The 49,967-nt window shown below is 65.2% G+C and carries 63 protein-coding genes and 1 pseudogene; 50 read left to right on the forward strand and 14 right to left on the reverse strand.

The window, feature by feature from the left end; genetic code table 11:
- Positions 1-200: 200 nt before the first annotated feature.
- From CKO27_RS16430 to CKO27_RS16490, 13 genes are all read right to left on the reverse strand, one after another.
- Complete coding sequence (locus tag CKO27_RS16430; RefSeq protein WP_200375998.1) at positions 201-1,256, reverse strand: site-specific integrase; 1,056 nt, start codon at positions 1,254-1,256, stop codon at positions 201-203.
- Entirely contained in the window at positions 1,256-1,465 is a 210-nt protein-coding gene (locus tag CKO27_RS16435) for a DUF4224 domain-containing protein (RefSeq protein WP_200375999.1), read from the reverse strand. The genes CKO27_RS16430 and CKO27_RS16435 overlap by 1 nt, the downstream gene beginning before the upstream one ends.
- Positions 1,462-1,668: a hypothetical protein gene (locus CKO27_RS16440; RefSeq protein ID WP_200376000.1), complete on the reverse strand. Its 207-nt coding sequence runs from the start codon at positions 1,666-1,668 to the stop codon at positions 1,462-1,464. Before CKO27_RS16440 ends, CKO27_RS16435 begins: the two co-directional genes overlap by 4 nt.
- A 376-nt stretch (positions 1,669-2,044) precedes the next feature.
- Positions 2,045-2,290: a hypothetical protein gene (locus tag CKO27_RS16445; RefSeq protein ID WP_200376001.1), complete on the reverse strand. Its 246-nt coding sequence runs from the start codon at positions 2,288-2,290 to the stop codon at positions 2,045-2,047.
- A 39-nt stretch (positions 2,291-2,329) separates the two neighbouring features.
- The gene (locus CKO27_RS16450) at positions 2,330-2,926 is read right to left on the reverse strand and encodes a hypothetical protein (protein ID WP_200376002.1); all 597 of its coding nucleotides are present in this window, start codon (positions 2,924-2,926) and stop codon (positions 2,330-2,332) included.
- A gap of 139 nt (positions 2,927-3,065) precedes the next feature.
- Entirely contained in the window at positions 3,066-4,109 is a 1,044-nt protein-coding gene (locus tag CKO27_RS16455) for a hypothetical protein (RefSeq protein WP_200376003.1), read from the reverse strand.
- Positions 4,106-4,246 carry a hypothetical protein gene (locus CKO27_RS16460; RefSeq protein WP_200376004.1) on the reverse strand — a complete coding sequence of 47 codons (141 nt, stop codon included), beginning with the start codon at positions 4,244-4,246 and terminating at the stop codon, positions 4,106-4,108. Before CKO27_RS16460 ends, CKO27_RS16455 begins: the two co-directional genes overlap by 4 nt.
- Positions 4,247-4,257: 11 nt before the next feature.
- On the reverse strand, positions 4,258-4,671 hold the full coding sequence (locus CKO27_RS16465; protein ID WP_200376005.1) for a hypothetical protein: 414 nt from the start codon (positions 4,669-4,671) through the stop codon (positions 4,258-4,260).
- 55 nt (positions 4,672-4,726) lie between these two features.
- Positions 4,727-5,524, reverse strand: coding sequence for a DUF2303 family protein (locus tag CKO27_RS16470; RefSeq protein ID WP_200376006.1), 798 nt, complete (start codon positions 5,522-5,524; stop codon positions 4,727-4,729).
- A complete protein-coding gene (locus CKO27_RS16475; protein ID WP_200376007.1) occupies positions 5,521-5,868 on the reverse strand; it encodes a hypothetical protein in 348 nt (115 codons plus the stop codon). Before CKO27_RS16475 ends, CKO27_RS16470 begins: the two co-directional genes overlap by 4 nt.
- Before the next feature lie 29 nt (positions 5,869-5,897).
- Positions 5,898-6,176, reverse strand: a complete 279-nt coding sequence (locus CKO27_RS16480; protein ID WP_200376008.1) for a hypothetical protein — start codon at positions 6,174-6,176, stop codon at positions 5,898-5,900.
- Entirely contained in the window at positions 6,173-6,364 is a 192-nt protein-coding gene (locus tag CKO27_RS16485) for a hypothetical protein (RefSeq protein WP_200376009.1), read from the reverse strand. Before CKO27_RS16485 ends, CKO27_RS16480 begins: the two co-directional genes overlap by 4 nt.
- Before the next feature lie 294 nt (positions 6,365-6,658).
- Positions 6,659-7,027 (reverse strand): helix-turn-helix domain-containing protein, encoded by a 369-nt coding sequence (locus CKO27_RS16490; RefSeq protein ID WP_200376010.1) that lies wholly within the window; start codon positions 7,025-7,027, stop codon positions 6,659-6,661.
- 73 nt (positions 7,028-7,100) lie between these two features.
- Here CKO27_RS16490 and CKO27_RS25330 point away from each other — a divergent pair, with 73 nt between their 5' ends.
- Positions 7,101-7,322 carry a transcriptional regulator gene (locus tag CKO27_RS25330; RefSeq protein ID WP_200376011.1) on the forward strand — a complete coding sequence of 74 codons (222 nt, stop codon included), beginning with the start codon at positions 7,101-7,103 and terminating at the stop codon, positions 7,320-7,322.
- A gap of 574 nt (positions 7,323-7,896) precedes the next feature.
- Positions 7,897-8,115 (forward strand): hypothetical protein, encoded by a 219-nt coding sequence (locus tag CKO27_RS16500; protein WP_200376012.1) that lies wholly within the window; start codon positions 7,897-7,899, stop codon positions 8,113-8,115.
- Between the two features lie 379 nt (positions 8,116-8,494).
- On the opposite strand, the gene CKO27_RS16505 is transcribed toward CKO27_RS16500, so the two are convergent.
- Positions 8,495-8,881 (reverse strand): hypothetical protein, encoded by a 387-nt coding sequence (locus tag CKO27_RS16505; protein ID WP_200376013.1) that lies wholly within the window; start codon positions 8,879-8,881, stop codon positions 8,495-8,497.
- Positions 8,882-8,945: 64 nt separating this feature from the next.
- Here CKO27_RS16505 and CKO27_RS16510 point away from each other — a divergent pair, with 64 nt between their 5' ends.
- The 48 genes and pseudogenes from CKO27_RS16510 (at position 8,946) to CKO27_RS16740 (ending at position 49,802) form a co-directional block, all read left to right on the forward strand.
- Positions 8,946-9,731 carry a hypothetical protein gene (locus tag CKO27_RS16510; RefSeq protein WP_200376014.1) on the forward strand — a complete coding sequence of 262 codons (786 nt, stop codon included), beginning with the start codon at positions 8,946-8,948 and terminating at the stop codon, positions 9,729-9,731.
- A 186-nt stretch (positions 9,732-9,917) separates the two neighbouring features.
- Positions 9,918-12,290, forward strand: coding sequence for a DUF5906 domain-containing protein (locus CKO27_RS16515; RefSeq protein WP_200376015.1), 2,373 nt, complete (start codon positions 9,918-9,920; stop codon positions 12,288-12,290).
- Positions 12,291-12,575: 285 nt separating this feature from the next.
- A complete protein-coding gene (locus CKO27_RS16520; protein ID WP_200376016.1) occupies positions 12,576-13,208 on the forward strand; it encodes a hypothetical protein in 633 nt (210 codons plus the stop codon).
- Between the two features lie 41 nt (positions 13,209-13,249).
- The gene (locus tag CKO27_RS16525) at positions 13,250-13,552 is read left to right on the forward strand and encodes a hypothetical protein (protein ID WP_200376017.1); all 303 of its coding nucleotides are present in this window, start codon (positions 13,250-13,252) and stop codon (positions 13,550-13,552) included.
- A 4-nt stretch (positions 13,553-13,556) separates the two neighbouring features.
- Positions 13,557-13,751 (forward strand): hypothetical protein, encoded by a 195-nt coding sequence (locus CKO27_RS16530; protein WP_200376018.1) that lies wholly within the window; start codon positions 13,557-13,559, stop codon positions 13,749-13,751.
- 286 nt (positions 13,752-14,037) lie between these two features.
- Positions 14,038-14,694 (forward strand): hypothetical protein, encoded by a 657-nt coding sequence (locus CKO27_RS16535; RefSeq protein ID WP_200376019.1) that lies wholly within the window; start codon positions 14,038-14,040, stop codon positions 14,692-14,694.
- On the forward strand, positions 14,691-15,203 hold the full coding sequence (locus CKO27_RS16540) for a hypothetical protein (RefSeq protein ID WP_200376020.1): 513 nt from the start codon (positions 14,691-14,693) through the stop codon (positions 15,201-15,203). Before CKO27_RS16535 ends, CKO27_RS16540 begins: the two co-directional genes overlap by 4 nt.
- A complete protein-coding gene (locus CKO27_RS16545; protein ID WP_200376021.1) occupies positions 15,200-17,053 on the forward strand; it encodes a phage terminase large subunit family protein in 1,854 nt (617 codons plus the stop codon). Before CKO27_RS16540 ends, CKO27_RS16545 begins: the two co-directional genes overlap by 4 nt.
- Positions 17,046-17,333, forward strand: a complete 288-nt coding sequence (locus CKO27_RS16550) for a Mor transcription activator family protein (protein ID WP_200376022.1) — start codon at positions 17,046-17,048, stop codon at positions 17,331-17,333. The genes CKO27_RS16545 and CKO27_RS16550 overlap by 8 nt, the downstream gene beginning before the upstream one ends.
- A 63-nt stretch (positions 17,334-17,396) precedes the next feature.
- Entirely contained in the window at positions 17,397-18,551 is a 1,155-nt protein-coding gene (locus CKO27_RS16555) for a hypothetical protein (RefSeq protein WP_200376023.1), read from the forward strand.
- 57 nt (positions 18,552-18,608) lie between these two features.
- On the forward strand, positions 18,609-20,033 hold the full coding sequence (locus CKO27_RS16560; RefSeq protein ID WP_200376024.1) for an SNF2-related protein: 1,425 nt from the start codon (positions 18,609-18,611) through the stop codon (positions 20,031-20,033).
- A gap of 67 nt (positions 20,034-20,100) precedes the next feature.
- Complete coding sequence (locus CKO27_RS16565) at positions 20,101-20,553, forward strand: hypothetical protein (RefSeq protein ID WP_200376025.1); 453 nt, start codon at positions 20,101-20,103, stop codon at positions 20,551-20,553.
- A gap of 61 nt (positions 20,554-20,614) precedes the next feature.
- Entirely contained in the window at positions 20,615-20,899 is a 285-nt protein-coding gene (locus tag CKO27_RS16570; protein ID WP_200189748.1) for a hypothetical protein, read from the forward strand.
- A gap of 13 nt (positions 20,900-20,912) precedes the next feature.
- Positions 20,913-21,377, forward strand: a complete 465-nt coding sequence (locus CKO27_RS16575) for a hypothetical protein (RefSeq protein ID WP_200376026.1) — start codon at positions 20,913-20,915, stop codon at positions 21,375-21,377.
- A complete protein-coding gene (locus CKO27_RS16580) occupies positions 21,374-22,606 on the forward strand; it encodes a DUF3440 domain-containing protein (RefSeq protein ID WP_200376027.1) in 1,233 nt (410 codons plus the stop codon). Before CKO27_RS16575 ends, CKO27_RS16580 begins: the two co-directional genes overlap by 4 nt.
- Positions 22,606-23,127 (forward strand): ParB N-terminal domain-containing protein, encoded by a 522-nt coding sequence (locus CKO27_RS16585; protein ID WP_200376028.1) that lies wholly within the window; start codon positions 22,606-22,608, stop codon positions 23,125-23,127. Before CKO27_RS16580 ends, CKO27_RS16585 begins: the two co-directional genes overlap by 1 nt.
- Positions 23,097-23,237, forward strand: a pseudogene (locus CKO27_RS25335) (helix-turn-helix domain-containing protein); the annotation flags it as partial. The gene CKO27_RS16585 and the pseudogene CKO27_RS25335, both read left to right, overlap by 31 nt.
- A 110-nt stretch (positions 23,238-23,347) precedes the next feature.
- Positions 23,348-23,770: a hypothetical protein gene (locus CKO27_RS16590; RefSeq protein ID WP_200376029.1), complete on the forward strand. Its 423-nt coding sequence runs from the start codon at positions 23,348-23,350 to the stop codon at positions 23,768-23,770.
- Positions 23,771-23,787: 17 nt separating this feature from the next.
- A complete protein-coding gene (locus CKO27_RS16595; RefSeq protein WP_200376030.1) occupies positions 23,788-24,240 on the forward strand; it encodes a DUF4124 domain-containing protein in 453 nt (150 codons plus the stop codon).
- A 579-nt stretch (positions 24,241-24,819) separates the two neighbouring features.
- Positions 24,820-25,335, forward strand: coding sequence for a hypothetical protein (locus tag CKO27_RS16600; RefSeq protein WP_200376031.1), 516 nt, complete (start codon positions 24,820-24,822; stop codon positions 25,333-25,335).
- A gap of 350 nt (positions 25,336-25,685) precedes the next feature.
- The gene (locus CKO27_RS16605) at positions 25,686-26,453 is read left to right on the forward strand and encodes a BRO-N domain-containing protein (RefSeq protein ID WP_200376032.1); all 768 of its coding nucleotides are present in this window, start codon (positions 25,686-25,688) and stop codon (positions 26,451-26,453) included.
- A gap of 125 nt (positions 26,454-26,578) precedes the next feature.
- The gene (gene gpW / locus CKO27_RS16610; RefSeq protein ID WP_200376033.1) at positions 26,579-26,830 is read left to right on the forward strand and encodes a gpW family head-tail joining protein; all 252 of its coding nucleotides are present in this window, start codon (positions 26,579-26,581) and stop codon (positions 26,828-26,830) included.
- 1 nt (position 26,831) lies between these two features.
- Positions 26,832-28,430 (forward strand): phage portal protein, encoded by a 1,599-nt coding sequence (locus tag CKO27_RS16615; protein WP_200376034.1) that lies wholly within the window; start codon positions 26,832-26,834, stop codon positions 28,428-28,430.
- On the forward strand, positions 28,423-29,541 hold the full coding sequence (locus CKO27_RS16620) for a Rha family transcriptional regulator (protein WP_200376035.1): 1,119 nt from the start codon (positions 28,423-28,425) through the stop codon (positions 29,539-29,541). The genes CKO27_RS16615 and CKO27_RS16620 overlap by 8 nt, the downstream gene beginning before the upstream one ends.
- Positions 29,538-30,869, forward strand: coding sequence for a S49 family peptidase (locus CKO27_RS16625; protein ID WP_200376036.1), 1,332 nt, complete (start codon positions 29,538-29,540; stop codon positions 30,867-30,869). The genes CKO27_RS16620 and CKO27_RS16625 overlap by 4 nt, the downstream gene beginning before the upstream one ends.
- Positions 30,870-30,881: 12 nt before the next feature.
- Positions 30,882-31,511, forward strand: a complete 630-nt coding sequence (locus CKO27_RS16630; protein ID WP_200376037.1) for a head decoration protein — start codon at positions 30,882-30,884, stop codon at positions 31,509-31,511.
- Positions 31,512-31,525: 14 nt separating this feature from the next.
- Complete coding sequence (locus CKO27_RS16635) at positions 31,526-32,563, forward strand: major capsid protein (protein WP_200376038.1); 1,038 nt, start codon at positions 31,526-31,528, stop codon at positions 32,561-32,563.
- Positions 32,564-32,575: 12 nt separating this feature from the next.
- The gene (locus tag CKO27_RS16640) at positions 32,576-32,893 is read left to right on the forward strand and encodes a head-tail joining protein (RefSeq protein ID WP_200376039.1); all 318 of its coding nucleotides are present in this window, start codon (positions 32,576-32,578) and stop codon (positions 32,891-32,893) included.
- 2 nt (positions 32,894-32,895) lie between these two features.
- Positions 32,896-33,351, forward strand: a complete 456-nt coding sequence (locus tag CKO27_RS16645) for a hypothetical protein (protein ID WP_200376040.1) — start codon at positions 32,896-32,898, stop codon at positions 33,349-33,351.
- Between the two features lie 3 nt (positions 33,352-33,354).
- Positions 33,355-34,074 carry a phage tail tube protein gene (locus CKO27_RS16650; RefSeq protein ID WP_200376041.1) on the forward strand — a complete coding sequence of 240 codons (720 nt, stop codon included), beginning with the start codon at positions 33,355-33,357 and terminating at the stop codon, positions 34,072-34,074.
- A gap of 6 nt (positions 34,075-34,080) precedes the next feature.
- Positions 34,081-34,350 carry a hypothetical protein gene (locus tag CKO27_RS16655; protein WP_200376042.1) on the forward strand — a complete coding sequence of 90 codons (270 nt, stop codon included), beginning with the start codon at positions 34,081-34,083 and terminating at the stop codon, positions 34,348-34,350.
- 4 nt (positions 34,351-34,354) lie between these two features.
- Positions 34,355-34,507, forward strand: a complete 153-nt coding sequence (locus CKO27_RS16660) for a hypothetical protein (RefSeq protein WP_200376043.1) — start codon at positions 34,355-34,357, stop codon at positions 34,505-34,507.
- The gene (locus CKO27_RS16665; RefSeq protein WP_200376044.1) at positions 34,504-35,547 is read left to right on the forward strand and encodes a phage major tropism determinant; all 1,044 of its coding nucleotides are present in this window, start codon (positions 34,504-34,506) and stop codon (positions 35,545-35,547) included. Before CKO27_RS16660 ends, CKO27_RS16665 begins: the two co-directional genes overlap by 4 nt.
- A 29-nt stretch (positions 35,548-35,576) precedes the next feature.
- On the forward strand, positions 35,577-35,990 hold the full coding sequence (avd, locus tag CKO27_RS16670) for a diversity-generating retroelement protein Avd (RefSeq protein ID WP_200376045.1): 414 nt from the start codon (positions 35,577-35,579) through the stop codon (positions 35,988-35,990).
- Positions 35,974-36,444 (forward strand): hypothetical protein, encoded by a 471-nt coding sequence (locus CKO27_RS16675; protein WP_200376046.1) that lies wholly within the window; start codon positions 35,974-35,976, stop codon positions 36,442-36,444. Before avd ends, CKO27_RS16675 begins: the two co-directional genes overlap by 17 nt.
- Positions 36,441-36,932, forward strand: a complete 492-nt coding sequence (locus tag CKO27_RS16680) for a peptidoglycan-binding domain-containing protein (RefSeq protein WP_200376047.1) — start codon at positions 36,441-36,443, stop codon at positions 36,930-36,932. Before CKO27_RS16675 ends, CKO27_RS16680 begins: the two co-directional genes overlap by 4 nt.
- A gap of 30 nt (positions 36,933-36,962) precedes the next feature.
- Entirely contained in the window at positions 36,963-37,247 is a 285-nt protein-coding gene (locus tag CKO27_RS16685; protein ID WP_200376048.1) for a hypothetical protein, read from the forward strand.
- A gap of 8 nt (positions 37,248-37,255) precedes the next feature.
- Positions 37,256-37,558: an SPX domain-containing protein gene (locus CKO27_RS16690; RefSeq protein WP_200376049.1), complete on the forward strand. Its 303-nt coding sequence runs from the start codon at positions 37,256-37,258 to the stop codon at positions 37,556-37,558.
- A complete protein-coding gene (locus tag CKO27_RS16695; RefSeq protein ID WP_200376050.1) occupies positions 37,558-38,151 on the forward strand; it encodes a glycoside hydrolase family 19 protein in 594 nt (197 codons plus the stop codon). Before CKO27_RS16690 ends, CKO27_RS16695 begins: the two co-directional genes overlap by 1 nt.
- Entirely contained in the window at positions 38,148-38,558 is a 411-nt protein-coding gene (locus CKO27_RS16700) for a hypothetical protein (protein WP_200376051.1), read from the forward strand. Before CKO27_RS16695 ends, CKO27_RS16700 begins: the two co-directional genes overlap by 4 nt.
- Positions 38,559-38,561: 3 nt before the next feature.
- Positions 38,562-41,921 carry a hypothetical protein gene (locus CKO27_RS16705; protein WP_200376052.1) on the forward strand — a complete coding sequence of 1,120 codons (3,360 nt, stop codon included), beginning with the start codon at positions 38,562-38,564 and terminating at the stop codon, positions 41,919-41,921.
- A 9-nt stretch (positions 41,922-41,930) separates the two neighbouring features.
- Complete coding sequence (locus CKO27_RS16710; protein ID WP_200376053.1) at positions 41,931-44,084, forward strand: hypothetical protein; 2,154 nt, start codon at positions 41,931-41,933, stop codon at positions 44,082-44,084.
- A 4-nt stretch (positions 44,085-44,088) separates the two neighbouring features.
- Positions 44,089-45,879, forward strand: coding sequence for a hypothetical protein (locus tag CKO27_RS16715; RefSeq protein WP_200376054.1), 1,791 nt, complete (start codon positions 44,089-44,091; stop codon positions 45,877-45,879).
- 2 nt (positions 45,880-45,881) lie between these two features.
- Positions 45,882-47,000 carry a hypothetical protein gene (locus CKO27_RS16720; protein WP_200376055.1) on the forward strand — a complete coding sequence of 373 codons (1,119 nt, stop codon included), beginning with the start codon at positions 45,882-45,884 and terminating at the stop codon, positions 46,998-47,000.
- Between the two features lie 2 nt (positions 47,001-47,002).
- Complete coding sequence (locus CKO27_RS16725; protein ID WP_200376056.1) at positions 47,003-47,299, forward strand: hypothetical protein; 297 nt, start codon at positions 47,003-47,005, stop codon at positions 47,297-47,299.
- Positions 47,296-47,694 (forward strand): hypothetical protein, encoded by a 399-nt coding sequence (locus tag CKO27_RS16730; protein ID WP_200376057.1) that lies wholly within the window; start codon positions 47,296-47,298, stop codon positions 47,692-47,694. The genes CKO27_RS16725 and CKO27_RS16730 overlap by 4 nt, the downstream gene beginning before the upstream one ends.
- A gap of 3 nt (positions 47,695-47,697) precedes the next feature.
- Positions 47,698-49,584, forward strand: coding sequence for a hypothetical protein (locus CKO27_RS16735; protein WP_200376058.1), 1,887 nt, complete (start codon positions 47,698-47,700; stop codon positions 49,582-49,584).
- Positions 49,581-49,802 (forward strand): hypothetical protein, encoded by a 222-nt coding sequence (locus tag CKO27_RS16740; protein WP_200376059.1) that lies wholly within the window; start codon positions 49,581-49,583, stop codon positions 49,800-49,802. The genes CKO27_RS16735 and CKO27_RS16740 overlap by 4 nt, the downstream gene beginning before the upstream one ends.
- Positions 49,803-49,967: the final 165 nt, after the last annotated feature.

Genomic DNA, 49,967 nt, shown 5'->3' on the forward strand with positions numbered 1-49,967 from the left:
TGATTCGCTTAGGTGCGGTTTGCTTGTTTACTTAGAATGATTTTGGCTATACCGTTGATTTATAACGGTTGCGCTGTTGACTGAAAATCCGCGTGTCGGTGGTTCGATTCCGCCCCTGGGCACCAAATTTTCAAAGAGTTACGGCTTTCATGGTCTCGGCCTCCTTAAAATGGAGGCCAAACTCCTTAAAATGCCACGCCTCACCGCGTTGCCGGCGCCTTCGCCGGGAGCACGTCGTAAACCCTCAGCATCGCCGCCGATCGGTGGCCGCTGGCGGCCAGCTTGTCCCCTTCCGCGTCGCTCACTCCCGCCCTTTTGAGGTCGTGGATGGTGAACCGTGCGTTCCCAAGTTCGGCCCAGCTCGTCATGCTCCGCTGCCAGGCGGTCTGAATCGTGGTTTCGCGCATGCGTCCGCGCGTGGGGCTTGGGATCAGGTAGAGTCCGAGGATGTCGCCATGCAGCGCGAGCGCTGTCTCGACGGCTTTGCGCAGCCGTGGAGTCCAACCGGTCAGGGCGTCCTTGCTGCCCTTGCGCCGGGCGGCGAACAGCCCCTCGGGGCCGATATCCTCGCGGCGTAGATCGCAGACCTCGGAGAGTCGGAGCCGGCACAGATACGCCAGCTCAGCGACCGGCACCAGATAGGGGTAGCGCGTCGCGGCGTGGAGCAGGAACGCGGCGTATTCCCCGTCTGTCACGTAGCGCTGGCGTGGCTCCTCCTTCAAGGTCTTGACGCCTCGGCCGGGGTTGCTGGTCATGAGGTCGCGCTCATAAGCCCAGGCGAACAGGCGCCTTAGATAGCGCAGCTCATGGTTGGCTCGGGTGCGGCTCGATTCGGCGCGTTTGTCGACGTAGCCGCGCACGGCTCCTGGGGTCCAGTCGGTCAGCCGGGTTTCGGCCAGCGGGATACCCGCGCGGGTTTCGGCAACCCGTAGCCGGGTCGCGCACAGGCGGTAGTCGCGTTGCGTGGTCTGCGCGAGATCCTGCCAGGCGGGCGACGCCTCGAACAGGTCCATCAAGGCCCCGAGGGTGTCAAGCGGCGCGGGCCGGGTCGCGGTTTCGTAGGCTTCCCAGATCTCGCGCAGCGTGCATTCCGGGCCGCATAGGCGCGCGGCCTTGGTGCGGCGGGTCGCGGGGTTATAGTGGTGGCGGATCCAGCGTCCGCGCCCGCTCGGATCCCAGTAGACGTAGGGCGGGAGCGCGTCGGGTTTGATGCCGTGCGGCAGCTTGACGGTTTGGCTTCGGCGTCGCGGCGCCATCAGAATTCCAGCCGTTGCGGGGGCGGTTCGGAGCGATCGGGCCGGAGTCCGAGCGCAGCGTTGACGGCTTCGAGGGTTGTCCAGATCCCGGCCTTGCCTCGAAAATACCGCACGCCCTGGCGCTGACACCAGCGCTCGATATCCGCTTGCTGTTTGTAGCCCGTCAGGGTCGCGAGGTCTTCTGGGCCGAAGGCGGACGGGTGGCTCACGGGTTCATAGTCTCTTCGCGGCGGTACGAACAGCCGGATAGGTGGATGCCGATCACGCCGGGCTTCGGGCCGTCGCCGAGATACCAGCGCGGATCTGTGGTGGCGTGGTTCATGGCGCAAGCGTGGAGCTGGGCGGAGTGCCATCCGTCGGCCTTGGCCCAATCCGAATCGTCATCAAAGAAGAAAGCGAGCTGTTCTGGCATCGGTCCGGCCTGAATTTACGGGTTTTTGGCTGTTATCAGGGCGTGGTGGCCCTGATAATCAGTGGTTAGGGCAAAACCAAACAATCAGGCACAACCCCATGCCTAGGGGCTTCCCCGCAATATGTCGCGCCGTCAAATTCTGGCGCTCGTTTGACGCGCAGGTCGGCAAATCTTATGCCCACATACCCAGCATCCCGCGATTGAACCAGTGCCGCGATCTTCGCTTTACTTGCGCTATCCGCGAAATAAATGCCAGGCTGGAATCCAGCGCAAGTGACAAGAAAAGCCCTAACAAGCGGTTCCAGGCGAGGCGCGCTATCAACGTCGTTTGTCATTCTGAAACCTCCCAGCGGGCGCACCCGCCTGAACCTTGGCGTTATGCTGGAGAACGCAGCAACATCACGGGGCCTCGGTCCGTCACATCCATACATATCGCGTGATTGATCCAGTCCCGTTTACCGAGGCATGATTCATCCTCGTATTGCTGTGCAACGCGGCGCGCCTGGTCGCCGTCAGCGGCAAACACCACCATCGCCTCGGTGAAAGGGTCAAATTGCACCAGCCTCCAAACCCGCATAGCACGCTGCTCCAGCCGACCCGCGCGATCGGCGATGTAGTTCAATCTCGGCCATGTGCCGCGCGCGGGCGGCTGACCATGGCGTTATGCGGCGTCGATGTCAGTGCATGTCCACGAATACGATGTGAACACTCCGACTCTGAATGTTTTTTCGCAGCCATGGCATTCGTATTCAGCGGTCGATTCGTCATAAAGCAGTCCTTCGCTGTCGCTTGGCGCGTTTTCGTATCCGCAGTAAGGGCATATCGCTGATTCAACGCTGAATGTTTCCATCTTATAGCCATCGATAAAGCCGGCCTGCGCGGGTGGGCGTACCCGGTCAAAAGCCTGCATGAAATCATGCGTAAGTCTTGCGTAAAATTTCCGGGTTTTTTGGCTCCCGTAGATTGTCACGCCGTTTTCATGCCATTCGCCGTCGAGCTTGATCGGTAAACAGCGCTCGACGATGTAAGGTCCGCCGCTGTTCTTGTGGTGGTATACGGTCCCTGACACTGGTGGCGATGCCGGTACTGTGGGATTCCTCCGGTGCCGCGCAGCCACATCCGCCGGGTCGTCCAGCTTCAACACAGGGAGCTGTCCGCCCTTGCATCCTGGTGTCACGCAGCGCGCATGAGGATTTATCAATCTGTCGCGGCGCTGCAATTCTCGGCCGCAAAACGGGCATGGTTTGATGTAGATCACGCCCGCATCCACGCCAGCGGATGAGCGCGGACAATGGCCCGGAGCGCCTTCAGGTCCGGTCGGCCGATGTAGATCCGTTTCCCTTCCCAGGGGCCTGACGCGGCGACCCAACATAGGACGGGTGACTCGGTGTCTGGTGTCATGCCAGCTCTCGCATGAAGCCGGCCATTTCGCTGAACAGGGCCGAGATCTCGGGGACGGACGGGATCGCGCGCCCGGCTTCCAGTCGTTCTCCGCAGGCGTCCAGGGCTTCGGCGTAGGAGGCCGCTTCGAGGAGCTTCGGCTTTGGGTCTGGCGCGTCGCGGATCATTCGGGCGATGAAGTGGCCCGTCTGTTTGGGCGGGCTCAAGGGATCGACCCGGCGCGGGTGTTGGCTGGGCGGGCCGTTGAGGTAATACCCGTAATCAGGCACCAGGCCACCCAGGCCGCTCAGTCGTCCGACGGATCCGTCCAGGAACAGGTCAAGCAGTACCCGCTGAACGATTGGCTTGGGGGCCGCGACGCGCGCGGTCAGTTCGCTGAACGTCACCGGGGTCAGGTAACACAGCTCGGAGAGGATCAGGTCTCGAACCCTGTCGTCCGTCCAGGCCGCGGGGTTTGGCGCGTCGAACTCGTCCGCCTCGCGGCTGCCGTGGGCGCTGTAGTCCGGCTTGTCTGGGTAGACGCGCAGCGATTCCAGATGTTCGCGCAACCCCATTGTGCTGGCCGTCTCCAGCGCATCGGGCCACTCGGAATCGATCGCGGGCGGACCCTGGCGCGTCCCGATCGGCCCGGCGTCGAGCGCGGCGCTTTCGGCCAGCTCCCCGACGTCTTGGGCGAGGATCCGGGCGAGGCGGTCGCGCTCCTGGTCCGTGAGCGGCGGCGCCGCGTCCAGCGGATCGCTGGGCGCCTCGCGAGGGCTCAACAGGCTGCCGATCGGCCGACGCTCCGACGGGGCGGGCGGCGCTGGATCATCACCATCGCGCGCGGCCACCCAGGTTTTACGGGGGTTGTTTTTGGTCCCGTGAACCAGGCCGGCCTCACGAACCAGGCCGCGACGTTTGAGGTGCGAAATAGCGGTGCAAACCTGGGTCGGGCTTTCGGCGAGCAGGCACTCGCTGAACACATCCGCCGCGGTAAGGGGGCGCGTAGCGGCCTCGATGACCGCCTGGATCTCGGAGATCAACGTCGCGGGCGCGCTCATGCCGACGCCCCCCACCAATAGCCGATCGCGATCAGCAGCGAGCAAACGGCGACGAGCGCGGCGAGCAGCGCGGCGGCGAACCAATAATGCTCGCGGTCGATCGCATCCATGGGGTCGTCATAATCTGGATCGAACATGGCGGGTTTCCTCAGCCGATCTCGGCAAAAATCTGGGTGTTGGGCGCGGTCTCTTGGGTGGCGACGTAGAGCCGGATCTCGGGGGCCTGGCTGTCGTCGCCGAACAGGGGCGCTTGCGGCGGGAGATGGGCGAGGATTTTTGCCAGGTGGCCCACGGTCGGGGTTTCAAAGCGCGTGGTGGCGCCGCCGCCGATCGGGATGAGGGTCTGCCCATCCTGCTCCGCGCGCCATTGGTCAAAACTGGCCAGGGTCGCGCGGGCGATCTGGACGCCGTTGTCGGGTTCGTCTCCATCGGGGTCGAGCAGGTCGAGCACATCATCCAGGGCCTGGGCCAGTGCGTCGGCGTAGGCGCGCGTGGGGCGCACGGGTGGCGCCGCGCGGCTGGGTCGGCAAGCGTGAAGGGGCTGGGCTGGGCTGGGGAACATCGGGGTCTCCCGGGTGATCCGCGCGGCCGTTTCCGGTCGCGCGGCTTGGGTTGTCTTACGACTGGGTGAAGACGCCCAGGTGGACGCGCTCGCTGATATCCGAGATCCCGCTGGTCAGCTCGGCGCACACCAGGGCGCTGAATTCCTCGGCCCACTGGCGCTGGAGCGTCTCCCGGCTCAGCAGGCGAAGCCGGATGCTGGGCGGATCGGTCGGGGCGTAGACGAGCCGCACCTGTAGATCGCGCTCGGCGAGATCCTCGAAGGGCGCGGCGGTCACGACCATGAGCGTGGGCGGCTGGCTGGTGATCACGGCGGACTCCAGAAGTGAGCGCTCGCGCTTGAGGTCGGTCTCTTCGTTGCTCGCGGCTCGGGTGGCCTTGGTGTCGAGCTTCTGGAGTTGCTGGACCGCCGTGGCCTGGGTCATGGGCACCCCTGGCGCGGAGAAAAAGGTGAGGTCGCTGGACCAGTCGAGCACGTAATCCAGCAGCTCGCCCTGCAAGCGCGGGGCTTTCAGCAGGGATTCCAGGGCCGCGTAAGCCGGCGTTTGACGCAGTTGCAGGACGGCGCGGAAATCCCCCCACTCCGGCTCGGCCTCGGTGCCGTGGTTGATCCTGGCAATGGCCTTGAATTGTTCCGGGTCGAGAAACACGCGCGAGCTGGGGCCCGCGTGGTCGGTCACGTAGTCGGCCCAGGCTTTGAGGCTGCTGGTCTGATAGGTGCCGCGCAGACGCCGCGGTTCGCGGGCGTGGGACTCGGTGTTTTCGAGCCGGTAATCCTTGGGCAGGACGCAGGTGTCGGGCGTCGGGTTGAGCCCGGCAAGGATCAGGGCGCGCAGTTGTTCAAGGTCGATCATGGCTTAGAGCCCTCGAAGTCAAAGCTGGTTTGGGTTTCGGGCAGCACGCTCATGTGCCCATTGGCGTAGATGTAGACGAGCGTTTCCGCGCCGCTCTCGTCGCTGGTCTTGCCCTTCTCGGTCGGGCGGGTGACGGACACGCGGGTTGTCACGAGGATCTGCCCGGAGCCCTTGGAGCGGTCGAAGGTCATGTCGAGCGAGAGTCGGCCCTTGACCTTGCTGTCGTCGATGTCGCGCATGGCCTTGGCCACGGCGACCGCCGCATGGCGGAACTGCGATTCGACGGATCCACCGTCGAGTTCGGCGATGGTGGCCCAGATGTCCGGGGCGGGAGGTGTTGGCATGGCGGTGCCCTCCTGGGGCGGGTTGGCGATCAGTTGAACGGTCTGGACTTGGCGCGGCGCTTGGCTTTCAGGCGCGCGCGCCCTTGGGACAGGTCGCTGGGCGAGAGGTCGACGGTGCGCTTGGGCTGGGGCGCGCCGGTGTCGAGCTGGCTCTTGATGGGGATCAGGCAGATCCGCGCCGGAGGCTCGGGATGGTTGCGGCGACGCGCGGGGATCGGATCGGGGCGTAGCTCGCGGAACGGGAGATCGAACTGGGTGCCCATGGCGGCGTCGAGGCTGTCGACCAAATCGTTGGCGGTCGGGCTCATGGACGGGCCTCCAGGGCGAGGATCGTCACGGCGCGGGCGCTGGCGTGGCGCGCGGCGAATTCGGGCGAGGTGCCGAGATCGCGCACCAGGCGCACCGCTTCGGCGGCGATCAGGCCGGCGGCTGAGGTCTGCGAGAAGCGGGCGGCGATTTGGCGGGCGAAGCGGATGCGGGTGGCTGGTTTGTCCATGTCGATTCTGCTTGTCATTGCGCGGGGGTCGGTTTGCAAGCAATCTTGCTGTGATGGCTCAAAATTACAAGTAAACTTTGATGCCGTCAACAAGCAATCTTGCTTTTCCGATTGGGACAAGTTCGCGGAGGGTTGATCGTGAGAGTTTTGAGGCTAGCAGGACGGGCAGGCGTGCAGGTCGTGACGGTGGCGGACGTGGCCGCCCAAACAGGGGACTTTGCGGCGAGAGAGAAAAAAACAGGCGGGTGGGAGGTCGGAATCGCCGACGCGGAACCCGGTTGGCTTAGGGTCAGGTCATTTGTCGAGGATCAGGGCGAGCAATCCGAGGAACTGCTTGACGCTCAAGCGCCCCTCTTCCAGGGACGAGACTAGGTTAAGAATGCCGGCCTGGGCCTCTTCAGGTAGGCCGGCGAGATTGACGATCTGTTCCCAGTCATCCGAATACTTTGGCTCCTTCCCTGTAACCAGCCAGTTCGGATTTAATTTCAACGCCTTGGCGAGCTGAACCAGTTTTCGCGGATCCTGGGTTTCCCCGCGCTCGATCAGCCCCACGGCCTGCCCGCTCATGTTGACCATTTTTCCGAGCGCGGCTTGAGAGAGCTTCGGCTTGTCTGGCCGAATCTCTTCCCGTGCCTGCCGTAATCGTTGCCCGAGCGCGCTCATATCGCAATTGTCCGCTAGCGGGTCGCAAGTTTGCTTGTTGATATGCGGCAAGTCTTCTTGTATTTTGTCTGACATGAATATCCCAAAGCCTCTTGAGCGAGCGATTCAGGTTGCCGGAAGCCAGGCGGCTCTCGGCCGTTTGATTGGCGTGTCGTCGCAACGGGTGTGGTGGTGGCTGAACAAGTGCGACGGCCGCGTAACCCCGGAGCTGTGCCAAGCGATCGAGCGTACCACCGGAATTACTCGCCATGAACTACGCCCGGATGTTTTCGGACGGCCGAGCGAGGCCGCCTGATGCGCGCCCTGGCCGCCCTGCTCATGATCGGCGTCGCGCTGGGGATCGCCCTGAGCGCGATCGCCCTGGTGCTCGCGGCCTGGGTGACAGGGGCGTGGCGATGAGCCTGCCCTACGACGTGACCCGATGTCTCGACCAGCGCTGTGACCAGCGCGAGGACTGTCGTCGCTGGCTTGAACGGTTCGCCCTGAGAAGCTGGCGGGTGCCGTTCGCGGCGACCCTTCGACCCGAGGCCCTGCTGACGTCGGATCCGTGCCCAGCGCGGATTCCTGTCGCGAAGGGGCCATCGGCATGAGTTTTGTGCGTGTTCGGCATTCGAGCTGCAAGGATGCCCACCCGTCGGCGGAGTGGTTATCACCGACAGCGCGAGGACAGAGCCCACGTCCTAATCGACACTCCAGCCCGTCGCTCGCGTCCCTGGCTCGCTCCAGGGTTATTTCTTGGCCCTGGCCGCGCGCGGCGGGGGTCTCCTGTACGGCCGATCCGGTGTCCATCAACTCCGGCCCAGTGGCGACAGTTGTGGCCCAATGCCGCCGGATCGGCCTCCTTGTGTCGTCAGTGGAGCGCTTCGCCCATGGGCTCGACGCCTGAGTTACGCACGGTTTACGTCCAGATACAGGGCGGCCAACAAGACCTGTTCTCGTCGCTGGACGAGGGCGCGCTGGATCGAATCCTCCAGGCGCTGGAGCGCCGCCAGATCCTCGATGGTGTCGGGGATCGTGATGTCGAGCGGGGCGGCGAGGGCGAGGGCTGTCCGTCCGGCATTCCAACGCCGGATGGAACGGTGTCATGAGGCTGCGGGCGCTTCCTTTATCCGTGATGCCGAAAGGCGTTGAGCACGGAGATCTCCGCCTTTTTGCGTCCTCCTCGGGTCGGATAGCGGCCCCTTGTGCCCCATCGGTCAAGCCGGTGGGGCGTTTTTTTGGGTGAGCACTATGGCGCATGACGAGTACATCCGGGTCTGGCTGACCGCGTCGCAAAAGATCCAACTGATGCGGTTGGCGGAGGAGGACGACCGGCCGGTGTCGGTTTTTGTGAGGCGTCTCATTGAAAAAGCGATTGATGAAAATCTAGTGCCGAACCTGGGTCATGACCAGGGTCGATGCGGCCCCGCTCGGGGCCTGTAGGTAGTCGCCCCTAGCGGGAACTGTGACGGGGTTGGCGTTGAGCCATTACTGGAGGGTCTGATGGGTAAGCCACTGAACGTTGAGTCCGCGCACGGCGTCGTCGTAGATGTCGGGTGTGCGGCAGATGAAGAACAGCAGGTCTTCGTGGTTTGCGGCGGCGAGGGCTTTGCGCAGGCGAACTGGCACGGCTGGACGGGTGGCGATCTCGTGGAAGCGGATGGCGTGGACCTCTCCCAGCGCTTGGCTGACATGCTGGCTCAGGGCGAGGAGTGTGGCCGTGGCGGTGTCGGTCAGGCGCGCCTCGCCTTTCTTCACTTGTCCAAGTCCGCAGGCGGTGAACAGGTGCTTGCCGTCCGTCACCGTGTCGTAGATCAGAAGCCGGATTCCGTCTTGGACATGGTGGATCAGGTGGCTTTGGGTGATGGGTTCCATGGCTTTCCGGTGATGGTTGTCGAGGGGATCGGTACGGCGCTGAAGTGTGCCGAGCGGGTGCGCGATGATAACCATTGATTCGGACGTGCAGGAGGTCCGCGAGGCGCTCAAGCGTATGGCGGATAACACGCCGCGGGTGGTGGCGCGGGTGATCAACGATGTGGCGTTCAAGGTGATGGCGGCCGAGCGGGCGTTGATCGCCTCTTCGTTCGATCGTCCGAAGCCGTTCGTGGCGAAGAACGTGCGGGTGTTCAAGGCGACGGCGGAGAAGCTGAGCGCGACGGTCGGGGCGACGGATTGGTTCGAGCGCGGCGGGATGCAGGCGAAGGGCACGGCCTGGGATCGTCTCCTGGCGCCGCATGTCTACGGCGGCCAGCGTCTGCAGAAGGCGAGCGAGCGGCGGTTGCAGGCGGCCGGCTTGCTGCCGCGCGGCTGGCTGACGGTGCCAGGACAAGGGGCGAAGCTGGATCGGTACGGGAATATGTCGGGCGGTGAGATCGTGGCGATCCTTTCGTGGGTCGGCGCGATGAACCAGTATGCGGGCGACAACCTCAATAAGCGCGATCGCCTGACGAAGCGCAAGAACAAGACCGAGGCGAAGGGGGCGGGTTACTTCGTCGCGCGGGTGGGCAACGCCCAGCGCCTGGCGCCCGGCATCTATCAGCGGACCGCGCCGTTCCCATCCAAGTCGCGCGGCGCGCCACAGGGGCGTGGACTCAAGCCGGTGCTGATGTTTGTCTCGCAAGCCCGGTATCAGACGCGACTGGATTGGCATGGGGTCGGTCAGCGCGTGGTCGCGCAAGAGTTCCCACCGGCCTTCGTTCGCGCGGCGGAGGGGCTGCTGTCGTGAGCCAGCAAAATTCCCCGTTCCCCTTTTGGTTGGCGGGTGCGTCGAGGTCGAGGCCTGTTCGATACGCTCGAACGGAATCGAATCCGATCAATGGGTCCTTCCTGAGAGCCGCTGATGCGGGTAATTGCGACCCCGCGGTTTCGCTAGGGTCCGTGGTGCTGGTAGAGGCAACGGGCTTAGATTTCAATGTCTTGGGATAACTACAGCCGCGTCGTTTCGGAAATGATCGACGCAGGGCTGGTGTTCAAGCCCGGCGAGCCGCTGATCGATACCGACAAGACCATCCGCTGCGCGGTGCGCGATGATCGCGAGAAGCGCGGCTGGTATCGGCTCTCGACGATGGAGATCGACGGCACGCCGTACCTGGTCGGGGCCTACGGGATTTGGCACGGCAACGACAACGGCCGGGTCTCGGTGCGTCCGGACCGGGCGACGCCGATGAGCCGCGAGCAGCGCGACGCCATCACCGCCAGAATCGCGGCCGACAGCAAGCGCGCGAAGGCAATGCGCAACGCCGAGGCCGAGCGCGCCGCCCAGGAGGCCGCCAAGATCTGGCGTGCCTACCAGCCGACCGGCACCTCCAGCTACCTGGAGCGCAAGGGCGTTGGCGCCGACGGCATCCGCTTCCACCCCACGGCCGATACCCTGGTCATCCCGGTGACCGACCCCAAGGGCAAGGTCTGGGGGCTTGAGTTCATTCGCGGCGCGGATCGCGGCGACAGGCTCGAAAAGCAATTCTGGCCGCCAGGTCTCGACATGGTGGGCCGGTATCATCTGATCGGCGGTGCGCCGCGCGATCTGCTGCTGATCGCCGAGGGCTACGCCACCGCCTGGACCCTGGCCAACGCGACCGGCCTCCCGTGCGCGGTGGCCTTCAACGCCAACAACCTGCTCCCGGTCGCCAAGGTGTTGCGCAAGCACTATCCGCGCGTGCGGATCCTGGTCTGCGCCGACGATGACTACCGCACCGCCGGCAACCCGGGTGTGCAGTCCGCGAGCAGCGCGGCCCTGGCGGTCGATGGCCGCTGGCTGGCCCCAGTGTTCGCCGAGGAGCGGCCCGCAACGGGCAAAAAAGGCGCAACAGACTTCAACGACCTCGCCGCCCTCGAAGGCGTCCAGGCCGTGCGCACCCAGGTCGAGGGCTTCCTCACCGGAGTTGACTGGTTGAGTCGAGAGGCCGCCCCGCGCCTACCCGCTATCCAGGGGGAGGGGGGGTCGCCGATGGCCGCGCGTCTCACAGTCGACCAAGCCGCGGCGCGCTACTGGGGCACCTACGGCCTGGGGGGAAAGGTTCTGTTCGACGGGATTGACCGGCGCCTCGTTCACAAGGACGACGTCGTCAACCTCCTGCCCCGGCATGGATGGGAAGATCTGCGCGAGCATCCAGGCTGGCGGGTCGCCCGGGACACCGAGATCGGCTTCGATCCCACCGAGGCCGATGCCCGGATCCGCTGCAACCTGTACGCCGGGTGGCCCACGGTCCCCGCGCCTGGCAAGTGCGAGCGCCTGCTGGAGCTGCTCGAATACCTTTGTTCCAACGAAGCCGCGCAGGCCGAAACCCTCTACAACTGGGTGCTCGACTGGCTCGCCCTGCCGATTCAGCGGCCCGGCGCCAAGATGCATTCGGCAATCGTCGTCCACGGTCCCCAGGGCACCGGCAAAAGTCTCTTCTTCGAAACCTACGCCAAGATCTTCGGCGAGTACGGCCGGATCCTCGGACAGGAAGCGCTCGAGGACAAGTTCAACGCCGACTGGGCCGAAAAGAAACTCTTCATCCTGGCCGATGAAATCCTCGCCAAACAGGATCTGTTCAGCGTCAAGAACCGCCTCAAGAGCTTCATCACCGGCGCCACCATTCGCGTCAACCCGAAAAACGTCGCCGCCCACAATGAAGCCAACCACATGAACATCGTCTTCCTTTCCAACGAGCGACAGCCGTTGGTGCTGGAAGACGACGACCGCCGGCACTGCGTCATCTGGGTGCCGCCCAAGCTGCCCCCCGAGATCTTCGACGAGATCACTGAAGAGATCGACAACGGCGGCGTCGCCGCGCTCCATCACTTCCTGCTCCAGCGCGACCTGTCCCATTTCCATGTCGCCAGCAAACCGCCGATGACCAGCGCCAAGCGCGACCTGGTGGTGCAAAGCACCTCCAGCGAAGAGCGCTTCATCCAAGAATGGACCGCCGCCGAGATCGACGGCCCCAACGGTCACCCGGTCCCGGTCTGTCCCTGCCTGGGCAGCGATCTCTACCTGCTCTATCGCCGTTGGTGCGAACAGCGCGGCGAGCGCACCCGCCGCATGCAGGATCTGATCGGGCATGTCAGCAAGCTGCATGGCTGGCGTGCCGGGAAGACTCAAAACACCTGGCGCCACTTTCAGGACAAGACCAACCATAAGCGCAAGCTCGTGATCCCAAGCTCCAGCGCCATCGAGCGCGCGATTGCGGCGGATCCGAAACAGGCGGTCTATCGCGAAAGCGCTTTCAAGGAACAGATCGAGTGGTTGACGAGTGGGTACTTTGCGTTTTTGGACGCCGTAGAGCGGTCAACGCATTGATTCTATTCACTGGAACGCTATGGAACGCTATGGAACGCTTAACAATGCGCGATAAGCCGTTGATTCTATTCACTGGAACGCATGGAACGCATGGAACGCTTCACCGCGCGTATGCGTATGCGGGACACGACGATCACATGGACAGGCGCAAGCGTCTCGCGTATGCGATCCATGCGTTCCATGCGTTCCATGCGTTCCACCTGTAATAAATCATAGAGTTAAGTTTGATTCGTCCGTTCCACCAAGCGTTCCACCAAGCGTTCCATCTTTTCTGGAGTCTTTGACGTGCCGGAATCCACGCCCAAACGCCTGACCCGCGCCCAGTTCGCCCGCCAAGAGCGCGTCGCGCGGTCCACTGTCACCCGCTGGATTCAGGACGGGCGCATCACCCTGGGTGAGGATGGCCTGATCGACGCCGAACAGGGCCACGCCGAGCGCCTCGCCACCGAAAGCCCCCTCCCCAAGCACCAGGCGCGCAAGGCCGTCTGGGACGCCCTCAAGGAAGGCGATGGCACGGACCCGACCGCCGACGCCGCTACGGGCCTCCCAGCGGCTCAGGAGCCACCCCCGGCCGGCGCGCTCTCGGCCGCCAGCGACAACGCCGCCCTCGGCAGCGCGCTCAAGTTCGAGACCTGGCGGCTCCAGCAAGCCAAGGCGGACCTGGCCAACCTCGATCTCGACCGCGCCGCCGGCCTGCTGGTCGAGCGCGCCGAGATCGACTTCATCCTCGTCGACTACGGCACCGTCGTCCGCGACCAGCTCGAAAGCCTGCCCGACCGCCTCGCCCCCGATCTGGCCGCCTGCCGGGGCGAGGTCGGGCTGATTCACAAGACCCTGGGCGATGCCGCCCGCCAGATCCTCGAAGCGGTTGGGCAGCACCTTCAGCGGCGGTTGGATGGGCTGGGGGGCGCGGCGTAATGGCCGGCTGACATCACCGTAACCAACGCAACGAGAACAACATGCCGAACGAATCCCGACTCACCCTCGCCCAGCAAGCCATCGTCGCCGCATGCGAAGAACTCAAGGCCATGCTGCTCGAAAAGAACCGCCAGTACGGCAACAGCGCCCTGGAACCGGTCCGGATCTTCTCCAAGGCCAGCCCGGTCGAGCAGCTCAGCGTGCGCATGGATGACAAGCTCTCCCGCATCCGCTCCGGCCAGCCGGACGACACCGAGGACGCCCGCTGGGATCTCGCCGGTTACCTGGTGCTGGAGCGCGCCGCCCGGCTCGTGGAACTCCACGATCTCGAATTCGGAGAGTAACGCCATGCCCGCCGGCGACACCGACCGCAGCCTTGGCCAATGGAACGCCTGGGTCGAACAGGGCGAAACCCTCCAGGAGCGCCGCGCCCGGTTGGCCCAAGTCCCCGATGACATGCGCGACCAGGTCAAAAGTCACCTGACGCTGAGCTGGCATCTCAAGAGCGCCAAGCGCCAGAAATCGATCGCAGGGAAAAACTGAATCCTCAGCGGTCAGGGTGCGAATCCTGACCGGTGGGTTTCCACCAAGGGCTTGCCTGGGCTCGGCATGGCACGGCGGGGCAAGGCAGGGCAAGGCAAGGGCTGAATCCTCAGCGGTTAGGGTGCGAATCCTGACCGGTGGGTTTCCACCAAGGGCGTGGCTAGGCATGGCATGGCGTGGCTAGGCATGGCGTGGCTAGGCAAGGGCTGAATCCTCAGCGGTCAGGGCGCGAATCCTGACCGGTGGGTTTCCACCAGGGTCGAGGCTCGGCCCGGCACGGCACGGCGTGGCTTGGCACGGCAAGGCGTGGCTTGGCAAGGGCGCTACCAAGCGCAACACACAAGAGGAGCAAACAATGCAATCCATCAATCTCGAATTTCGCGGCGAAGACGCATCACTGCTGCTGCACTCCGACCGCGGCGCCAATCCGCTGGCAGCGGAGACCATCGCCCACAAGGCGCTCACCTCAAAACGCAAAAAAACCGACGAAGACCATATCGCCATCGCGCGCTCGGAATACATGCTCGGGTTCTACCCCGGCAAGGCCGTCGTCATCCCCTCGACCAATCTCAAGAGCGCGCTGGTCGAAGGCGCCAAGCTGCACAAGCTCGGCTCCGCGTTCAATCGCTGCGTCATGATCCTGGCCGACATGATCCCCGTCGCCCACTCAGGACCGGCCACCAAGGAAAAAATGTGGGAGACGCCCGCCTGCGTCGATTGCCGCTCGGTCAAGGTCGGCCAAGCCCGACTGATGCGCTACCGCCCGCGCCTCAACGACTGGCGCGTCCAGGTCGAAATCCTCTTCGACGAAACCATGATCGAACGCGCGCAAATCCTCGCCGCTGCCGAAAACGCCGGGCGCTATGTTGGCCTTGGCGATTACCGCCCCGCCAAAGGCGGACCTTTCGGCCGCTTCACCGTCACGGAGATCAAATCCTCATGACCGACCAACCGATCACCGCCGATTCCGCCCTGAAGCTGCATCCCGTCTGGCGTCAGGCGGCCATGGAAGCAGTCGCCACCTTCCAGTATGGCGAGACCATCCCGCACGACTGGCTGCTGGAGCACCTGGAGATCGAATCGCCAACCGGCCTCATGACCGCCGACCAGCATCGCGCCGGCCAGTTTGAGCTACTGCGCCGCGTCGACGGATTCAAAGACGTAATGCTGACCGACTACCAGCGGTACCTCGTCAACGTGCGCGGCGCCGGCTATAAGATCATCGAACCGCCGCACCAAACCGCCGCCGCCTTGCGCCGCCTGCAAACGGACCTGCGAAAAAGCCTCAACGCCGCGATGTCGGCCCTGGTCCACATCGACGAAACCGCCCTCAGTCTCGACGCCTCGCGCGAAAACGCCGAAGCCAAGGCCAAGCTGAAGTGGTTCCGCACCGTCGGCACGAAACGCCTCGAAGCCCCGTCCGCCACACAGGAATCCGACGACGAGGCATGAACGCCACCGCCCTCCAATCCGGCGCCCTCCGGCGCCGCTCCACCACCCCCATCCCCGCCGCGCGCGCGCATCTCTACCGCACGCTCGACAAGGCCACCCGCCCGCGCCCCATCCTCAGCGTCAGCGCCTGGGCGGACCGCCATCGCATCCTCACCAGCAAGGGCAGCGGCGAACCCGGTCCCTGGCGCACCGATCGCGCCCCGTTCAGCCGCGAGATCATGGACGTGCTCAGCCTGCACAGCCCCGTCCAGCGCATCGTGCTGCGCTTCGGCAGTCAGCTCACCAAGACCGAGGTCGCCCTCAACTGGCTCGGCTACATCATCGACCGCGCCGCCGCCCCGGTTTTGGTGGTCCTGCCCACGCTCGAAGTGCGCAAGCGCTGGGTCAAACAGCGCCTCGACCCCCTGCTCAACGAAACCCCCGTGTTGCGGAGCCTGTTCGACAACCGCCGCCGCCGCGACTCCAGCAACAGCGAGGACATGAAAGACTTCCCCGGCGGCCTCCTGGTCCTCGGTGGCGCCAACTCCCCCGCCTCGCTCGCCTCCATGCCGATCAAGTACGTCATCTGCGACGAGGTCGACCGCTTCCCCTGGGAGGCCGGCGTCGAGGGCGACCCGCTCGGCCTCATCGATGAGCGCACCAAGACCTTCCCGCGCCGCAAGGTGCTGCTGGTCTCCACCCCCACCGTCGCCGGCCTGTCGCGGATCGACGACGAATACCAGGCCAGCGACCAGCGCGAATACCATGTGCCCTGCCCCCATTGCGGCCAGTTCCAGGTGCTGCGCTGGACCCATCCCGACGGCGAACCCGGCCTCATCCACAACAAGCTCACCGGCGCCGTCTACTACCGCTGCGTCCACTGCCAGGAGCGGATCGAGGAACACCACAAGACCACCATGCTCGCCGCTGGACAATGGCGCCCACGCCATCCCGATCGCCCCGTGCGCGGCTACACCCTCTCCGGCCTCTACAGCCCCATCGGCCTCGGCTTCACCTGGGCCGAGCTGTGGGCCAAGTGGGAAGAAGCCCACGGCGACACCGCGCGCCTCAAACGCTTCATCAACACCACCCTGGGCGAAGTCTGGGAAGAGCAGGGCGACAGCGTCGACCCCGTCGGCCTCATCGGCAAGCTGGAGGACTACCCCGCCGCCCTTCCGACCGGCGTGCGCACCATCGGCGTTGACGTGCAGAAAGACCGCCTCGAACTCAGCGTCTTCGACTGGGGCCAGGGCGAGGAAGCCTGGGCGCATGACCACCTCATCCTCCCCGGTGATACCGCCCTGCCCCAGGTCTGGGAGGATCTCGACGACGCGCTCGCCGATCTACGCCCCCAAGCCGTCGGGATCGACTCCGGCTACAACACCCAAATGGTCTACGCCTTCGTCCAGAGCCGCGCCTACTGCTACGCCCTCAAGGGCCTGGCCGGACCCGGCCGCCCCCTGATCGAGGACGAACGCCAGCGTCGCCAACGGCTGCGCCAACGTCGGCAACGGCGCGCCGTCGTCTACCCCGTCGGCGTCGATCAAGCCAAGGCCCTCATCTACGCCCGGCTCAAGCTGCCCCACCACGGCCCCGGCGCCTTCCACTTCCCCCGCACGCCCGCCTTCGACGACGAATACTTCGCCCAGCTCGCCGCCGAAAAGCTGGTCACCAAGACCCGAGGCACCCGCGCCTTCGCCGAATGGGTCCAGACCCGCGCGCGCAACGAGGCTTTGGACTGCGCGGTCTATAGCCTCGCCGCGCTGCGTCTGAGCGGCCTGGATCCGGGCAAAATAGCCATCGATCCGCCCCCAAACTCGCCGCCCACAGCCCCCAAACTCGCCCCCTTGCAGGTGTTCAGTCATGAGTGATCCAGACCTCCTCGCCACCCAGCGCACGGCGATCCTTGACTGCATCGTCGCCGCCGGGATCGACGCTACGAAAGCCACCGTCATTGCCGAGCGCGTCGAGGACATCGTCCGCCTCGCCCACGGGGGGACCACCTGCTATCTGCCCGCCCCCAACAAAGCCGAGCGTAACCGCAAGATCCGCGAGCACTACCGGCGCGGCCTCGGACTGGCCTCCCTCGCCACCCTTTACGCCCTGTCTGAAGCGCGGGTGCGCCAGATCGTCGCCGACAAAATGATTTGACCACGCCTGTACAATACGCCCATTGGGCGTATACTCTCCCCATCGACCAACGGGAGAAACGCCATGGCTCGCGCCTATTTCCACTGTTCCACCTGCAACGACAGCGTCGCCATCTACGGCCACAACCGCCGCGAAGCCGACCGCCTAGCCGCCTGGCACGAATCCCAGGGGCACATCTGTGCCGACTGCGAGCAAAAAGCCTTCGCCATCAAGAACGCCGAGGCCGCCCAAGCCAACGCTGCCGCCGGTCTCCCGCCGCTCTCCGGCACCGACAAGCAGGTGCAGTGGGCCGAATCCATCCGCGCCGAAACCATCAAGGCCATCGCCGACGCCCGCAACGGCCGTCTCTCGCCCCTGGAGCAGGCCCGCCTCTGGGGCGATCTCGACACCGACGATCCAGGCCTCGACGCCGCCCTAGTCGCGCTCCAGGGCCAAACCCGCGCCTCTTGGTGGATCGACCGCCGCGACCGTCGCGCCTCCGATCTGCTCGCGGAGGTCGCCGCCAGTCCAGCCCCCGCGCCCCAAGCCAACCCAGATCAAGCCGCCCTGGCCGCCGCCGCCCAGGCCGAGGCCACCGTCCGCCCAACCGCCGAGCAGACCGCCGCCGTCGCCGAGATCCGCGTCATCGGCGACAAGATCGAGATCCACTTCCCGGAAAAGCGCGAAGACTTCCGCCAGCTCGTCCGCTTCGAGCTGGGCTACGCCTGGAACGGCACCGCCTGGGCGCGCCCCATCACCGCGCGCTCCGGCCCCCTGGCCGATCGCGTCGCCGAGCTAGGCGCGCGCCTCCTCGCCGCCGGCTACCCGATCCGCCTGCAAGACCCCGAGCACCGCCGTCGCGCCATCGAGGCTGACTACCAACCCGAGCGCAAACGCTGGATCACCGGCTACACCAGCGGCGCGCATCAGGGTTGGCTCTGCATCCAATGGCCCCGCGACGAGGATCTCTACAGCCCCGCCAAGCGCCTGCCCGGAGCGCGCTACGACAAGCCCGCGATTGCCGTCCCGGCCTCCAGCTACGACGCGATCGAGGATTTCGCGGAGGCCCACGGCTTCGCCATCAGCGACACCGCCCGCGGCTACCTCGACGCCGCCCGCGCCGCGCATGACGCTGCCTTGATGGTCCAGCCCGCCCGCATCAAGGGCCGCGAGCCGTGCGGACCTGGGTCCATGCCGGAGGCGACGGGGGAGATTGATCAGGCGTTGATGGACGATTGACCTTGCATCAAAGCAATTTTCCTCAGCTTTTTATTGCAACATAATTGGTTTTTATAAATGCAAGTATGGACCGCCACCACAACCCTCCTCCCCCACCAACAAGACGCGGTCCACAAACTCCTCCCCGCCCGTGTCGGTGCGCTCTTCGCCGACATGGGCACCGGCAAGACCCGCGCCGCCCTGGATCTGGCCCGGCTGCGTCAAAGCAAGATCGACCGCGTCATCTGGTGCTGCCCCGTCAGCGCCAAGGAGACCATCCGCCGCGAGATCCTCAAGCACATCGACACGAACCCCGCCGCCATCCACGTCTTCGACGCTCGGACCACCGAGCGCACCTGTCCCGCCGTCCCCTGGTACATCGTTGGCACCGAATCCATCAGCGCCTCCAGCCGCGTCGTTTGCACCCTGGCCGCCCTGATCGACGATCGCACCATGGTCGTGGTCGACGAATCGCACCAGATCAAAGGCCACCGCTCCCGCCGCACCGAGCGACTGACCGCGCTCGCCGCCAAGGCCCGCTATCGCCTCATCCTCACCGGCACACCCATCAGCCAGGGCATCGTCGACCTCTTCGCCCAGATGCGCTTTCTCTCCCCGCGCATCCTTGGCTATCGCAGCTTCCACACCTTCGCCCGCAATCACCTGGTTTACAGCGAGCGGTTCCGGGGGCTGATCGAGCGCGAGAAGAACGCCGAATACCTCGCCGCCAAGATCCGCCCCTATGTCTACCAGATCACCAAGGAGGAATGCCTGACCCTGCCCGCCAAGCTCTACAGCCGCCGGTACACCGATCTGACCGCCGCACAGGAGACCGCCTACGCCGCCGCCAAGGAGCGCATCCTGATCGACGAATGCCTGTTCGGCGAGGACGACTGGCAACGCCGGGTCGCGATCTTCCACCTCTTCACCGTCCTCCAAACCATCGCCTGCGGCTTCGAGACCACCCCCGACAAGCGCGTCATCCGCTACCCCCATCACCGCATCGAACTGCTACGGGAAGCCGTCGCCCGTTTGCCCGAGGAACCGGTTGTCATCTGGGCCAAATACCACCACGCCATCGAGCAAATCACCGCGGCCCTGACCGCCGACCACGGCCCCGCCAGCGTCCAGCCCTACCACGGCCGCCTCAGCGAACGCGACCGCCAGCGCAGCCTGGACGCCTGGCGCACCGGAGGACGCTTCCTGGTCGCCACCCAATCGGCCGGAGGACAATCGATCGACCTCACCCGCGCCCGCTATGTCATCTACTACGCCAACGCCTTCAAATACTCCGAACGCCAGCAATCCGAGGACCGCTGCCACCGCCTCGGCCAGACCCAGCCCGTGACCTACCTCGACCTCTGGTCCACCGCCGGCATCGACGACCGGATCGAAAAAGCCCTGGGACGGAAGGAAAACGCCGTCGCTGCTTTCCGTGCCGAAGTCGAGAAGGTCCGCAAAAGTCACAAGGACAGGCTGCGTGAACTGGTTCAGGTTCTGTAAATTCAGGCTTGCGTTTACGCCCAATGGGCGTATGATTACCCCATCGACAACGCAACAGGAGCCAGGCATGACCACGAAGACTCACACGCTATCCTGCAAAAACTTCCATCCATCGGCGCGTCCCTGGAAGCTTTACGGCCATTCCGCCAGCCGCGTTGAGCACGTTGCGGACGTAGCGGTCAAACTGGAAGACTTGGTCGACCCGCTGTCTCGGTTCCTCGCCGAGCACGCGCCGCAATGGCTCGCTGGCGGTCACATCAACCATGACAGAGCCAGCCGCATCCGCTGCTGGAACGGCCGCAGCGAGGCTGACATGGTCATCTCAGAGTGCAAGCCATACGCCGAAAACCTGATCAAAATCTATGGCCTAGACACAGTTCCGTGCCAGGTTTCCGATTGGCGTTTGCCGCAAGTCGATAAAGCCGACGACGGCGTATCTTTCTGGACGCGCGCAGCCAACCAAATGCGCGGCGCAGGAACCGAAATGGTGCGGATTGGCGAAGCGGTCTTTTTCGTCTGAATAACGGCGGGCCACGGACGTCCCGCGCGCCAGAAATCGTCCAGTTCTCCCTGAGGTCCGCATGGCCAAGATCACCAAAAAAGACTACGCCGAGACCGTCGACCTCTATCTGCTTGACGGCATCCTGGTCGAAGACGACCGCCGCGGCCGTTGGAGCTGGAGGTATAGCCTTCACTACCACGACCGCGATGACGACGGCCAGCCGGACACCCGGACCTTCAAAACGCATGAAGCCGCCGTTCGTGCCGCGACCGAATGGCTCAAGACGCATGACAGCAACCTGGCCGGGATCGCCAAGCACCACGCCTCCGAATGGATGCGCTACAACCATCACACGTTCTACTGATGAGCGCGCGCCGATGAAAGCCCTCGACAAATTCATGACCCGCCAGGGCGAGGTCGTCATCTTCAGCGCCACCAGCGCCAATGACGCCCAGCACTTCTGGACCCTAATGGGTCGCTGGTTCGCGTCCAAGCCCGTCGCCGACGCCCTCGGCGAAGGGCTCTATGACCACGACGCCATCCTCTGGACGCTCGCCCTGATCGGCGAGCAGGTGGTCGGCTTCGGCGCGATCGACCTCAGTCATCTCGGCAAAGGCGACGCGCTCCTCAACTACGCCTATGTCGCCGAGCCCAACCGCCACACCAGCATCTACCGCCGCCTCCTGGAGGCCCGCGTCAAGCTCATCCGCGACGACACCGAGGCCCGCCGCGCGGTCGCCATCTGCACCGCCGACAGCGCGCCCACCCTGGCCAAGCTCGGCTTCACCGCCACCAGCCAGCGCGGGCGCTACACCCGCTTCGTCCTGGAGATCCCGCGGTGAACGTCTACCAGGCCGCGCTCGCCCGGATCGAGGAAGCCATCCGCACCCATGCCGATTTCTATGTCAGCTTCTCCGGAGGGAAAGACTCCGGCGTCCTCGTCCATCTGGTGATCGAGGTCGCCACCCGCTTGGATCGGCTCCCGGTCAAGGTCGTCTTCTCCGACCTCGAAGCCATCTTCCAAGAGACCGCCCGCTACGTGCGCAGCATCATGGACCGCCCCGACGTCGAGCCTTACTGGCTCTGTCTCCCCGAGATCGAGAACAACGCCACCAGCGTATACCAGCGCTATTTCCGCTACTGGGATCCACGCGAACGACCCTGGGCGCGCGACCTCCCGGACATGCCCTATGTCATCACCGAGGCCAATCTGCCCGACTGGCTGCGCCCCTACTACACCACCAGATCCGTCAACGACTGGACCATCACCCGCATGGGCGAGGCCCTGTGCGACAAGACTGGCGCCACTGACGTCGCCAACTTTATCGGCATGCGCGGCGACGAATCCTATGGGCGCCTGATGAACGTGCGCACCATGAAGCACCGCGACAAGAAGAACCCCCACACCTACCGCTATATCCACAAGGATCCGCGCACCTGGATCTGCCTGCCGATGCACGACTGGCACGTCGAGGATGTCTGGCACTACTACGCCGTCAACCGCCTGGACTACAACCGGGTCTATGACTCCATGCACCGCATGGGCATCCCGCCGCACGAACAGCGCACCTGCTTCGCCTTCGGCGAAGAGCAGAAAAACACCCTGTTCCAATGGTGCGTGATCGAGCCGGAAACCTGGGATCGCATGGTGACCCGCGTCGCCGGGGCCAACTTCGGCAAGCTCTACAACCACACCCGCATCAACAGCGGCAAGGTCCGCAAGCCGGCCGATCTCACCTGGAAAGCCTACACCCAGCTCCTGCTCGACTCGCTCCCCGAGGAAGCCCGCGCGCTCTTCAAGGAAAAGTTCGCCATCGTCTTCCGCTACCACCAGCATTTCTATGGCGACAAGGCCGGCATCCCGCCCGAGGTCTACATCCAGGACAGCCGCAAGGACTGCAAGCGCGTCATGGCCGAGACCGGCCTTGGCATCAAGCACTTCATCACCTGGGAGACGCTCGCCAGCGCCATCATCAAGCGCGACTTTGTGTTCAAGCGCTACGGCTTCGGCTATAGCCAAAAGATGCAAGACCGCATCGAATCGATCTATGCCAAATACGGGGATCTCTGATGAACAACCGCACGCCCGATTTATTCGGCAATGACGAGATCCAGATCCGGCTACCCGTCATCGTCCCGCTGGCCCAGCTCAAGCCCAACCCCTGGAACCCCAACAAGGTCGCCAAGCCCGAGCTGGAGCTGCTCAAGCGCAGCATCCGCAAGTCCGGATTCTGTTTCCCCATCGTCGTCATCCAGGACGGCCCGGACAGCTACATGATCGTCGACGGCTTTCACCGCCACATCGTCGCCCAGCAGCTCAAAATGCGCGAGGTTCCCGTCGTCATCCTCGACGATCCACCCGAGGAACTCATGGCCGCCACCATCCGCTTCAACCGCGCCCGTGGCACCCACCAGATCGACCAGATGAGTCACATCGTCGGCGATCTGGTCCAGATGGGCCTGACCGACTCCGAAGTCGCCAAGAATCTCGGCATGGACGCCGACGAAATCCTCCGCCTCAAACAGAACACCGGCATCGCCGAACTCTTCCTCGATCATCAATGGTCCACCGCCTGGGAGCCCAACGCTTGACCGACCTCACCTTCCAAACCGCCCAAGCCCGTCTCGGTCTCACCCGCGCCGAGCTGGCTGCCGCCTTGGGCGTGGATTACGACACCCTCTCCAAGTGGGAGCGTGGCGAGCGCACCCCGCCCGCGGTCGCGGCCAGCCATCTTCGCCTGCTCGGCTGGCTGCACGGCAAGCGGCTCCTCAACCCCTGGCTACTGATCTGCCGGGTCAAACGGAATCCCCCATGTTCATCATCGAAAACCGAGGCCAAGCCATCGCCCGCACCAACTACTGGGGCAGCGACCACGCCCGCAACGGCTACCTCTACCTCACCTGGAACGCCGGAGCCGCCAGACTCCTCGTGCCCGATGCCGCCAAGGCCATCCTCAGAGACATGACCGGCGCGCGCGAGGTGCTGATCTCGCGCGGACCCTGGCCCGACCAGGGCGGACGCGAAGCGCTGGAGCTGCTGTGGGAAGACGACAGCGACAGCCCCTTCGCCATTCACCTGGTCGCCGAGCAAACGGACCGACTGATTCCGGAAGAGCAACAAGGAGGAGGATTCGCCGTCGCCGTTTGGACCCGCGGCGGCATGAAAGGCCGCTGGCCGGGCCGATACCGGATCGTCGAGGCTATTCCCTGCTTGAACCCATGGACCATCAACTGAACGAAAAGGAGACCGACATGAACCGCCAAGCCCTCGTGATCGTCGCCGTCCTGATCGCCGCTGGAAACGCCCACGCCGCCGGCCTCTACAAATGCGTCGATCCAGTCACAGGGAAAACCACCTTCTCGCAGTTCCAATGCGCCCCCGATGCCGCGCCCGTGGATGTCCGCATTCACGCCCCAACCGCCGAGCAGGTCCAAGCCCACGCCGCGCGTGTCGAATCCGACATCCAGTTCCTTGACGAAGAGAGCGCCAGGCGCCGCGCCATGGAGGCGGCCGCCGCGCGCCAACAGGCGGTCGAGAACGCACGCACCCGGCATGCCGCCGAAATCTCCGCGATCGCGGCCAGGCGCGCCCGAGCGGCCAACAATCTGGCCGGAGCCACTTGGGAGAATGCGCTATCCCAAGACGCCGCCGCCGCCGACGCGCGCTACCAGGCGGAAATGGACCGGTTACGCGGGGAGCGCTGACGCCCGGAGGTTTGACCCTCGCGCCGAGAGTTGCGCCCGGTCACGGACACCGCGCCACGCTTTGGATACGCTGTTCCCTCGCGAATCGGATCGATTCAACGGAGAAAACAGCATGAAGCGGAAACTGATGGTGATCGCCGGGCTGCTGCTGGCGGGAGCGGCTCAGGGAGGGTGTTACGACTTGCGCGACGCGAACGGAGCGCTCTTGTCCTCGACGCCAACTCCGCCGTTTTCACTCGCTTGGCCGGACGAGGCTCCAGACGCCAAAGCCGCCCGCGCGCGAGGAGAGCGGGTCGTCATTCGGCAAGGAGCGTGCTACGCCGTCAGTCGTGACGGCGACGTCTCGCCCGTCATGCAAGAGCGAACGCTCGGAGCGCCTGTTGTCCATTACGCTCGAAGCACCGGGTCTTATGGCGGCGTTTCTTCTGCGTATAGCGGCGGCGGATCCTACGGCGGAGGCGGTTATGGGGGAGGGAGAACCGTTCATACTGGCCCGAGAGGCGGGAAGTTTTACATCAATAGCCGTGGCAACAAGACTTACGTCAAAAGACGATAAAAACGCGCATTAAAGGAGTCAGCATGCAAGTCGTACAAGAACAATTAAAGCAATGCAATGTGTGCAACCGCCAAACCCTTCATCAGCGAAATAATAAGCAGATGTCATGGGTTATGCATTTGGTGTTGGCGATTTTTACCCTAGGGGCATGGCTGCTAATCTGGTTGTTAATCGCCATCTGGCATATCCTGACCAAGCCCATCGGGGCGCGCTGGATATGCTCGGTTTGCGGGCAGAAAGAGTCAGCGACCCCTACATTTGATCGAATGTTTGCGACGGACAAATCAAAACCGCCGCGCAACCTCCGCGCCGAGCCGAAAACAAGAGAAACGGCCAAAGCGACTCCTCCCGCCCCACCTAAGCCGAAAGTTTCGGCGGTCATCCAGGCGCCACGGCCCATCCCTGGCCAGCCAGAATTGCTGCTCCCCGTCCAGGCGCAACACGAAAACGATATTATCCGATGCTCCAATCCAGGCTGCGGGCGTTTGCTGCCGCTGGCGTCCGCGACGTGCGTTCACTGTGGGACGGTTCATTCCTGACGTGACACCATCGGCTTACGACCCCTTCAGCCACCCAACGCTGAGATTCTGGCGTTGGGTGGCTCGCTCGATCCGGCGCCTCTGGCGCAAGTCGCGGCGTTGACACCCGCGACCGACCCGGCCTATCCTAGCGCTCAAGAGGCCTCGAAACCTCGCAAACTCTACGCGGATCCCGCACCCGTCAGACATGCGGTATTTTTTTGCCCAGCCGATTTATGGCCGGGAGTGCGCATTGGATACAACACCCGAAAGGGGAAACATGCGCGCGGTCTCGTAGAGCCGTTTCGAGCCTCCCGGCCGCCCTTCTGGGTTGGTCAATTGTCTCGAAGGCAAATCTACGGAGGTCCATCATGGGCACCAGCAAGAGCAAGATCGTCACCTTCTCGTTCGACCAGTCTTTCAACGTCCGCGTCATCATGCGCGATGGAGATCCGTGGTTCTATGCCGTGGATGTTTGCGCGGCGCTTAGCGTCGCCAATGCGCGCGACGCCATCGCGAAACTTGACGATGACGAAAAGATGCAAGTCATTGATCCTGATACCGTCGGTTTAACCGACGGTACTGGAATCAATAACTTAGTAAACGCCGTCAACGAATCCGGCCTCTACACCCTCATCCTTCGCTGCCGCGACGCCACCAAGGCCGGAACCCTCGCGCACAAATTCCGCAAGTGGGTCACCGCCGAGGTCATCCCCTCCATCCGCAAGACCGGCGGCTACCAGCTCCCCGAGATCGAGATCCCCGCGACCCTGGAGACGGTCAACAGCGCCGATCTCGGCCGGCTCAGCCACATCGTCTACCTGATCAAGACCAACTTTCACATGGAGGGTAGCGCCTCGCACGCCGCCTATGCCCATCTGCGCAAACAGTTCGGGCTGGAAAAAGGCATCGCCAGCTTGCCGACGGCTTATCTGGAGCAGGCCGTTCAGATCCTGCTGGAACTCCAACGCCTGTCGTTCGCCTTCAAGGGCCTCGTCATCGAGGCCGAGAACCAGTTCATCCGCCAGGTGCTGCGCTCCGGCAAGCCCCTGGACGATGAAGCCTTCAATGCCTTCTTCGATGCCGAACTGGCCAAGCTGATGGCCGATCACCGCCAGTCGCTCCAGCGCCTGAACTGATCCCGCCCGCGACCATTTTCCTGCCCCCAGGGAAATGGTCATCAGCCCCCATTGAAATTTCTCTCAGAGAAATTTTCAAATTTCTTGACTAAAAATTTCAATGCCCGCCTGTCAGGCTGTCGGGCATGTTGTCACGCACCCTTCAAACGCTTTCCCTCGCCGAGCTGCAAACCGAGCGCTCGGCCTGCCTCTCCGCGCTCTTCAAGCTCGCCCGTGGCGAGACGACCCAGCGCGTCGGCTTCGACGGGCGCGCGGTCGACTACACCCCCGCCGACACAGCCAAGCTCGAAGCCCTGATCGGCGAGCTGGACCGCGCCATCCGCGCCAAGGAATCCGGCCGGACCCCCAACCGCCGCCCGCTGCACCCGGTCTACTGACATGGGTTGGCCATCCTTCTTCCGCCCCAAGGCCCAAGCCGCCACCGACACCGCGCACGATGCCGCGAGCCGGACCACGCGCGGCCTGGAAACCTGGCTGCCGCGCGGCGGCTCCGCCGATGCCGATCTGCTCCCCGAGCTGGCCAGCATCGCCAACCGCTCGCGCGACCTCGAACGCAATCACCCGCTCGCCGCCGGCTACCTCCAGACCAACCGCGACAACATCGTCGGCCATGTCCTGAGCCTCTCCGCGCGACCGGATACCGACCTGCTCGGCTGGGACATCGACCAAGGCCGCGCCTGGGCGCGCACCGTGCGCGCACAGTGGCGCACCTGGGCCGAATCGCCGGAATGCGACGCCGCCGCCAGCGACACCCTGCTCGATCTCACCTTGCAGATGCTTACCGGCGCCTTCCTCAACGGCGACGCGGTCTGTCTGCCGCTCTGGATCGAGCGCCCCGGCGAGGGCTGGAAAACCAAGCTCCAGATCGTCGAGTCCGACCGCCTGGCCACGCCGCCGCACCTCACCCACCGCGCCGACATCCGCAACGGCGTCGAGATCGACGCCCACGGCGCCCCGCTCGCCTACTGGATCAGCCGCACCCACCCAGGCGATAGTCTTGGTCTGTTCGGGCTTGCCGCCGTCGGACCGGACGACTTCCAGCGCCTCCCGGCCACCACGCCCTGGGGCCGTCGCCGTGTCATCCATCTGCGCGACAAGACCCGCGCCGGCGCCAATCGTGGCCGCCCGATCTTCAGCGCGGTGATCAAGGAGTTCTTCCAGGCCGGCAAGTACACCAATGCCGAACTCAGCGCCTCGGTCGTCAACGCCCTAGTCGCCGCCTTCATCGAGTCCACCATGGACTCGACCGAGGTTCACGAGATCTTCAACAGCGCCGAGGGCGGCCCCGAAGCCTACTGGCGCGATCTGCTCGGCCAGGCCCAGCCGCGCCTGAAAGAAGGCGCGTTGATCCAGCTCCCGATCGGCGCCCGCGCTAATTCCTTCACCCCCGGCCGCCCGAACGCCGCCTTCGAGGCGTTCATGCATGCCGTGCTACGCCACATCGCCGCCGGGCTCAACGTCCCCTATGAGCTGCTGACCAAGGACTTCAGCCAGACCAACTACTCCAGCGCCCGCGCCGCCCTGCTGGAGGCGTGGCGCTACTTCCACGGCCGCCGCCGCTGGCTGATCGACCACTGGCTGCGCCCGGTCTACGAACTCTGGATGGAAGAGGCCGTCAACCTCGGCCGCGTCGACGCCCCCGACTGGTACCAACTGCGCCACGCCTATCTGCGCGCCCGCTGGGTCTTCTCCGGCCGCGGCTGGGTCGATCCCACCAAGGAAGCGAACGCCGCGCAGATCCGCATGGAGATCGGCGTCTCGACGCTGGAGCAGGAATGCGCCGAACAGGGCCTGGACTGGGAAGACGTCGCTGAACAGCGCGCCTTCGAGCGGCAGCGCCTCGACGAACTCGGGCTGGCCCCAACCGACACCCTCGCCGTCGCCGCCCTGGCCGCCGCGACCGCCACGCCCGAGCCAGACCAAGACGAATCCTCCGATCCAAACCAGGACCGGAAAGAGGAGGCGCGACATGCCTAGCGCCGCCCCGAAAACGACGAACCCCCGCGCGGCTGGTACCGCGCGAGGGCTCTTATCACAACCAGCAAAGCAGGTGCTGACCATGACTGACAAGAGCTTAACACTTCACGTCAAGCCGTCCTATGCCGCGAAGTATGGCGTGGAGTTTTTCGAGCGCAAAACCATCGACTCTTACGCGCTGTGGGCGATCACGCTGAAAGACCCAGAAACCAAGCGTTACCCCAAGAATCCGACCGCTTACGGCAAAACCGCCACGCTTGAGCAAGCGCATCTCGACCTAACCGCGTGGTGCGAAGCGCATGGCCTTGCGTTTGCCGACATTCGCAGCGAGCCGCCCGCCTGGAAGCTGGTCAAGGATCTGCTGGAAGGGAAAAGCGGCGCGGAATGGCACGCGCGCCAAGTCAAACGCCCGCGCCTGGCAAATACCATTCTCGACATTCCGCGCGCTGATCAGCAGATGGTCTACGCCATCAAAGGGCAACCAGTCACCGATAGCCTGAAGGTCGCGGAGTATTTCGAGAAGAACCACAAGAACGTCTTACGGGCTTACGACAATCTTCCCAAAGATGAATTCAACCGGCTCAATTTTGAGCCCGCTGATTTTACTGATAAAAACGGCGAAGTCCGACGCATGATCCGCATGACATGGAAAGGTTTCTCCATGTTGGCGATGGGCTTCACCGGCCAGAAAGCCTATCACTGGAAACAGCAGTTCCTTGATGCCTTCGAGATGATGGGTCAGGAAATCGACCGTCGTCGCGAGACCATCGCGGACCCGCCAAGAAAGAACCTCTTGCTCGAAAAACGCCAATCCGGCGGATGGCTGACAGATGCTGTCCTGGAATGGCGCACCGATCAAGGCAAGCTGACCAATGCCAAGCATTACATGGCGGAAAACCGCCTGTGCAACTGGTGCCTGACCGGCGCCTTCGACCCCATCGACGAAGCAGCCCTGAAAAACGAAGAACTGGCGCTCTTGCGCCTGGTGCGCGAGCGCAACGCCGCCTTGATCGTCGCGGGGATCGACTACGCCGAGCGCAAGTCCCGCCTCGCCCAATACACCATCCGCCAGCGCACGCGGCTCTTGGCCGTACAGGACGCCGCCGCATGAACTACCCCCACCTCGCCGCGCGGATCTTCAACACCCCGCTGCTGATCCACCCGGCCAAGCTCGACGCCATCATCGCCGGGCTGGGCGGGCGCCTGCTAGGCACCGGCCTTGATCATGATTCCAACGCCCATACCCCGGTCGACGCCGAGGGCCAGCCGCTTCCGGCCGAGCTGTTCAGCCGCCAGCGCGGCGAGACCCGCTACGATCGCCAGGCCGGCACCTACTACCAGGTGCAGAACGGCGTCGCGCTCATCGACATCCACGGCGCTCTAGCCCACCGCACCAAGATCAACGCCGACTCGACCGCGATCATTGGCTACCAGGAGATCGCCCGCAACATCGAGGCCGCCCTCGCCGACTCCGATGTCGGAAGCCTCCTGCTGTCGGTCGACTCCCCCGGCGGCGAGGTGTCCGGCGCCTTCGAGCTGGCCGCCCTGATCCGCGAAGCCGACGCCCGCAAGCCGGTCCACGCCATCGCCGACAGCCTCTCGGCCTCGGCCGGTTACCTCATCGTCAGCGGGGCCAGAACCATCAGCGTCGCCCCGACCGGTTACGTCGGGTCCATCGGCGTGGTCATGACCCACGTCGACGTGTCGCGCGCCCTGGCCAACGACGGCGTGGCCGTCACCCACATCTATGCCGGCGCGCACAAGGTCGACGGCACCCCCTATCAGCCGCTCCCGGACGCCGTGCGCGAGCGCTTCCAAGCCGAGATCGACGACCTCTACCGGCTCTTCGTGCAGACCGTCGCCGAGTCCCGCGGCCTCGACCCCGCCCGCGTCCTCGCCACCCAGGCCGGAATCTTCCGCGCCCAGGCCGCCGTCGACGCCGGACTCGCGAACCGCATCGCCACCCAAGATTTCATCGTGTCCGAGCTGGCGGCCCAGCGCCCCCGCTCATTCCCCGTCGGGCAACCCGCCCGCGCCACCGTCAGCACAGGAGCCAAAGCCATGACTGACACCACCCAGGCGGGCGCATCCAACCAGCCCGCCATCACCGAAGCCGACCTCGACGCCGCGCACAAACTGGGCGCCGAAGCCGAACGCACGCGCATCTTCGCCATCCTCGACAGCGCCGCCGCGCAAGAGCGCCCCCAAGCCGCCCTCGCGCTCGCCCGCAAAGGAGCGATCGATTCCGCCACCGCCGCCGACGTGCTCGCCAGCCTGCCGACCGAGTTCGCCACCCTGGAGGCGACCGCGCCGACCTCCTTCGAGCGCCACATGGCGAGCCTCCAGAACCCGCGCCTGGCCCCCGACGGCGACGAGACGGATCCGGATCTCGCCGCCAGCGCGGCCTGGGCCACTGTCGTCGCGCGTTACGCCAACTAAGAGGACTTCCGCATGACCACGCTTACCGAAGGCCGCCATGCCGGCGGGTTCATCGTCTCCGAAGCCAACGGCGGACGCTCGCGCGAAACCGTGACGCTGGCCGCCGCGCAAGACCTGGAGGCCGGCACCGTGCTCGGCCAGATCCTGGTTGGCGCCGCCACCGCCGCGGCCATCGTCGGCACCGGCAACGCCACCATCTCCGCCGTGACCGTGAGTGCCGGCGCCCTTCCCGGCGCCTACACCCTGCTCGCCATCGCCGCGACCAAGCTGCAACTCTACGGCCCCGAGGGCCAGTATCTCGGCCTCGCCACGGCCGGCAGCGCCGCGACCCTCGGCGGACTCACCTTCACGGTCACGGCCGGCGGCACGCCCATGGTGGCCGGCGACAGCTTCACCATCACCGTGGCCGCCGGCTCCAGCGCCTACGCCCAGTTCGACCAGGACGGCACCGACGGCACCCAGCACGCCGCCGGCATCCTGATCTACGGGCAGACCACCGGCGAGTCCACCGAGCCAGGCGTCATCCTCGCCCGCGACGCCGAAGTCAACGGCTCCGAGCTGACCTGGCCCAGCGACATCGAAACCGCCGAAAAAGCCGCCGGCATCGCCCAACTCGCCGCACTCGGCGTCATCGTCCGCTAAGAGGAGCCCGACACATGGCCACCATGGACATTTTCAATTCCAACGCCTTCAGCGCGGTCGAGCTGACGGGCGCGATCGAGCAGGTTCCGCACAAGCCCCAGCTCCTCGGCTCGCTCAACCTCTTCGCTACCCGCCCGGTACGCGTCGAAACCGTCGCCGTCGAATCGCGCGAAGGCACCCTGTCGCTGATCCAGACCAGCCCGCGCGGCGCCCCGCTTGAGGAAGGCACCGGCGACGCGCGCAAGATTCGCGACTTCCGTACCGTGCGCATCGCCAAGGGCGACACCATCCAGGCCAGCGAGATCCAGAACATCCGCGCCTTCGGCCGCGAGTCCGAACTGATGCAGGTCATGGACGAGGTCATGCGCCGCCTCGCAGGGCCGACCGGGCTCATGAGCCAGGTCGAGCTGACCCATGAAAACATGCGCCTTGGCGCCGTGCAGGGCATCCTCACCGATGCCGACGGATCGACCCTGCGCAACTGGTACACCGAGTTCGGCGTGGCCCAGCCCACCGAGATCGATTTCGATCTCGACAACGCCTCCCCGGCTTCCGGCGCCGTGCGCACGAAGTGCAACCAGGTCATCCGCCAGATGATGACCGCCGCCGCCGGTGCCTGGATTCCCGGGTCGACCAGTGTAATGGCGCTCTGCGGAGACAACTTCTGGGACAACCTGACCGCCCATGGCGAGGTTCGCGAGACCTACCTCAACACCCAGCAGGCCGCCGATCTGCGCGAGATCAACCAGCCCTACGAGACGTTCCGTTACGGCGGCATCACCTGGATGAACTACCGCGGCACCGACGACGGATCGACCGTCGCCGTCAACACCGACAAGGCCAAGTTCTTCCCGGTCAACGCCCCCGGCGTGTTCGAGGTCGCTTTCTCCCCGCTGGAGTCGCTCGGCTTTGTCAACACCCCCGGCAAGGACATGTACAGCCTCATCGTCCGCGACAAGGATCGCGACATGTGGATCCGCCCCGAAGTCTTCAGCTACCCGCTGTTCATCTGTACCCGGCCGCTGATGCTGCAACGGGCCAAGCGGACCTGATCCGGCTGACGCATGACCGACTGGCTCGCTCTTCAGGCCACCGCCGCCGCCGCCATTGTTGACCAGGCGGCGTTCGGCGTGCCCGCGCTCTACCGCGCCGCCGGCACGGGAAACCCGATCGCGCTCCAGGCGATCGACACCCCCGAGGCCCAAGCGGTCGGGCAATCCGGATTCGTCGAGATCCGCCACGAGATCCACATCGCCCGCACCGCACCGGTGAACCCCGCCCGTGGCGACACCCTCACCCTCGGGGACGCCACTTTCTTCGTCCAACAGCACGAGCCCGACGGCCCCTTCTGGCGTCTGATCGTGCGCCAGGGCGGGAGCTGATCATGTCCGAAGCCCCCGCGACCCAGGCCCAACGGATCCTCGATCAGCTCGTCACCTGGCTGTCCGAGATCCAGCAGGTCAACGGCTACTACACCGACACCGGCCTGGACATCCGCACCGAGCAGGACCGCGACGAGGATCCCCTCGCCCCGTGCCTGTTGGTCCTGGACGAGGACGCCGCTTACAGCGCCCCCGGGAGCAGCCAGCGCGGCACCTGGACCCAGCTTTTTACCCTGGAGGGCCTGATCGGCGACGACGGCGACGGCCGCCGACTGGGTCGGCAGGTACTGGCCGATCTCCACCGCGCGCTCCGCCGCCGCCCCACGGACTGGCCGCCCGAGGCGGGCGTGCTCTCCATGTCCGAGCGTTCCCGCGAACTCCCGCGCCGACCCAGTAACAGCGACTGGCTGACCCCTTCGGTCAGTCTCGAAATCACCTACGTAGACAAAGAGGTCTAACCCATGTCCGGACTCCTGCTCGCCGTTGACGCCCACATTGACCGCTTCACCGCTGGCGTGGCCGCCGGCTTCATGGATGCGATCAACTTGCCCAAGCTGTCGATCACCCAGCCCGATCCGGACAGCATCATCCGCACCTCCTTCATGCGCTCCACCAAGGGCCAGGCGCTCGATTCCTACCTCTCGCCCAAGCCCGTCGAGATCGAATTCGACACCGACGAATGCGCGCCGGACATCTTGTCGATGGCCCTGCTCGGGCGCCCCGCCGACTACGCCCAAGCGGCCGGCACCAGCCAGTCCCTGACCATCGCCGCCAAGCTCGGCAAGTGGGTCGCGATCGGCAAGAACAACCTCTCGGCCTTCGCCGTCGCCACCAAGACCGCCGGCACCGACTACGAGATCAACATGGAGGCCGGGCTGTTCAAAAGCCTGACCATCGCCGACGGCGACGTCTCAGCCACCGCCAGCTACCCGGCTCGCTCTGGGTCCGTCATCGTCTCCGGCACCGAGAGCGTGCTCCAGATCGCCATCCACGGCCACGGCATCAACCTGTTCAACAGCCAACAGATCGAGATCGAGATTTGGCAGGCCAACGTCAGCCCCACCGGCGGCATCAGCTTCATCACCGCCGATCCCGCCACGCTCTCGTTCAAGGGGACGCTCATCACGCCCACGGGCAAGACCGGCCCGTATCAGCTCACGCTGCATTCGGCCGCCGCCTAAGCCGCCATGCCCAACATCACCATCACCCACACCTGGCAGCCGCGGATTCCAGCCGACGTGGAATTCTTTCTCACCTGCACCGCCGGCGCGATCTGGGAAGCCTACCCGATGGCCGACGACGTGACCGCGCCAGACATCGAGGAGGGCCACACCGGTAACCCCTGGGAGCGCGACGCCCTCAACCGCACCCTGATCGGCCCCGGCGTCATCTGGCTACGCCTCGCCCCGAGCGAAAGCGCCACCGGCGCCCGCGCCGTGCTTTCGACCTGGAGCTGATGCCATGCGGCACTTGATGCGACTGATGCGACTGACTGACCTCTTCCGGTCCCCGCCCGCCGGAGGCCCACTCACGACCACGCCCGTCGAGTACCGCACGACTGACGGAACCTATTACCAGACCGCCGACGGGCATTACTACGGGATCGGAGCATGACGACCTACATTTCTCCAACAATGGCCAACGGCACCGCGGTCGACGCGGCGCTGGCGAAAGCCGGCACCGCCATCCAGCCGGGCCTATCGTCCTATTTCGCCAAAGCCGATTCGGGATCTGTCGCGTGGTCGGTGACAGCCGCCAACGCGATTCAGGCCGCCATGGCTCTGCACGTCGAAGTGAACGGCGTTATCCACATCATCACGGCCGGCACATCGATCACCGTCCCAGCCTCGCCCGTCGCCGGAACAGACTATGCGATCTGGTGCAAACCCGACGGCATGCTCGAAGCGACCGACTCGCATATCAGCCCGCCCGCCGCGAATGCACGCAATGTCGGCGGCTATCACTACGCTCCTGGCGGAAACGCATCGGCGCAAGCGGGCGGCAACACGACGCCAGCCATCAATCCCTATTCCTGCTGGGATCTGAAGTGGAGACCGGCTTGTCAGGATCCGCGCGGCATGACGCTTGTGGCCAACCATTTCTGGGCCGACATCTACTTCACGAATACCGACCCAGACCTCAACGGGACGTCGAAATACAACGTCACGATCGCAGACGGATCCAGCCCACCGAAAATCCCGCTCGCGCTCAACGGCGACGGCACGGCCACCTACGGATCGCTGACATGGTTTGAGGCAAACAGCCTGCTGGCCGCCTTTGGAAAGCGCGCGCCCACCTACGCCGAATTCATGGAGTTGGCGTTTGGCGTGACAGAGGCAACAAGCTTTGGCAACTATCCGCCGAGCACCGCGATGGACGCCCCGCGCACATCGCGCTGGGGTGTGATGCAGGCAACCGGGAATATGCATACCTGGGGCGCCACACAAGGCGGTCCAGCGGGAACCGCCGCATGGACAGCGAACACCGAGGGTTTTGGCTCGACCTACAACCTGCCGAACGCCGCGCGGTTTGGGGGCAGCGGCACCGACGGCGCGGACCCCGGTTCGCGCTGCTCGCTCTGGGGCGTCTCGCCGTCGGTCTCGTCCGGCAGCATCAGCCTGCGCGGCGTCCGTGACCACTTGCAACTTGCCTAGGACGGGCGATAGCCCGGACGCGAAACACGATGGAGCCCATTCAGGAAGCCGGGCGCAGTTATCAGCAAATGGCGATCGTGGAGAAATACGAGAAAGTGATCCACTACCTCTATCCCATTGCGCAATCGGTACCGCGCAAGCACGGCGCCGCGCGGGATCTATTCTTGCGCGCGCTACTCGGGCAGGCCGATCTCTTTTATCGCGCCGGAAAGTCCAATCAAGTTTCAAAAATCTACGAAGCGGATGCGGGATTAGCGTATCTGCGGTTTTGGATGCGGTTTCTGAACGCGATCCACTGCCTGACCGTCCACCAAAAGGAGCACGCCGAGGCGTTGGTCGCCGAGGTTGGCGGAATGGTTAACGCCTGGATCGGTCACGCCCAATGGGCCGACACACACCACCTGATTCGCTGGCTGGAGAACCGCTATGCCATCACCTGTTAACACGCGCGCCGATCTCGACGCGCTTGCGCCGTCCGAATTGGCCGACCTCATGACCGTGCTGGCGGGCTCGATCTGGCGCCTGATGCGCGACGACGCCAACGAGCGCTGGATCGCGATCGAGGATCTAAGCTCGGTCACGCGCTTCGGCTTCACGCGCGAAGATTTCCCGCTGGCCGCACCGCCCGCGCTGCCGGAGTGGGTGCCTGCCCCGGACCCGCGCGAAACGATGACCTGCTCCGACCTGCAAGCCCTGCTCGCGCTCGACCAGCTCGGCCTGGCCGACGAATACGAAGCCTGGTGCACAGACCCGCAGAGAACGTTCGCGGAAAAGGCGTTCATCAACCGAGCCAGAACCTGGCGCCGGCTTGATGCCACGTTCAACGCGGCGGCGGATGCGCTCGAAAAAACCGAGGAAGAAAAGGACCAGTTGTTCGCGCTGGCGGTGACGTTATGACCCGCGACCAAATCATCCGCGCCCAGCAAGCCATCAATGACGCCGGCCTCGGCCCCGTCGTAATTGATGGCGTCTACGGGCCAATCACGGCCACGGCCTACGCCGAATTGCTGCGCCGCTCGACCGTCGCGGGGGTTGGCGCCGAGACCCCAGCCCCACCCGCCGCAAAACCCTGGTGGACCAGCCGCGCCCAGGTCGGCTGGCTGCTGACGATCGCCCTGCAACTGCTGAGCCGGACCACAGGAATGGAGATCGACCATGAGGTGGCCATTCCGGCGGTGCTCGACGTGCTTTCGGGGTTTACCGCTTTGTTGGCCGTCTGGGGCAGCACCAAGCGCGCGGCGCCCATCGATCAGACGTTGGTGCTTCCTGGCGTGCGCCTGTCTGCTCGGGGGCTGCGCCGTGAGTCACTGCCGCCCGATGCTGATGCGCCCGGAGGCGCTGACGGCTTCTGGGGGCGCGCCGGCGGCCCTCTCGACCCTGATTGACGCCTGCCCAGGAATACGGTGCCTGATCGAATGAACCCACTGATTCAATCCATTGGCCTGTCCCTGCTTAAAAAGGGCCTGTCCATTCTGATTCGCGCGGACCTGCTGAATATCATCAAGGACGGCGTATTGATTCTCTGCAACCTCGATATGGACAAAGAGGAAAAGCACAAATACGTCATTCAATTGGTGCGCGACAAAGAAAAGAAGCTCGCCGAGGACGGCGTATACGATTTCGAGGATAGGATCTCCACCACGCTGGTGGACGTGGCGATCAAGATCCTTTACATGGCGGCGCAGGCCGGCGGCAAGTGAGGTAACGAATGGACAATGAGCGGCGCCTTCAGGCTTTGGAGATCAAAGTGGACACCCTGACGACCAGCCTCAGCGGCACACAACACGAGTTCTCGGCGATGCGAGAAACCGTGAGGATCTATGTCGACATGATGGATGGATTGACCGATGACATTCACGACCTAAAGAAAGGGCTGAATCAGCACTTCATTGACGAGGCGGCCGACCGGAATAAGATGTTCATCGGCCTGGCCACGGCCACCATGTCCGGTCTGAGCACGCTCGGCGTGCTCATCTGGGCGGTGCTGCAAGTGTTGCCGGCGCTGCGCTGATGACCGGACTCGACCGTCAGCCCTTCTTCAGCGGCGTGCGTCGGCGCTTCGGGCGTCTCGACATGGACCAGATCGAGGGCCTCGAAGCCCTGCTGACGGGCTTCACGTCGGAACCCGACTGGCCACTCGCCCACGCCGCCTACGCCCTCGCCACCACCTGGCACGAGACCGACCGGCGAATGCAGCCGATCACCGAGTACGGCGGTCGCCGCTATTTCGACAAGTACGACACGGGCCGACTGGCCAAGGCGCTGGGCAACACCCCAGCGGCCGACGGTGACGGCTACCTCTACCGAGGTCGCGGCTACGTCCAAGTCACCGGCAAGGCCAACTATCGCCGCTTCGGCGATCGCCTCGGGCTCGACCTGCTCGGTCACCCGGATCTCGCGCTGCGCCCCGACGTCGCCTGGCAAATCCTCTCGCTCGGGATGCGGCAGGGCCTGTTCACCGGGCGCTGTCTGGCCGACTACCTGACTGATCGGTCCACCGACTATCTCGGCGCCCGGCGCATCATCAACGGGCAGGACCGTGCCCGCGAGATCGCCGCCTACGCGCGCCTGTTCGAGGCCGCCCTAGTCGAGGGCCTGGCATGATCCTCACCCGCACCGACACCAGCGCCGCGCTTACCCTCCCCGACGACTGGTACTGGGAAGACGAGCACACATGGACCCCGGTCGAGCAAAGCGTCGAGCCCAGCCTCACCGGCGCCGCCCTGATCCAAGAATCCACGCGCCAATACCGCCCGATCACGCTGCGCCCGTGGAGCGACGTGGCGACCTGGATCGACCGCGCCACCCTCGCGACTCTCGCCACCTGGTCGCGCCTCCCAGGGCTCACACTCACGCTCGCCTGGATGGGCACCACCCGCACCGTGCTCTGGCGCTACGACTCCGGGAAATGCCTTGACGTCGATCCTATCGATCACGCCGTCGACGACTCCGGGACACCGCCCCTGCCGCCGGTGCGCGTGACGCTGCGGTTTTTGCAGGTGGAGGCGTAAGCGATGGCCGACGGCAACATCATTACCCGCATCATCGTCGCCGCCGAGGACAAGGCGAGCAGCATTTTCGGCGCCATCGGCCGCGCCGCCGGCAGTCTGACCGGGGCGATCGCACAGGTTGGCGCTGGGATTGCCGCCGTTGGCGTCGGATTCGCCAGTTGGGCCGGTTTGACGCTCTTCGGCGACGCCGTGTCCTCCGCCGAAGCGCTGGACGTCGAAATGCGTCGGCTTGAGGGCGTGATCGCCGCGACGGGCGGCGCGGCCGGGCTGACGGCCGAGCAAATCAATGAAATGGCCATGCGCTCGGAGGCCACGGCCAGCGAATTCCGGGTGGCCGCCGCCGAGCTGCTGACGTTCAAGTCCGTTGGCGAGGATGTGTTCGAGCGCACGATGGAGCTGGCGATCGACCTAGCGGAAACCGGGTTCGGGTCGGTCGAGTCCTCCGCCGTGATGATGGGCAAGGCCCTCGAAAATCCCGTCGCCGGGCTTGGCGCACTCGGGGAGGCCGGGGTCTCGTTCAGCGAAGAGCAAAAGAAGCTGATCAAATCGCTGGTCGAGACGGGCGATCTGGCGCAGGCACAGGGGCTGATCCTTGATGCCGTCGCCGGTCAGGTCGGCGGCGTCGCCCAATCCATGGGCGGCGGACTGTCCGACGCGGCGGATTTGCTTTCAAAGCGGTTCACCGAACTGAAGGAACAGCTCGGAACGGCCCTGTTACCTGTGCTCGCCGAGCTTTATGGAAAGATCGGTGAGTTGTACACGACACTGACCGAGAGCGGCGCCGTCGCGCGCTTCGGGGAAGCGATCGCCAGCGGATTCAAAAATGCCTCGGATGCGGTGCTCGGGTTTGTCTCCGGGTTTGATTTCGCCTCCCTGATCGGAAAAGTTCAGGCGTTTGCCGATACCACCGGCGAGCGACTGACAAGCTGGGGGCAGACGCTCAAGGATCTTGCGAGCCAGACCGAGACCATTACCAACGCGATCGGCATCGCCTGGGATGTCGTCGCTGGGCTCATCCATACCGCCGCCGCCACCATCGCCCACGGGCTGTCGTATCCAGTAGCGGCGTTTGCGAAAGTAGCCGAAGCCGCCGCCTGGCTCGGCGTCATCAGCGACGAAACGGCCGCGAATTTCGCCAACGCCGCCGAGTCCATGGAGTCCTCGGCGAAAACCAATCTCGGGCAAGCCGGACAGCATTTCCGCGAGGCCGGAGAATCTCTTGGGCTGATTGAGCCCGCCGCCGAAGGGGCCGCGACCGCCACCAAGACCCTAGCCACGGAGGTCGGCGACCTGCCCAAGGGTTTCGCCAACGCGGCTCAATCCCTGCTCGGGCTGACCGATGCGCAACAGCAGGCCGTCAAAGCTACAGAGGATCAGAAGGCGTCGCTGGTTGCGCTGAAGGACGACCTGGTCGCCGCCCGCGAGGAATACGACCGCCTGATCTCCGAAGGCGACGCCCAAGGCGCGGCTAAAAAGCTTCTGGAAATTGAAGCGCTTAAGAAAGAGATCGCCGCGCTCGGGTCCGAGGCCAAGGTCAGCGCCGCCGCCGTCGAGGAAGCCTTCAAAACGCTTGGCGTCACCTCCAGCGCCGAGCTGACCAAGACCGCCGACAACGCCAAGACCGCGTTCGAGACCATCCGCAAATCGGGCACGGCGACGCCGGCCGATATCCAAAACGCCTTCACGGCCTACGCCACGACCGCTGTAGCCGCGAACGACAACGTTGTCAACGCCGTGCTCCAAGCCCAAGCCTCGCAGCTCGGGCTGAAAATCGCCGTGTCCGAAACCGGGGACGTGACGGTCGCGAAAAACGCCGCCGCCGTCAGTTCCTACGATCAAGTGATCGAGCGCATCAACCAACAGCGCGAGCTGGAGCTTCAGCTCAAGGAGATCACCGATGGCTTGATGGCCGGCTATACCACGCGGGCCACTGACGCCGCATCGGCCATGCAAATGGTCGAGGATGGCCAAAACCGCATGGCCGACGCTGGAGACGCCTACGCCGCCGCCTGGGAAGCCGGCGACGGTGCGGCGATGCAGGCCGCTCGAAGCGCTTATGAGGCCGGAGAAGAGCAGGTCAGACTGGGAGAGCGCACGGTCGCCGCCGGCAATGCGGCGGCTGGCATGCTCAAGATGCTGCTGGCCGAGATCGATTCGGTTCGCCAGTATTCCGAGGAGGCCGCCGACGCGCTCGACACGATTTTCCTCAAGACGGTCGACACCTGGCAAAACAAGATTGCCACGATGAACAAGCTCGACGTGTCGAGCTTCATCAACGTGACCAGCGTCCAGCAAGCCCAGGCCGAGATCGACGGCCTGGAGACCGCCGCCGATGAGGCCGCCGCCGCCGCCGCGCGGCTCTCGGCCTCGTTTGATCGCAGCTTCATCGGCATGGGCAAATTCTACGACGGGCTCGGCCAAATCGAAGCCTTCAAGGCCAAGCTCCTCGAAGCCCAAGCCGCCGCCCAGCGCACCGAGTTGGCGATCGAGGAAATGGGCACCGCCGTCGCCGATCTCTCCGACGAATACGATCGCGGCGACCTGTCGCTCGCCGAGTACATCAAGAAGCTGGAGCTACTCCGTGGCCAATACTCCCGCCTCTCGGAAGACGAGATCGGCGACCTCAGCGACGCCCTGGCCGAGGCTCGCGAAGAACAGGAAGACCTCACCGCCGCCGCCCTCGATGGCCTCACCTCCTGGCGGGAAAAGCTCGCCGGGATCTACGACCAAGAGGTCCAGATCCAGCAACTCAACTACCAGCAAGACCGCCTCGAAACCGAGATGGCCCTGGCCGAAGCCAAGCGCAACAACAACGCCGAAGAGATCGCCGCGCTCACCGAGCAGCTCAAGCTGATCGACGAATACTACGCGCTCCAGATCGCCAGCGCCGCCGCCGACGAAGCCCAAGCCAAGATCGACGCCGCCAACGACGCCGCCGACGAAGCGGCCCGCCGCGCGTCGCTCACGGAAGAAGAGCGCGCCTATGAAGACGCGATCAACAGCCTCAAGGACCAGCTCGCCGCCGCGATCGTCGCCAATGACGCCGCGCTCCAGGAATCGCTCCTGGCTCAAATCGAGGCCGAGAAACGCCGGCACGAGACTGTCATCGCCAACCTCGAGGCCGAGACCAAGGCCCGCCAGGTCACGACCGACAGTCGCGCCGATACCCCGACCACGGCCACCACGACGGCCAGTCGCCAGACCACGACCACCACCACGACCGCCGCCTCCGGATCGAGCGCCGCAAGCGCCCGCACCGTGCGCCTAGTGATCGACTCCGCCGAGCTGTTCGGCGATGAAAAAAACGTGAACGCCTTCATCGCCGCGCTCGAACGCGCCGGCCTTACTGCCCTCGACGCCTGAGACCCGACCATGCCGATTACCGTTTCCGACCTCCGCTGGTTCCAGTCCGAGCGCATGACCGATTTTGATGACGGCGGCGGGAAAATGACCGCCGTCGAGATCGTCTCGGGCGCCGAAAACTCGGTGTTCGACGATCTTTCCGACGTCGACCGCGCCGCCGGAGACGTCTCGATCCGCAAGATCTACGCCGCCGTCACCTCCGACGCCGCCGATAAATACCTCGACGCCGGCGTCGTGGTCTTCCGCCCGCCAGAAGACCCGGCCGTCTCGGTGCTGGCGTTCAGCACCGGGGATTTCTACGACGAACGCACCGCCCTGCGCGCCAAGCTGGAAAGCGGGATCGCGCGCGGAGCCCGCTATATGGGCCATTTGTGGGGGCCGCACGGGATCGGCCAGCGCGCCGTCATGCTCTGGGTTCGCCCGGATGTCGAGATCCCCCCCGTGGGCCGTCGGCTGGAGCTGGTCGCGTTCTCGTCCAACACCGAGACACATAGCCAGGTGATCTGGATCACCCGGGTGGTCGATGAACTGGTGACGATCTACGATAGCGATGGAGGGTTCCAAGTCAAGTCGGTGGTCTGCGAGCTGGCCGAGCCGTTACGTCACGCCTATGCTGGCACCGAGCCGACCCGCACGGACCCCGGCACCCCGGCCACGATCGCCTACCAAACCCGCTACAACCACGACGCGGTCACCATCAACGGCATCGCTCCGCTCAGCGCCGACGCCGACGTGGGCGATTACGGGTTGCGGGTCGCGTCGATCTATTCCCCGCTGATCCCGACCGCGTTCAGCGAAACCGCCCTGCCCGACGTCACGCCCGGCGGCGACAGTATCGCCTTGACCGGAACCGGCTCCGGAACCGTCACCGCGACCACCGCCCTCAACGTCGTCGGGCCGAGTAAAAGCCTTTTCTTGGGCTCTCCGGTCCTGCCCGGAACCCTGACCGTCAGCGTCAGCGGGGCCTCGATCAGCGACAGCAACGGGGTCATGCGCCTGTCCGGGCTCGATGTCGGGCGGATCGACTACGGCGCGGGCGTCATCGTCTGGAACGACACCTGCCCGAGCTATGGCACCGCGACCAAGACCCTGACGTTCCGCCCAGCCGCCAAACCGCTGCGGGTCGCCGACACCGCCACCCAGGTCGTCACGGTCGAAAATCGCGGCTACGTCTGGGTCATCACCCTGACGCCGATCCCCCAGCCCGGAACCCTGCGCGTCGCCTATCGGGTGAACAACGAGTGGTACCAGCTCACCGACCAGGGGGCTGGCCAGCTCACCGGCGCCGACTCCAGCTATGGCACCGGCCAGATCAATTTCGCCAGCGGCACCGTGACCCTGACCACCGGCGCCCTTCCCGATGCCGAGTCCGAGATCCTCTACGCCTGGAGCACCGCGGTCGAGTATCTGGATCGCACCGATCGCGCCCCGCCAGCGCTGATCGTGCGCGGCCAGACCGCGAACCCCAACGTGTTGCCGGGCACCGTCACGATCTCCTGGGGCGCCCTGACGTTGGAAGACACCGCTGGAGACGGGATCCTGACCGGCGCCGGCGGCGAGGCGCGCATCGTCTACCGCACCGGCGCCTGGTGGCTGGAGCCGGCCACCATCCCCGCGCGCGGCACCGAGATCACGCTCGACTACGAATGGGGCGATCCGGCCGCGCTGGTCGAGGACACCTGGACCGGCCCGGCGCTGGCCGAAAGCGGCGACCTGGAATTGGTCCTGTCCGAGGCCGCGAAACCGGGAACGCTGGTGGTCACGGTCGAGACCACCCTGGCCGACTACATCGAGCAGACCGGAGAGGACGCGGAGGATATCCCGGCGCCCGCGGCGCCCTTGCCGAGCGCTCCCGACACGCCAAGCCCGGCGCCGCCAAGCCCGGCGCCGACGACCTATCGCCTATGGGGCACCCTGACCAACGCCACCTGCGCCGCCAGCGCCCTATCGACAACGGTTTTCCCCAGCGCCGTCGCCGCGATAACCGCCGCCGAGGCCGTCAACGCGATCGGGACCGCCTCGGTCTCGCTGCCGGGCTACAGCTCGCGCGCCGAGTTCACTGTCGCCGGCGTGACGTTCACGGCGTCGAACCCCAGGGCCATATTCAGCGGATCGTGCGCGCTGACGAATTGGCGCCTCCGCGTCTCGCCTTACAACGGGTAAACCCATGCCAACCATCACCTTCCGCGACCGCGACGGCTCCGGCGCCCTGGTCAGCCCCACCGGGCCGACTGGCTCGGTCGATTACGTCAGCAACGATTTTTCCGTGTTCCCCTACGGGCTCGTGCCGATCAAGATCCCGCTCTATGAGCGCGAGGACACCGGCACCCGCACCGAGGGCAATCAGATCATCACCGAGTGGCGCCGCGTCCTCACCGGCTTCGAGGATGGTCTCGCCGGCTATCTCTACGAGGGCGGGGCAGTCACCGCCAGCTACCTGCCCGCCGATCACGTCGGCACCCCGGCCAGCGAAACCCTCATCCTTAACGACTTGCGGCTCGACCTGACCCCCGGCTACAACGAACGCATCGTACGCGGATCGCTGCGGTTCCGGTTCGGCTCCTCGCTCTATGTCGACCAGGCCGGTCTGATCTACCGCGACCCGAGCCCCGAGACCGGCGCCGGAGCGGTGGCCGGCACGCTCGACCCATCGACCGGCGTCGTCAGCCTGACCGACTGGCTCCCCGATAAGCCAAACACCCTCAGCGTCGAGGGCCTGCTGACCCAGATCGGCGCCCAGCCGATCGACCGCGTATCGTTCCGCACCCCGGTCAGTCCGATCAAATCCGGAACCCTGCAACTGCGCTGGTCAGACCTGACCGGCGTCAACTACAGCAAAACCGTCGACGGTACCGGGCGCGTCGACGACAACGATTGCCGGATTGAGGTCGATGTCTACCGGGGCGTGGTCCATGCCTGGTTCGGGCGCTGGGTCGCGGTCGCGGATCTCACGCCAGAGGATCTGGCCTCCAGTTGGTACGATCCGAACGCCGTGGTCACGGTCGCTGAGGTCGATCAGATCTGGCGCCCGCGCCTCGCCTTGGCCGAGACCATCGTCTACAACGCCGTGGCCTCGACCTATCTCCCGCCCGACTCCACGTTGCTCGGGCTCGACGCCGCCAAGCTCCCGCCCGACGGTCAGGCGCTGATCTTCCGCCCGGGGCAGCTCGTGCTCGCCCATCACACCGATACCGTCGCGGTCACGAATCTCTCTCCCACCCAGGTCATCGACTGCGAGCGCACCCGCCTCTACCGCGTCGCGATCGAGGACAGCCTCGGCGCGCGGCTCGGCGCCGACCAGTACGTCATCGACCGCGTACTCGGCACCGTCACCATGGGCGCCTCGCTCGACACCAGCGGATTCACCCCGCCCTGGGTCGTGCGGCACACCGTCGCCGATCTGGCCCGCCTGGTCGACACCGACATCAACGGCCAACTGACCCTGATGAGCCAGCTCTCGCACGCCTACCCGGCCGACGAGTCCTATTGCTCCGGCGTCCTGTTCGCTGGCACGTTGCAAGCGAGCGTCTCGCACCTGTTCGCGCAATCGAGCTGGACCGGGGAATGGGCCGACACCCTGATCGGCTCCGAGCCGCTCGCGCAGTTCAACGACACGCTCTATCCGGTCCTGGTCGCCAACGAGGGCGCCTATCCGGATCGGTTCCTGATCCGCTTCACCTCCGCGACTGCCTTCCAGATCGTCGGCGAGAACCTCGGACTGATCGGCGTCGGTGACATCACGACCGACTGCGAGCCGATCAACAGCCTCACCGGTCTGCGGTATTTCAAATTGGACTATCGCGGCTGGGGCGCCGGCTGGGCGACCGGTAACTGTCTGCGCTTCAACCTCAGCGGGGCGGCCTTCCCGGTCGATCTCGCACGCGCGGTCCAGCCGAGCCAGCCGACCGGGTTGACGGATTCGGTGGAGTTTCTATTCGTCGGAAATGTGGACGCCTGATCATGCCTTTACCTGATACCAGCGTTAAGTATTTCAGTAGCGACATGCCGGGCGCGCCCGTGCTCTCCGGCACGGCCGGAGCCCTGATCGCGGTGCTCGATGCCTGCCTAGTCAATGGGTTTGGATCGGTCACGGTCGATAGCCTCTCGGTGGAGGACGGCATCGCGACCGCGATCGTCAGCGCCGGGCACGGGCTGGCGATGGTCGGTAATACCGGGCCTGTGATCCTGGTCGAGGGGGCGACTCCGGCGTGGTTGAATGGCGAGTGGCGGGTGGCCTCGGTCGGCAGTGCGACGACGCTCACATTCGCGGTAGAGGGGGTCGCCGACGGGGCGGCGAGCGGAGCGATTACGGTCAGGCGGGCGCCGGCGGGTTGGGCGAAACCGTTCAGCGGCACGAATAAGGCTGTCTATGCCCGCACGGAACCAGATACGACAGCGATGGTGTTGCGCGTGGATGATACACCCGCGCAATACCCGACGCTGATCATGTATGAGTCGATGACGGACGTGGATACAGGGGCCGGGTCATCCACGCCGCAATACACGGTAAAATCGGCAGCAGCTAACACGACAGGGCGTCCCTGGCGCATTGTTGCCGACGGGTATGCGGTCTATTGGTTTATCAAATACGACGCCGGCACCTGGTACGGAAACGGACTGTTCGGGGATCCAATCAAAGCGAATTCGACAGACGCCTATTTTTGCATGCTGATCGCCTCTACGTCGGCCTCGGCAAATACAAGCGTTCTGCATAATTTTGGCTCTAGTAATGGCGGAGAGATTTGCCGCAGCCATACGCAAGTCGGAGGAGCCGTCCCCGCCGGTCATTACGCTTCGGCGCTGCAAACCACTCGTGTCGGATCAGGCGGGATGGGCAATTATCCGAACCCGGTCGATAACAACCTGCTCGCCAGCCCGATCCTGGTGTTCGCTGGAGGGTATTATCGAGGGGTGCGACCGGGGATGTGTAGCCCACTGCACGATGGAAACCCGCCAGACGGCACGATTGTCGATAACGTGATTATCAACGCGGCACCGCGCACAGTGCTCGCGCAATATATGATAATCGCATCGAACAAATGCGTGGCCATAATGGACCTAACCGGTCCCTGGAGATAATCATGGGAGGGATTGTCTATCCGCTCGTGATCGCCGCGCGAGACGTCTACGACGGGGGCCATTATCGAATCATCGGCGCCGTCGACGAACTCGGCGCCGTCGGCCCCTACCGCGTGCGCCTATTCGACCGCCAATCCGCCCGCTGCATCCGCGAGACCTGGAGCGACGAGGCCGGGAATTACAGGTTTGACTGGATCGCGTATCGCGAGCAAGGCTATTTCGCCATCGCCTACGACCACGGCGACAATCCCCTGAACGCCGCGATCGCCGATCTCATCACCCCGGAGCCCATGCCATGACCGACGAGGTCGGCTATCCCGTCGAGATCCAGAATGCCCGCGCCGCCGTGACCTGGCCGCGCCTGGCCGGCGGTCGGCTCCAGGTCTATAGCTACCCGCGCCCGGAAACCAACGGCGGAGCCATCACCACCCAAGTCCTCCTGGCCGAGTTCGCGCTACCCGACCCCATCGGTGAGATCGAAAACGGCGTGTTCACCGCCGATCCGGTCCCGTCCGCGCTGATCCTGGCCGATGACAACGCCGCCTGGGCGCGCGGGATCGGCAACCTCGGGGAAACGGTCTGCGATTTCGACGCCGGGCTGTTCGGCTCCGGCGCCGCGGTCCAGTTCGATTCGCTCGCCCTAGTCGCCGGCGGCTATCTCAACCTGCTATCGTTCGTCGTCGCCGAGGGCTGATTCGTGCCCTATGTGCCGCCCGTCGGTCACGCGGCGCTGTCGATCGGGGCCGATGGCCCCTACACGCCGCCCGTCGGGCGGGTGGATCTCTCGCTCGGGTTCGATCCCGCGCTTAACCGCTCGGCGACCATTGCCGCGCGCTCCGCCCCATCGCGCGCCAGTCTGCGCGCGGGCGTGGTCCGGATCGCCGTCATCGCCGCGCGCTCGCGCCCGAGCCGGGCCATCGCCGCGACCGCCTGGGATCCGAATCTGCTCTCCGATGTGATCTCGGCGCGCGATTCCGAGTGGAGCCCTGGCGTCCTCGCCGGCGTCGCCTGCCGCGCCCGTTCGCGCGACGCGCCCCAGGCCGCCGCGCTCGCCCGTCCGCGCTGGGCTCCAGCCGATCCCGCCCGTGAAGGCCCCGCGCTCGCGTGGCGCGACGCTTTGGCCATGGCCTGGTCCGTCCGCACCGACTGGCGAGCCGCCGAGCTCCGCGCCGAGCCGGTCGTCACTGGATGGGATCAGGCCCCCTCGCTCAACGCCCCCGGCGCTGATCAATGGGGAGAGGCCCGGCGCGCCTCGGCGTCGACGGAGACGCTGTGGATCGGGTTGCCGCTGGCCACCGGCGCCCTCAGCGACCAATGGCGCGACGGAGATCTCGAAACCCGGGATCTCGCCATCCGCTGGGTCGACGGCCAGCCGATCCGCGAGGGCCATGTCACCCGTTGGCGCGACGCCGGTTATCCCGGCCACTGGCTGCGGATCCGTCCGCCCCGTCCGCCGAGTCCCGGTCCCGGCTCCGGCCCCGTGCGGCTCTGTATCGGCTGGCCGCTCCCAGGGACCGCCCTGCACATCGGCCGACGCTGCCGAATCGCCCCTACCAAACGGTGGTACTACGTGTTCAATAGCGCCTCACTCGTCCGCCTGCCAGACCGCACGCCGCTCCCCTGCACCGCGCTGACCATCCGCGCGGATGTCGATTCCTGGGCCTGGTCGCTCTCGGCGACCCTGGTTGGGCGCGACGCCTACGCCCTGGTGGCCCCGCTCGCCCCCGCCTATCTGCCGATCGAGGTCGAGGCCACGGTCAACGGCTACGTCTGGCAATTCCTGCTCGACTCGCCCACGCATCAGCGCCAGTTCGCCCGCGACAGTGTCAGTCTGTCCGGGCGCTCGCGCTCCGCCTGGCTTGCCGCGCCCTACACCCCCGCGACCGCCGGCGCCAACGCCATCCCCACCAGCGCTGCGCAAGCCGCCGGGCAGGCCCTGGAGAACAGCGGCTGGACCGTCGACTGGTCCGCTCTGCCCGACTGGCTGATCCCGGCCGATGTGCTGCGGTGGAGCGGAACCCCGATCGACCGCTTGACCCAACTCGCCCGCCCGGTCGACGGCTGCCTGCTCAGCGATCCGGCCGACGACATCCTCCGCGCCTATCCGCGCTACCCAGCGCCGCCCTGGCAATGGTCAGAGACGCCGCCCGATCACCTGATCCCAGAATCCGTCCCGCGCTCACTCGAACGCGCCGACGACCGCCGCCCACTCGTCAACGGCGTCTGGATCGGCGGCACCACCGAGGGCCTGCTGACCTTCGCCAAGATCGCCGGCACCGACGGCGCCCAGCTCGCCGAGCTGGTGCTTGACCCGCTGATCTGCGACACCGAGGGCCTCGCCGCCCGCGCCCGCGCGATTGCCGTCCTCAGCGCCTCCGGGCCAGGCTCCATCCTCACCCTGGAAACCCTGCTGATGCCCTCCGACAGTACCGACCCGCCGCGCCTCATCCAGCCCGGAGAACTGGTCTCGATCAGCGGCGAGATGACCCTCTCGCGGAGCCTGTCCGTCACCGCTAGTTGGAGCGCCAAGGGCCTGGAAATCTGGCAAACGATCGAAGCGGAAAGCCGGGAGGTGGAGGGGTGAACGTCTGGTCCAGATTCAAGTCCCTGACCCCAGCCGCTCCGCTCCTCGTCGGCACCGTCGAGGCGGTCCTGTCCGACGGCGCTCGGCGCGTGATTTTGCCGGGTGGTGGGGTGGTCATCGCCAGCGGCGAGGCGCTGGCCGGCGCGAGGGTGTTCGTGCGCGTGGGCGTGATTGAGGGAGAGGCGCCGGTGTTGGCGACGGTGGAGATTGAGGTTTAAGTGGCCGAAAAGCCTCCTTAAAACGCTCTGTAAGATGTTGATTCGCTTAGGTGCGGTTTGCTTGTTTACTTAGAATGATTTTGGCTATACCGTTGATTTATAACGGTTGCGCTGTTGACTGAAAATCCGCGTGTCGGTGGTTCGATTCCGCCCCTGGGCACCAAA

The sequence above is a fragment of the Thiocystis violacea genome (assembly GCF_016583575.1).
GTDB classification, from domain to species: Bacteria; Pseudomonadota; Gammaproteobacteria; order Chromatiales; family Chromatiaceae; genus Thiocystis; species Thiocystis violacea.

Coding starts and splice junctions, on each gene's coding strand:
- CKO27_RS16430 (WP_200375998.1), bottom strand. CDS start 1,256: ATGGCGCCGCGACGCCGAAGCCAAACCGTCAAGCTGCCGCACGGCATC.
- CKO27_RS16440 (WP_200376000.1), bottom strand. CDS start 1,668: ATGCCAGAACAGCTCGCTTTCTTCTTTGATGACGATTCGGATTGGGCC.
- CKO27_RS16455 (WP_200376003.1), bottom strand. CDS start 4,109: ATGAGCGCGCCCGCGACGTTGATCTCCGAGATCCAGGCGGTCATCGAG.
- CKO27_RS16460 (WP_200376004.1), bottom strand. CDS start 4,246: ATGTTCGATCCAGATTATGACGACCCCATGGATGCGATCGACCGCGAG.
- CKO27_RS16465 (WP_200376005.1), bottom strand. CDS start 4,671: ATGTTCCCCAGCCCAGCCCAGCCCCTTCACGCTTGCCGACCCAGCCGC.
- CKO27_RS16470 (WP_200376006.1), bottom strand. CDS start 5,524: ATGATCGACCTTGAACAACTGCGCGCCCTGATCCTTGCCGGGCTCAAC.
- CKO27_RS16475 (WP_200376007.1), bottom strand. CDS start 5,868: ATGCCAACACCTCCCGCCCCGGACATCTGGGCCACCATCGCCGAACTC.
- CKO27_RS16480 (WP_200376008.1), bottom strand. CDS start 6,176: ATGAGCCCGACCGCCAACGATTTGGTCGACAGCCTCGACGCCGCCATG.
- CKO27_RS16485 (WP_200376009.1), bottom strand. CDS start 6,364: ATGGACAAACCAGCCACCCGCATCCGCTTCGCCCGCCAAATCGCCGCC.
- CKO27_RS16490 (WP_200376010.1), bottom strand. CDS start 7,027: ATGAGCGCGCTCGGGCAACGATTACGGCAGGCACGGGAAGAGATTCGG.
- CKO27_RS25330 (WP_200376011.1), top strand. CDS start 7,101: ATGAATATCCCAAAGCCTCTTGAGCGAGCGATTCAGGTTGCCGGAAGC.
- CKO27_RS16500 (WP_200376012.1), top strand. CDS start 7,897: ATGGGCTCGACGCCTGAGTTACGCACGGTTTACGTCCAGATACAGGGC.
- CKO27_RS16505 (WP_200376013.1), bottom strand. CDS start 8,881: ATGGAACCCATCACCCAAAGCCACCTGATCCACCATGTCCAAGACGGA.
- CKO27_RS16510 (WP_200376014.1), top strand. CDS start 8,946: ATGATAACCATTGATTCGGACGTGCAGGAGGTCCGCGAGGCGCTCAAG.
- CKO27_RS16515 (WP_200376015.1), top strand. CDS start 9,918: ATGTCTTGGGATAACTACAGCCGCGTCGTTTCGGAAATGATCGACGCA.
- CKO27_RS16525 (WP_200376017.1), top strand. CDS start 13,250: ATGCCGAACGAATCCCGACTCACCCTCGCCCAGCAAGCCATCGTCGCC.
- CKO27_RS16530 (WP_200376018.1), top strand. CDS start 13,557: ATGCCCGCCGGCGACACCGACCGCAGCCTTGGCCAATGGAACGCCTGG.
- CKO27_RS16540 (WP_200376020.1), top strand. CDS start 14,691: ATGACCGACCAACCGATCACCGCCGATTCCGCCCTGAAGCTGCATCCC.
- CKO27_RS16545 (WP_200376021.1), top strand. CDS start 15,200: ATGAACGCCACCGCCCTCCAATCCGGCGCCCTCCGGCGCCGCTCCACC.
- CKO27_RS16550 (WP_200376022.1), top strand. CDS start 17,046: ATGAGTGATCCAGACCTCCTCGCCACCCAGCGCACGGCGATCCTTGAC.
- CKO27_RS16555 (WP_200376023.1), top strand. CDS start 17,397: ATGGCTCGCGCCTATTTCCACTGTTCCACCTGCAACGACAGCGTCGCC.
- CKO27_RS16560 (WP_200376024.1), top strand. CDS start 18,609: ATGCAAGTATGGACCGCCACCACAACCCTCCTCCCCCACCAACAAGAC.
- CKO27_RS16565 (WP_200376025.1), top strand. CDS start 20,101: ATGACCACGAAGACTCACACGCTATCCTGCAAAAACTTCCATCCATCG.
- CKO27_RS16570 (WP_200189748.1), top strand. CDS start 20,615: ATGGCCAAGATCACCAAAAAAGACTACGCCGAGACCGTCGACCTCTAT.
- CKO27_RS16575 (WP_200376026.1), top strand. CDS start 20,913: ATGAAAGCCCTCGACAAATTCATGACCCGCCAGGGCGAGGTCGTCATC.
- CKO27_RS16585 (WP_200376028.1), top strand. CDS start 22,606: ATGAACAACCGCACGCCCGATTTATTCGGCAATGACGAGATCCAGATC.
- CKO27_RS16590 (WP_200376029.1), top strand. CDS start 23,348: ATGTTCATCATCGAAAACCGAGGCCAAGCCATCGCCCGCACCAACTAC.
- CKO27_RS16595 (WP_200376030.1), top strand. CDS start 23,788: ATGAACCGCCAAGCCCTCGTGATCGTCGCCGTCCTGATCGCCGCTGGA.
- CKO27_RS16600 (WP_200376031.1), top strand. CDS start 24,820: ATGCAAGTCGTACAAGAACAATTAAAGCAATGCAATGTGTGCAACCGC.
- CKO27_RS16605 (WP_200376032.1), top strand. CDS start 25,686: ATGGGCACCAGCAAGAGCAAGATCGTCACCTTCTCGTTCGACCAGTCT.
- gpW (WP_200376033.1), top strand. CDS start 26,579: ATGTTGTCACGCACCCTTCAAACGCTTTCCCTCGCCGAGCTGCAAACC.
- CKO27_RS16615 (WP_200376034.1), top strand. CDS start 26,832: ATGGGTTGGCCATCCTTCTTCCGCCCCAAGGCCCAAGCCGCCACCGAC.
- CKO27_RS16620 (WP_200376035.1), top strand. CDS start 28,423: ATGCCTAGCGCCGCCCCGAAAACGACGAACCCCCGCGCGGCTGGTACC.
- CKO27_RS16625 (WP_200376036.1), top strand. CDS start 29,538: ATGAACTACCCCCACCTCGCCGCGCGGATCTTCAACACCCCGCTGCTG.
- CKO27_RS16630 (WP_200376037.1), top strand. CDS start 30,882: ATGACCACGCTTACCGAAGGCCGCCATGCCGGCGGGTTCATCGTCTCC.
- CKO27_RS16635 (WP_200376038.1), top strand. CDS start 31,526: ATGGCCACCATGGACATTTTCAATTCCAACGCCTTCAGCGCGGTCGAG.
- CKO27_RS16640 (WP_200376039.1), top strand. CDS start 32,576: ATGACCGACTGGCTCGCTCTTCAGGCCACCGCCGCCGCCGCCATTGTT.
- CKO27_RS16645 (WP_200376040.1), top strand. CDS start 32,896: ATGTCCGAAGCCCCCGCGACCCAGGCCCAACGGATCCTCGATCAGCTC.
- CKO27_RS16650 (WP_200376041.1), top strand. CDS start 33,355: ATGTCCGGACTCCTGCTCGCCGTTGACGCCCACATTGACCGCTTCACC.
- CKO27_RS16655 (WP_200376042.1), top strand. CDS start 34,081: ATGCCCAACATCACCATCACCCACACCTGGCAGCCGCGGATTCCAGCC.
- CKO27_RS16660 (WP_200376043.1), top strand. CDS start 34,355: ATGCGGCACTTGATGCGACTGATGCGACTGACTGACCTCTTCCGGTCC.
- CKO27_RS16665 (WP_200376044.1), top strand. CDS start 34,504: ATGACGACCTACATTTCTCCAACAATGGCCAACGGCACCGCGGTCGAC.
- avd (WP_200376045.1), top strand. CDS start 35,577: ATGGAGCCCATTCAGGAAGCCGGGCGCAGTTATCAGCAAATGGCGATC.
- CKO27_RS16675 (WP_200376046.1), top strand. CDS start 35,974: ATGCCATCACCTGTTAACACGCGCGCCGATCTCGACGCGCTTGCGCCG.
- CKO27_RS16680 (WP_200376047.1), top strand. CDS start 36,441: ATGACCCGCGACCAAATCATCCGCGCCCAGCAAGCCATCAATGACGCC.
- CKO27_RS16685 (WP_200376048.1), top strand. CDS start 36,963: ATGAACCCACTGATTCAATCCATTGGCCTGTCCCTGCTTAAAAAGGGC.
- CKO27_RS16690 (WP_200376049.1), top strand. CDS start 37,256: ATGGACAATGAGCGGCGCCTTCAGGCTTTGGAGATCAAAGTGGACACC.
- CKO27_RS16695 (WP_200376050.1), top strand. CDS start 37,558: ATGACCGGACTCGACCGTCAGCCCTTCTTCAGCGGCGTGCGTCGGCGC.
- CKO27_RS16700 (WP_200376051.1), top strand. CDS start 38,148: ATGATCCTCACCCGCACCGACACCAGCGCCGCGCTTACCCTCCCCGAC.
- CKO27_RS16705 (WP_200376052.1), top strand. CDS start 38,562: ATGGCCGACGGCAACATCATTACCCGCATCATCGTCGCCGCCGAGGAC.
- CKO27_RS16710 (WP_200376053.1), top strand. CDS start 41,931: ATGCCGATTACCGTTTCCGACCTCCGCTGGTTCCAGTCCGAGCGCATG.
- CKO27_RS16715 (WP_200376054.1), top strand. CDS start 44,089: ATGCCAACCATCACCTTCCGCGACCGCGACGGCTCCGGCGCCCTGGTC.
- CKO27_RS16720 (WP_200376055.1), top strand. CDS start 45,882: ATGCCTTTACCTGATACCAGCGTTAAGTATTTCAGTAGCGACATGCCG.
- CKO27_RS16725 (WP_200376056.1), top strand. CDS start 47,003: ATGGGAGGGATTGTCTATCCGCTCGTGATCGCCGCGCGAGACGTCTAC.
- CKO27_RS16730 (WP_200376057.1), top strand. CDS start 47,296: ATGACCGACGAGGTCGGCTATCCCGTCGAGATCCAGAATGCCCGCGCC.